Raw genomic sequence first — 57,671 nt, 5'->3', positions numbered from 1 at the left:
GGCCTGCTCCAGCGGCATCTGTTCCAGCGCACCGGCCGCGGCGTTGTGCCGACTGCGGAAGGCGAGCTCTTTCTGGGATACGCGACCCGCATCCTCGCTCTCGGCGATGAAGCGGTGGCGCGTCTGCAGCAGGCTAGCATTGGCGGCGGCGTGCGTATTGGTCTTGCCGAAGAGGTCACCACGGCCGCGCTTTCGGCCGCGCTTGGGCGGCTGCATCGCACCTATCCCGACATCAGCCTCGACGCGATGGTCGAGCACAGCGTCGCGCTGGGACGGCTGTGGAGCGAGGATGCGCTGGATGTCATGATTGCCCCGACATCCGTCGTCGCGGCCGATGCCGTGACGACATGGAACGTCGAACTGCAGTGGGTCTGCGCCCAGGACTATGTGCTGGACCATGACCGGCCACTCGATCTCGCCGCCTTCGGCGCAACCTGCCCTTGGCGCAGGCGGATGATCGAGGCGCTGGTCGCCGCCGGTCGGGAGCACCGGATCGTCCTGTCGTGCCAGAGCGTCACCGGCCTTCAGGCCGTGATCGAGAACGGACTGGGCGTTGGACTGCTTCCGCCCGAATCCGTGCGTACCGCTTCGATGCGGGTGCTGAAGACGTCAGCCGGCCTGCCCGAGCCGCTCACGGTCCAATACGGCCTTTACGCGCACGACCGCAGGACAGCTGTAATCGATGCCGCGATCGAAATCCTGCTTAAGGATTTGCCGGCGGCGCCACGAGCACGGGCCGCCTGACGGCGGGACGCTCTACCGGCCGTAATAGAGGGTGACGGTGTGCTTGGCCTCGGCGAAGAACAGCCAGCGCTCGACCAGCATGCCGGCGAACTGGACGATTGCCGCAAGCACCGACAGCACCGCTGCGAATGGCCAGGGCAAAGCGAATAAGACAGAAAGCAGCAGCAGGGAAGGCAAGGCGAAAGCCAGCAACTGCGTGATCAGCCGCAGCTTTGCGCCATGTTTGCGCGCGATCCGAAAACCCATTTCCTTGAGCAGGTAGTTCTCCTCGGTGTGCGGCCATTCCAGCGAGCGCACTGTGCCGCCAGTGAGCCCTGTCGCCGCGTTGGCGGTGGTCGCGATCTCCAGCGCGTCATTGTATCGCCACGTCGCCAGCTTCCAGCCCCAGCCGAGCAAGGTCAGCAGCAGGGCGGCTACCGCAACGGCGGTCGGGCTGATGGCGAAAGCCTGCAGCAGCGCGTTCAACAGCACGCTGCCGGTCATCGCCGAAAAGATGAGATAGCCCGGCAGCGTATACGGGCTATGCCACTGCGCGATCGGCTTCAGCGAGGCATAGATCATGCCGGTGGTGCAGACGGTGACGATTGCGCCGATAGTTGCGAGAAACCCGGCGATGGCCATCCAGCCTCCGGTGTGGCCGAAGAACACCCAGCCGATGCCGAACAACCCGGCCGGAATGAAGGTTGCCACCGAAGCCACGCCTTCGCGCGACAGCCACGAACTGCGCCATTGCGAGAAGGCGCGCCATGCGCGTTCGGGGCGGCCGAGATGGACGGTCGAAGACAAAAGGCCGGCAGCAATCAGCCCAAGCGCCAGCCCCATTCCGATAAGGCCAAGCCAGAAATCGGCCGGGATGAAGCCCAGCCCGCCCAGCACGCCAAGCAGCGCCAGCAGTCCGTAGCCCGCTCCTGTAGCAGTGGTGAAGAAAACGACCGAGGCGGCAGGATGCATGGATATCAGTTCGAAAGCATGCGGTCGACCCAGCCGAGGAAACCGCCTTCGGCCCTGACCGGGTCGAGCCTTGCCGCCGGCACCGATGCGGCACGCCGGGCGCGCGGCGGCAGGTACTTGTTGGTCGGCTTGTAGCCCATCTCCGGCATCAGGTCGACGCCGCCACGCTCCGCCACCAATTGCGAGACAGCCGAGGTGGGATCGCCGAGATCGCCGAAATGCCGGGCGCTGGTCGGGCAGGCGGCTACGCAGGCCGGCACGCGGTCTTCCTCGGCCAGATTGTCATTGTAGATGCGGTCGACGCACAGCGTGCATTTCTTCATCACGCCAACATCGGGGTCGAATTCGCGCGCGCCATAGGGACAGGCCCAGCTGCACAGTTTGCAGCCGATGCATTTGCTTTCGTCGATCAGCACGATGCCGTCCGACGCCCGCTTGTAGGAGGCGCCGGTGGGGCAGACGGTGACGCAGGCAGGCGTTTCACAGTGCAGGCAGGAGCGGGGGAAGTTGACCGTGCGACCGCCCGCTTCGGTCGTGTGCTCGTAGCTGTGCACGCGGTTGAACCAGACGCCGTCGACATCGCCGCCATAGGGGTTGATGTCGGTCAGCGGCGCCATGTGGCCGCCGGTGTTCCACTCCTTGCAGGCGGTGACGCAGGCCTGGCAGCCGACGCAGGTGTCGAGGTCGATGACTAGGCCAAGCTTCTTGTCTGTATGGGCGGGAAGGCAGGTCATTCCACGGCTTCCCTATGGACGCGGAACTCGGCGCCGAAGCGAAGGATGTCGGGCGAAGGCTCGACATTTGGCGGCTGGCTGAAACGCTCGAATTGCGGTTCGGTGAAGCCGGCTTCCTCATCAGAGCATTTGACAATGCGTACCCTGAGGTCGAACCACGCCGCCTGGCCGGTCACCGGATCGGAATTCGAATAGCGTTTGCCTTTCGCGTCAGCCGATGTCTGGTCGCCGACAATGTGGTTGAGCAGGAAACCGCGATTGCTCTCGGCAGCGTTGTCCTTCAGACCCCAGGCGCCGCGCCTTTTGCCGATGGCGTTCCAGGTCCAGACCGTATCCGCATTGACGCCGTCGACCAGCTTGATCTGCCCCTTAACCCGACCGTTGATGCTTTCGATCCACACCCAGTCGTCGTCGACGAGACTGAGATCTGCCGCGGTCTGGTGGTGCACAAACAGGCGGTTCTGACTGGTGATTTGCCGCAGCCACGCATTCTGCGAGCCCCAGGAATGATACATGTGCATCGGCCGCTGCGTCAGCGCATGCAGCGGATATTTCTGCGGATCGACCGCGGCCTCTTCGAACGGCGTAAACCAGAACGGCAGCGGATCCATATAGGTCTCGATGCGCTGGCGTTCGCTCTCGGGCGGCTGGACGCGACCATGACCGCGCGCGGCGAGGCGAAAGCGCTGCATCGGTTCGCAATAGAGCTGGAACACGATCGGCTCGGCCTTGGGGATGAACCCCATCTGCTCTGCGAAGTCGAGATAGGGGCGGTTGGCCATCTTGTAATAGCGCTGGTCCTCAGCAAAATCCTGGTGCCAGAAGCCGCCATTGTCGATGTAGCGCTGCAGCTGGTCGGGATTGACTTCGCCCTTGCCGACAGACGTGCCGTCCTTGCCGCGCCAGCCGGCGAGCGGGCCAATGCCGGGCGTGCGCTCGTGATTGACGATGTAGTCGGCATAGTCGCGATATTTCGCGGATCCGTCATCGTTGATGAAGCAGGGCAGGTCCAGCCGCGCCCCGAGTTCGATCAGCACCGATTGGAACGGCCTGACATCTCGGTCGGGTTCGACCACCGGATGGCGGATCGCGTCGCCCGGCCCGTCGGCATGGCTGATCGGCCGGTCGAGCAGGCTGATGCAGTCGTGACGTTCGAGATAGGTGGTGTCGGGCAGCACCAGATCGGCGAACGGCACCGTCTCGGAATAATAGGCGTCGGAATAGATGATGAAGGGGATCTTGTAGTTACCCGCTTCGTCATGGTCGGTGAGCATGGCAATGGTCTCGACGGTGTTCATCGAGGAATTCCAAGCCATGTTCGACATGTACATCATCAGCGTGTCGATCGGGTACGGGTCGCCGGCCCACGCATTTCGGATGACCGTATGCATCAGCCCATGCGCGGCGAGCGGCGCATCCCAGGAATAAGCCTTGTCGATGCGCAAAGGCGTGCCGGCCTCGTCGACCAGGAGATCGTCCGGCCCGCAGACGAAGCCGAGCGGCATGCCGTCGAGCGGCGTCATCGGCCTGACCACCTTGCCGGCCGGCTTCGGTCCCGGCGGCGCCGAGCGCGGGTAGGGGGGCTTGAAACGGAAGCCACCGGGCACGTCCACCGTGCCGAGCAGCACCTGCAGCAGGTGGATGGCACGGCAGGAGTGAAAGCCGTTGGAGTGGGCCGAGATGCCGCGCATGGCATGCATCGACACCGGCCGTCCCTTGATCGTCTCGTGCCGCCGTCCGGCCCAGTCGGTCCACGCAACCGGCAGTTCGATCGTCTGTTCGAAGGCGACGTGGGCGAGTTCGGCAGCGATCCGGCGGATGGTGTCGGCCGGAATGCCGCATCGTGCCGCGACCGCATCGGGTGCGTAGCTGTCGTCCATGTAGCGGTCGGCGATAAGCCGGAACACCGGCACGCAACGGCGGCCGGCGAACGTGAAGCTGCCGGTCAGCGCCGGTTTCGCATCCGCATCGGCTGCGTTGACGGTTGTCTTCGCCACTCTGTCCCAGGCGAGAAGATTGTTGTCGCTGTCGCGCAGGAACAGCCCGTCGTCCGCCGCACCCGGCTCCTGGACGACCAGCACATGGGCGTTGGTGTAGCGCAGCAAATAATCGAGATCGACGCGGCCTGCCTTCAGCAGTTCATGGATTAGGGCGAAGACGAAGAGGCCGTCGGTGCCGGGCCGGATCCCGATCCAGTCGTCGGCAATGGCGTTGTAGCCGGTGCGACAGGGGTTGATCGACACCACCTTGGCGCCGCGCGCCTTGAGTTTACCCAAGCCGATCTTGATCGGGTTGGAATCATGGTCCTCGGCGACGCCGAACAGCATGAAGTATTTCGTATTGTCCCAGTCCGGCTCGCCGAACTCCCAGAACGAGCCGCCGATCGTGTAGAGCCCGCCGGCCGCCATGTTGACCGAGCAGAAGCCGCCATGGGCGGCGAAGTTCGGCGTGCCGAACTGGCTCGCCCACCAGCCGGTCAGCGACTGCGACTGGTCGCGCCCGGTGAAAAAGGCGAGCTTTTTCGGATCGGTCCGGCGGATATTCGATAGCCGCCCGGCCGCAATCGAAAACGCTTCCTCCCACTCGATCTCGCGGAATTCGCCCGAGCCGCGCAGGCCGCTGCGCAACAGCGGCTTCTTCAGCCGCGCCGGGCTGTAGTGCTGCATGATGCCGGAGCTGCCCTTGCCGCAGATTACGCCGCGGTTGACCGGATGGTCCTTGTTGCCGTTGATGTAGCGCACCTTGCCGTCCTTGATGTGGACGTCGATGCCGCAGCGGCAGGCGCACATATAACAGGTGGTCTTGGCGATGCTGTCGGAGACATCAGGCGAGGTGTCGACACCGTCGCCTTCGTCCGGCGCGCGCGTGTCGGCAAGCGGCCGTTGCGACGGTGCGGAATTGGCCCCGCGCGGCGCAGCTGGGTTCATGATGCCGGCGTGCTTTTGCTACCTGCGAATTTGGCCCGCGTCTTCGGTCCGGGGCCACGCATATAGTGTTCTTCAGGATGATATCGATCGCCGGCCAGCCGCCGCCTGAGGCCACGGGTCCAATGCGCAAAAAGGGATCTGAACCGCCCGATCATTTTGTTGGCCGCGATTTGTTGGCGAATTTTTTCTAACTTCGACTGAAAAAGTAGAATAAAGCTATCGATCCGTCTAATCAGTTGTTCTTGTAAATTCGATCGGAATTGGTTCTTAATGCACACATGACGCTGGACCAGTTGCGCATTTTCGTTGCCGTTGCCGAACGCGGCCATATGACCAAGGCGGCGGAGCTTTTGGGCATCTCCCAGTCGGCGGCGTCGGCGGCCATCCGCGCTTTGGAAGAGCAGCATGGCGTTCATCTGTTCAACCGTGTCGGCCGCAACATCGAGCTGGCTCAGACCGGCCACCGTTTCCTGCCCGAGGCCAAGGCGGTGCTGGAACGCGCCGCCGCCGCCCGAAATGTGCTGGAGCATGTCTCGCAGACGGTCGCCGGCAGCCTGTCGATCGCCGCCAGCCTGACCATCGCCAGCTACTGGCTGCCGCGCAGGCTGGCCTCTTTCCATGAAGCCTACCCGGCGGTGCGCTTAAGCGTCAGCATCGGCAACACCAGGCAGGTCGAGGCCAATGTGCTCGACGGCACCGCCGATCTCGGTCTGGTCGAGGGGCGCACCGAGTCAGACATCCTCCGCCGCACCAAGGTCGACGTCGACAGCTTGATGCTGGTCGTCGCCGCCTCGCATCCCGAAATCGCCGAGATCGCGCCGGGCCGCCCGGATATCAGAGGGCTGCGCTGGATCATCCGTGAGGGTGGTTCGGGCACGCGCGAGGTGCTGGAGGACCTGGCCCGCCGCGAGGGGATATCGCTTGGCGACCTGCAGATATTTCTGGTGCTGCCGAGCAACGAGGCGGTTCGCCAGGCGGTCGAGGCCGGCGCCGGCGCCACCATCATCTCGGACCTCGTCGTCGGACGCGCCGTCGCCGAGGGCAGTCTCCGGTCGGTGCCGCTCGAACTGCCGAAGCGTGACTTCGCCATGATCACCCATCGTGACCGCCAGGCAAGCCTGGCCCAGATGGCGCTCAAGGCGCATCTCGGCGCTGAAGCCGTCAGCAATCCGGCGTAAGCGATCAGGCGAACTTCCGCTGCGCATCCAGCGCCAGGCCAAGGCCGACCGAGCCGAACATGTCGCCCTCGATAACGGCGGCTTGCGGCACCAGCGACAGGATTTCACGCCGTGCCAACGGGATCGCGGTCGAACCGCCGGTGAGGAATACGGCGGTGATCGCAGAGGCCGTTATGCCGGCATCGGCAATCGTCTGCCGCACCGTAGCGGACACCCGCTCGATGTCGGCGGCGATGGTCTCTTCCAGGCCGGTCCGCGAGATCTCGGCGGCGAAATGCGCGCCAGGCAGCGCCACCGTTACATCGGCCGAAGCCTGATCCGTCAGCGCGATCTTGGCTCGTTCGACGAGGCCGGCCAGCGCATGGCCGTAACGGTGCTCGACAATATGGATGAAGTGGTCGACAAGGTCGGCGCGGACGGCCTCGAAGCGGATTTGCCTCAGATGCGTCATCGCCTTGGCAGTATAGACGAGGTTGATGCGCTGCCACGTCGCGAGATCAATGAAATAGCTCGCCGGCAGGTTGCGCTTGCCGTCTTTTGTGGGCGAGAGATAGCCGAGCTTGGGCATGACATGGGCGATGCTGAGCAGCCGGTCGAAATCGGTGCCGCCAATATGAATGCCTCGGTTGGCGAGGATGTCGTCCTTGCGGTCGCGTGAGCGGGCGCGTTGCGGCGAAACGCGCACGATCGAGAAGTCGGACGTGCCGCCGCCCATGTCGACGATCAACGCCAGTTCCTCGCGCTTCACGTCCTGCTCATAGTCGAGTGCTGCCGCAATCGGTTCGAACTGGAAGGCGATGTGCTTGAAGCCTTGCGCGCGCGCCGCTTTTTCAAGCTCGCTTTGCGCCTTGGCATCGGCTTCCACATCGTCGTCGACAAATTGCACCGGCCGGCCGAGCACAACGTTCTCCACCGGAGCGCCGGCATCTTCCTCAAGCCGCTTCTTCAAATGGCCGACGAACATGCCGACAATGTCGATGAAACCGATCTGGCGTGCCTTGATGCGCGTCTTCTCATGCGCCAGCGAACTGCCGAGCACGCTCTTCAGTGACCGCATCAGCCTGCCCTCGATGGCGTCGGTATAGTCGGCAATGGCGCGGCGGCCGAAATAGGTGTGACCGTCCTCGAAGTTGAAGAACACCGCACTTGGCAATGTCGGCTGTCCGCCTTCCAGCGCCACCAGCCGTGCCTGGCCGTTGCGGATCACGCCCACCGTAGAATTGGACGTGCCGAAATCGATGCCGCCAAATGCCTGGTGCATTGCAGCCTCCTGTCATTGGGTCGTCGCTGTGGCAGGCGTCCGCAAGGCGCGCGCCGTCCAGAGGCCTGACCGTTCTGCCGAATGATTGTGCGTGTAACCGAGGGTTGGGAGGCGGCGGTCTATCGCAAGACTGAGAAAAGGGGAACCCCCTTTCCCCGGAAATGGGTCGTGCGCGTCAATCCCTGCGGAAGATCAGCCTGCCCAGCCAGCCGGTGATCATGGCCAGCGACACGGAGAAGACGCCGTAGAGGAAGGAGTAATCATGCGCGACGCGGAAGATCGACTGTTCGAAACCCGATTTGCGGATTTCGAGCTGGGCCGAGCTTTCCTTGAGGAACAGGCCGCTCTTGAACAGGAACGCGCGGGCTTTATGCGTTCCAACCGGGACGTTGGGCGCCAGCCGCACCGTGGCGCGAAACAGGTTCTGCGACAGGAACTGCACGCCGCCGACATTCTCGCTGTAGAGGCCGGTCGCCGCCTTGCGCTCGCGCAGCGCCACGGTGAATTCCTCGATCGTCGCCGGACTGTCGGTTACGTCGGCCGGTTGCATGTAAAGGTTGGAGGCGCCGAGCGACAGCTGCTTGTAGCTGTTGGGTTCGGTGATGTCCTGCAGCGGCCGTGTCGTGGCGACGGAGTAGGAGACCGGCACGTTCTCGAAGGTCTCCGATTCCAGGTTGACCCAGACGCCGAGCACCCGGTCCTTGCGGCGCACCACAACCGGCCGCGGCGGCCCTTCGAGCACGACGATGACGTCATAGCGCCCCTGCCGCGCGACCAGCGGGTCGGGGTTTTCCAGCGAACCGAAAATGGTCAGGTCGGCGCCGGAAAAGCCGGCGGTGATCGACACGGCGTCGGTGGAGAGACCGATCTGGATGCCTTCCGGCAAGGGGTTCGGCGATTGCGCTGCCGCCGGCAGAGCGAGGGCGAAAAGCAAAACGGCGGCCGAAAAAATCCCCCACCGCAGCATCAGTTCAGGCCCGCGGCGGTCAGCGAATAGAGGTTTGGCGGCGTGACGAAGAGATCGATGGCAAGCCGGATCGCGACCGCCAGCACCAGCAGCGCCAGCAGTGCCCTGAGCTGTTCGCCGCGCAGCTTCTGTCCTGCCTTGGCGCCATATTGCGCGCCGGCAACGCCGCCCGCCATCAGCAGGAAGGCAAGCATGACGTCGACCGTCTGGTTGGTGGTGGCGTGGACAAGCGTGGTGTAGGCCGAGGTGAAAATGATCTGGAACAGCGAGGTGCCGATGACGACGTTGGTCGGCACTTTCAAGAGATAGATCAGCGCCGGCACCATGATGAAGCCGCCGCCGACACCCATGATCGACGACAGGAAGCCGATGCCGGCGCCGAGCCCCAGCACCGGAATGACGCTGACGAACAGCTTCGAGGCCCTGAAGCGCATCTTCAGCGGCAGCCGGTGGATCCAGTTGTGCTGGCCGGATTTCTTCAAGACCGGCGCCGCACCGCTGCGCGTCGCGCGCAGCGCATTGACGCTCTCGACCAGCATCAGCCCGCCGACGGTGCCGAGCAGCACGACGTAAAGCAGTGAGATAAACAAATCGAGCTGGCCGAGCCGACGCAGGAAGGCAAAGACAAAGATACCGCCGGTCGAGCCGACGATGCCGCCGGCCAGCAGCACCCCGCCGAGCTTGAAGTCGAGCGTGCGGCGCTTCATGTGCGACAGCGCGCCGGAGAAAGAGGAGGCGATAACCTGGTTGGCGCCGGTAGCAACGGCGATTGCCGGCGGGATGTTGTAGAAGATCAAGAGCGGCGTGATCAGAAAGCCGCCACCGACCCCGAACATGCCCGACAGGAAACCCACCGCCGCGCCCATTGCCAGCAGCACGAAGACGTTGACGGAAATTTCCGCGATCGGGAGATAGATGCCCACCCGTCAGTCTCGATCAGTTTGCCTGTCGGCGATTGCAGCCATTCCAGGGCATTGTCGCACCGAAAAGCCAATTCTTTCTTGCACCGCCGGGGCAGTGGGATCAAACCCCGCCGCCCTACCGAAACAAAAAACATCTCAAGCAGTTAACAGGCAAATGTATGGCAAGGGCGTCGCGTTAGCGACGCATCTGCCGTTATTTGTGCGCCAGCAGCGCCTTCACCAGCTTTTCGTCGATTTCGCCGGTCGCCTGCATCTTGTTGTCGGTCTGGAAAGCCATGATTGCGGTCTTGGTCTTGCCGCCCATCACGCCATCGGCGCCGCCGGCATCGTAGCCGTTCTTGTTGAGGATGAGCTGGATGTTCTTGACCGCCTTCTTCATGTCGACGCTGGCGGTGGTCTGCGGCGTGCCTTCCTGCCAGGATTCAGGAATGTCGGCCGAGTTGGACGCCGGGTCGAGCGGCTTCGGCTTCCACAGTTCCGTGGCGGCGCGCGCCCGCTCCAGCTGTTCGGGGCGCAGCGCAGTGGCGACCTCGTCGCGCTTTGCAGCCGCATCCTTGTCGCCGGTCTTGGCGACGAGCGCGAACCATTTGTAGGATTCCTCCAGGCTCTGCTTCATGCCGACGCCCTTTGCCGCCAGGATGCCGAGATTGAACTGGCTGTCCTTGACGCCGACATCGGCCGCCGCCTGAAACCAGTGCGCGGCCGATTCATTGTCGGTCACGCCGTCGGCGGCCATGGCAAACAGAACGGCCAGATTGTGCATGGCGCTGGCATTACCCTGCGCGGCGGCGAGCTGGTAGAAGGTCTTTGCCTTCTTGACGTCGCGCGTGACGCCGATGCCCTTCTCGTAGAAATTGCCGATGCGGTATTCCGCCGGTGCGAAGCCGAGCTCGGCCGACTTTTCGTACCATTTGGCCGCTGCCGCCATGTCTTCCTTGACGCCGCGCGATTCAGCATAGCGCGAACCGAGCTCGAACAGCGCCTTGGCGTCACCGCCGGCAGCCGCGTCGCGCAAGGCTTGCGGGCCGGCATCGGCCGGAACGTCTATCTTGGCCACGACAGGTGCTACCGCGGCATCAGCCGGCGGAACGGCGCCGGTAGTATCCGAGGCCGTCGTATCCGAGGCCGAGGGCGCCACGACGGCGGCCGCAGGCTGCGCGTCGGCAGCCGCCGGTTCCGCAGTGGCGGTGGTCGGCAGCATTGCATTTGGCGCGGGGGCCGGATCGGCCAAAGCCATCGGCGCTGGCGCGGGCTCCACCGCCGGCATTTCGGGCCCAGCGACCGAGGCCGCATTCATTGGCGCATCGTTGCCAGCTGCCGGTTCCGTGGGCTCCGCCTGCCTGACGATCCGGGCCGGCACGTCCTGAACGGCCACCTGCTGTTCTGCCTTGGGTTGGCTGGCAGCGTTGACCGAGGCAGTCTCGACCGGCTGCGAGGCGACGATCGGCGCTGTATCGTTGCTTGCGACCTCGACCGGGTCGGCGAAGAAGGCCTTGCCCAACTGGAGGCCGGCAAGCGCCAGCATGATCGCGACCGCTCCCATCAGGATCGGCTTGCGCCGCGCCTTGAGCAGGTCGCCGATGCGAAGCGCCTTGACCGGGCCCTTCATGGTAGACTGGCGTTTCAACGCGTCGGCCTCGGCGGCCGCGGCCTGCGCCGCGCGCCTGGCCGCGGCAATGAAGTCGGATTTCGACGCATCGCCGGAGTTTTGGCGCACCGGCGGGCCGCGCTCGTCGCGCACGCGCTTCATGATGGCGTTGAGGTCGGGCGCGCCGGAGCCCGGCTCCAACGGTCGGTTGGCGAGCTTCGGATCGAGCGGCTCGTCGAGATCGACGCTCGGCATGTCGACATTAGGCCCCGAGCCGGCAAGCGGCGGCATGTCAGCCGGCTTCTTGCCCCTGAAGGCGCGCGCAAATCCACCGAACAGCGACTTCTTGGCCGTGGCTTCGCCTTTCTCGGCAATCCTGTCGGAACCGAGCGCTGCCTGGGCAGCGGCCGCGGCAGCCTCGGCTGGCGAGCGCCGCACGGGTTCGCTGCCCATGACCGGGTCGCTACGCGTACCCGGGTCGGCGCGCATATCCGGCTCGCTGCGCATGATGGCGGCGGCGCGGCCGTCGAGATCGGCCATGTCTCCGGTCAGCGGCAGCGGCTGGTCGATATCCATCGACGGCGCGTCCTGCACCGAAATCTTGGAGGCGCGTGCAGCGCGGGCCCGGCGCGCCGGCTCGGCCTGGGCATCCAGAAGCTCGCTCACCGCCTCGGCCGGTTCGCTGGTCTCCAGCGAGCCCAGACGATCGACGATCTTGAGCAACGTGTCGTGGATAGCCTCGAATGTCCGTGAATTGCGCTCGTCCGAACGGCGCGTCAGCGCTTCCAGCGTCTTCAGATCCTGAGCAAGGCCGGTAACGGCCGCGGTGTTGGCGTTGGAATCTGCCAGCGAGCGCACGGCGCTCTCGGCCGCTTCGCGTGCCGCGCCCATGATGGATTCGCGGGTTCCGGCCATCGACTTCTCGATTTCGTTGAGGCGCGGGCTGATGTCCTCGAATTCCGGCAGCGGCGTGCCGGGCTTCGACAGATGCGCCGATAGGCTGGAGACCTGCGCCTCGAGGCTGCGGATCAGTGCCGGATCGATGCCGGCGACCTGCGCGGCCGACGATTCCAGCCGGCTTGAAATGTCTTCGAGCCGGCTTTCCAGGCCGCGGATCGCCGCCTCGTTGGCAGGATCGGGAATGCGCGTCTCCATGCGTTGGGCGAGCGCGGTGAAGCGTGCGTCGATGGCGTCCATGATGCCGGCGCTGTCAGCCTGCGGCTGGCGCTGGTCCAGCCGGTCGGCAACCTCGTCCAGCCGCCGCTCGAGATCGCGAAACAGCATGTTGCCCTGTTCGATGGCGTCGCCCTGCCGGCGTTCCATCATGCCCGACAGCACGTCGAAGCGCTGTTCCAGACCCTGGAAGATATAGTCGGCGTCGGGCATGGCCGGGGCGCGGTCGATCTTGTCGGCGATCATCGCGATCTGCTTGCCGAGGCGCTCCATCGCCTGTTCCGGCAGATTGGCGCGGCCGGCAAGCTCGTCGACCCTGTTCGACAGCGTGCTGAGACGGTCGAGAACCTCGCCGCTCGGACGAACCTGCACGACTTCCTCGATCTGCTGCGCCAGCGAGGCGATCCGCTTCTCGATGCGCTCGAACGGTTCGGGGTCGAAGGAATTGGCCTGTGCGGCGACGGTCGAGGCGACGATGGCGCGCGAAATCTCATCGAGCCGTTCGTCGATCAGGCCAAGCGTGTCGCCGCCGCGGTTGCTCTGCTGGCTGACGAAATGATCGACGGCGCCGGCAAGCGTGCGGACCTTTTCTTCCATCGAGCGCAGCGACAGCGATTCCGGCAGATTGTGGACCGCATTGCTGATCTGTTCGAGCCGGTCGGTCAGGGCCGAAAATCCGGGGCCGTCGGCGCGGTTGCGCTGGTCGGCGTCGACACGGTCCTCGAACGCGCTCCAGCGGCGGTCGAAATCGTCCCAGCGGCGGTCGACCTTCAGCACGCTTTCCTCGCGCGCCAATGTGTCGAGCGCCGTCTTTACCTGCTCGAGCTCGAGCCGCAGCATGTTGACGCTTCGGTCGTCGCTCTTCTCGGCCAGCGTCTGGATGGCGCCGGACAGCCGCTCGAATTCGACGCCGAGTTCGGCGCTGCCCTTGCCGGGCAAGCCGCCTGCCTGACCACCCGATTGGTTGCTCGCCTGGAAGGCCCGTTCGATGTCCTTGCGCAACGCGGCGAATTCGCGCTGCAGGCCGGCCGTCATCTGATGGCGCAGTTCCTCGCGCAGGCCACGCAATTCGCCGGCGATCTTGCCGACCACGGCGACGCTGTCTTCCTGGCCGCGCACGCGGTCGATGTCGCGCGCGATCGCCTGATAGTTCTGGTCGAAGCCGGCCGTCACAGGGCTTTTCGGCCGCGGCGCGGGCTGCGGGTCCTCGTACCAGCGCGGCGGCGGGGCGTAGGGCTGGGCACTTGCGTAGCGCGGCTCCGGAGCGGGCCGGCGCGGATCGAAGCGCTCGGCGGCGTCCTCGCGCTTGCGCTCCAGCCGCTGCTCCAGCGTTTCCAGCGAGCGGTTCAATTCATCAAGTGTGGTGTTCGGCCTGCGCGGCCTGCCGGCGTTGAGTGTATCGAGATAGGACCGCTTGCTGTTCATCGGTGCGTCCGTTTTTCAGAATGGCCGGCTTGCTGCCAGTTTCCCAAGTCCTTGTCGGGAACGAAGGCGGCCGCGCGGCACTGCTGCGGCGGAAGACGAGCTTCCCGGGCCAGGCCCGCTCTCCGAAAAACCGTGAAAAATTCGCTACAGGATAAACACGGGTGACCGACATCCGCACATTTCACCCATCGTGGTAAACAAGGTGTTAACCAAGCTTAAGAAGTTACGGCATTGCTGAAATACAGGCGGTGCCCGTTCGGACCCGGCGCCGGGGAGTGCGGCATAAGGTTTCGCAATCCCAGAACGCCCTTGCGTCATGCGGCGGCTATCGATATAGAATTGACGTAAACGTAAGAGGGGCGCCGTTCGTGCCTTTTGCGATGAATTAGTTGAAACCACGACTGGAAGCATGCCCCCGCTTCCACTCAGGCGTTGCAAGGTCCGAGACCGCGATGCCACGACAGGGGAAAGCCAGTGACTATGAAACTTGTTTCGCCCGGCGAAGCCGCGGCCAACACCAACAATATGTCTGCCGAAGCCAGTGAGGAGCTCGTGCGCATCGGCGAGATGGCCAAGAAATACGGCGTGACGCTGCGCACGCTGCGTTTCTATGAAGACAAGGGCCTGCTCAATCCAAAGCGGGATGGGGCGACGCGGCTATACACGCGTCGCGACAAGGCGCGGCTGAAGCTGATCCTGCTCGGCCGCAAGGTCGGGTTCTCGCTACGCGACGTCAAGCAGATGATGGATCTCTACGATCCGACGGGATCCAACACCAAGCAGCTGCGGCTGGCTCTCGACAAGTCGGAGAAGCAGCTTGCCCGCCTGCAGAAGCAGCGCGCGCTGATCGACGACGCCATCAACGAGTTGAGCGGCTCGATGTCGGCCGTGCGCCAGATGCTGTCCGAGCGTTCGGCCCCGGCCAGCGCCGCCAGCTGATTTTGCTCCGCAGCTCCCGGCGAAAGCTTTGAACTTAAGAGCCGCGCGGCCGCCCGCGCGGCTCTTTTTGTTTGACCCCCTCGCTTTGCACAAAGCCATGCACCGCTCGTGCCGATAGGCTGGCATAGGTAATTTTGTCCCGGCGACAAAATTGACGTTTACGCAAACGTCAATTTTTGCTATCCCGCTTTCAACATTGGCCCGCATGCCGCCCCCAACCTCATGTTTCGGGGCCCAATCTCGCGGCCAAGACCCGCATGGTGGAGGAAACACATGCCGATCTACAGGGCGCCGGTCCAGGACACGCTGTTCGTGCTCAACGAGGTGCTAGGTTATCAGCGCTACTCCAACCTTCCCGGATTTGCCGACGCGACGCCCGACGTTGTCGAGGCGATCCTCGCCGAAGGCGCCAAGCTTGCCGAAAACGTTATGCATCCTCTGAACCGCGTCGGTGACATGGAAGGCTGCGTGCGCCATGAGGACGGCTCGGTGACGACGCCGAAGGGCTTCAAGGAAGCCTACGACCAGTATCGCGAAGGCGGCTGGATGGGACTGGCGGCGCCCGTCGAGTTCGGCGGCCAGGGGCTGCCCTATGCCGTGCACACCGCGGTTGCCGAATACATGGTTTCGGCCAACATGGCGCTGATGATGTATCCCGGCCTGACGCAAGGCGCGATCGCTGCGATCATCACACACGGCACCGACGAGCAGAAGGCGACATGGCTTCCGAAGCTGGTCGAGGGGTCCTGGACCGGTACCATGAACCTGACCGAGCCGCATTGCGGCACCGATCTCGGTCTGCTGCGCACCAAGGCGGTGCCGAACGGCAACGGCACCTACAAGATATCCGGCCAGAAGATCTTCATCTCGGCCGGCGAGCACGACATGTCGGAAAACATCGTCCATCTCGTGTTGGCCCGCATCGAAGGCGCGCCGGCAGGCGTGAAGGGCATCTCGCTGTTCATCGTGCCAAAGCTGAAGCTCGATGCCTCCGGCAATCCGGGCGAGAAGAACACGCTCTCCTGCGGGTCGATCGAGGAGAAGATGGGCATCCACGGCAATTCGACTTGCGTCATGAATTATGACGAGGCCGAAGGCACGCTGCTCGGTGAGGCCAATGGCGGCCTGAAGGCGATGTTCACGATGATGAACGAAGCCCGCCTCGGCGTCGGCCTGCAGGGCCTGTCGCTGTCCGAGATCGCCTACCAGAACGCGGTCTCCTACGCCAAGGACCGGCTGCAGGGCCGCTCGCTGTCTGGCGCCAAGGCGCCGGACAGACAAGCCGATCCGATCATCGTCCATCCCGACATCCGCCGCTCGCTGATGACCATGAAGGCCTTCAACGAGGCCGGCCGCGCGCTGGCGCTGTGGACGGCGGTCAAGTCCGACATCGCCCACCGCTCCGCCGACGACAAGGATCGCCAGGCGGCCGACGACTATACCGGCCTGCTGACGCCGGTGATCAAGGGCGTGCTCACCGACAAGGGTTTTGACCATGCAGTCATGGCGCAGCAGGTGTTCGGGGGCCACGGCTACATCGAAGAGCACGGCATGAGCCAGTTCGTGCGCGATGCCCGCATCGCCATGATCTATGAAGGCGCCAACGGCATCCAGGCGCTCGACCTCGTCGGCCGCAAGCTTGGTCTGAATGGCGGCCGCGCCGTGCAGGCCTTCTTCAAGGACGTCGGCGAGTTCTGCGAGGAGAACCGCGCCGACGAGAAGCTGGCGCCTTTCACCAAGGCGCTGAAGAAGGGCCTCAACGATCTGCAGGCGGCGACCATGTGGCTGGTGCAGAACGGCATGGCCAAGCCCGACAATGCCGGCGCCGCGTCGACCGATTACATGCATCTCTTCGGCCTGGTCGCGCTGGGCTATATGTGGGCGCAGATGGCCAAGGCCGCGCTCCGCAAGACCGGCGCCAATGGTTCGCAGTCGTTCTACGACAACAAGGTGGTGACGGCGCGCTTCTTCATGGAGCGGATCATGCCCGAGACGTCGGCACATCTGGCCCGCATTTCCAGTGGTGCGGACACGCTAATGGCGCTGCCTGCGGAAGCGTTCTAGAAATGGCTGGCGTCCCCCTCCCCCTTGAGGGGAGGGTGGCCCGAAGGGCCGGGAGGGGTCCTTGCGTGCAGTGCGCCGGCTGGTTGGCGCTTTGGTAGGAGATGAGCGCAATGCCCCAAACCCGCGTCAATTCCGAAGATAAGGTCGAGCACGTCATCGGCGACCCCACCCGACCGCTTCGCGGCCACCCTCCCCTCGAGGGGGAGGGGGACGTTGGCGCGGGAGAAACGGCATGACAAATCCAGCCGAAGTGCTCTCTTTGCCGAAGCCCGCCTGGGCGGCGGACGAGGTCGGCATGCTCTACGACATGGCGCACCGCTTCATGTCGGAAGAGATCGCGCCGCGTTACGACGAGTTCGAGAAGAACGAGATGGTCGACCGCGAGAGCTGGCGCAAGGCGGGTTCCGCCGGCCTGCTCTGCGCCTCTATGCCGGAGGAGTATGGCGGCTCCGGCGGCACCTTCGCGCATGAGAGCGCCATCATCGAGGCGATCGGCCATGTCGGCGTCGACGGTTTCGGCATCGGCCTGCACAATGCGATCGTTGCCCCTTACATCCTTCATTACGGCTCGGAAGAGCAGAAGAAGAAATGGCTGCCGAAACTGGCGACCGGCGAACTGATCGGCGCCATCGCCATGACCGAGCCGGGCGCCGGCTCCGACCTGCAAGGCGTCAAGACGCGGGCCGAGAAGGACGGCAACCAGTACAAGATCAACGGTTCCAAGACCTTCATAACCAACGGCCAGCTGGCCAATTTCATCATCGTCGTCACCAAGACCGATCCGGCCAAAGGCGCCAAGGGCACCTCGCTGATCGTCGTCGAGACCGACGAGGCCGAAGGCTTCGAACGCGGCCGCAACCTCGACAAGATCGGCCTGAAGGCCAACGACACGTCGGAGCTGTTCTTCAATGATCTGCGCGTGCCGACCTCGAACCTGCTTGGCCACGAAGAGGGACAGGGCTTCATCCAGCTGATGCAGCAATTGCCGCAGGAGCGCCTGCAGATCGGCACCGGCGCGATCGCCATGATCGAACGCGCCCTGGCGCTGACCATCGACTACGTCAAGGATCGCAAGGCCTTCGGCAAAGCGATCATCGAGTTCCAGAACACCCAGTTCAAGCTCGCCGAACTGAAGACCGAGGCCACCATCGGCCGCGTCTTCTACAATGATTGCGTCACCCGCCACATCAATGGCGGCCTCGATCCGGTGACGGCGTCGATGGCGAAATACTGGCTCTCGGACCTGCAGGGAAAAGTCGTCGACGAATGCCTTCAATTGCATGGCGGCTATGGCTACATGAATGAATATCCGATCGCCCGCATGTTCCGCGACGCCCGCGTCCAGCGCATCTACGGCGGCACCAACGAGATCATGAAATTGCTGATCGGCCGCTCTCTCTGAGAGCGACGTCGGCAAAGCAAGGAGCAAGCAAATGGCTGAAGCTTATGTCTATGACGCCGTGCGCACACCGCGCGGCAAGGGCAAGAAGGATGGCTCGCTGCACGAGGTGCCGGCGGTGCGGCTTGCGGCCAGGACGCTTGAAGCGTTGCGCGACCGCAACGGCCTCGACACTGCAAACGTCGACGACATCATCTTCGGCTGCGTCGATCCGGTCGGCGAAGCCGGCTCCGTCATTCCGCGTGCCGCCGCCTTCGAGGCCGGCTACGACAACAAGGCGCCGGGCATGCAGATCTCGCGCTTCTGCGCCTCAGGCCTCGACGCCATCAATTTCGGCGCCGCCAAGATCGCTCAAGGCGCCGACGAGATCGTCATTGCAGGCGGCGTGGAATCGATGTCGCGCGTCGGCATGGGCGCCTCGGGCGGCGCCTGGTTCATGGACCCGTCCGTCGGCCTGCCCGGCTGGTTCGTGCCGCAAGGCATATCGGCCGATTTGATCGCCACCAAATATGGTTTTTCGCGCGACGACGTCGATGCCTATGCGGTCGAGAGCCAGAAGCGCGCCGGCAAGGCCTGGGCCGATGGCCGTTTCAAGAACTCCGTCATACCGATCAAGGACCAGAACGGCCTCACCATCCTCGATCATGACGAGCATATGCGGCCGTCGACCGACATGCAGTCGCTGGCCTCGCTCAACCCGTCCTTCGTCATGCCTGGCGAAATGGGCGGCTTCGACGCGGTCGCCGTACAGAAGCATCCGGAAGTCGAAGAGGTCAACCACGTCCACCATGCCGGCAACTCGTCCGGCATCGTCGATGGTGCGGCCGCCGTACTGCTCGGCTCGAAGAAGGCCGGCAAGACGATGGGCCTGAAGCCACGCGCCCGCATCCGCGCCTTTGCCAACATCGGCTCCGAGCCGGTGCTGATGCTTACCGGTCCGGTCGACGTCACCGAAAAGCTTCTGAAGCGCGCCAAGATGAAGCTGTCGGATATCGACCTGTTCGAGCTTAACGAGGCCTTCGCCTCGGTGGTGCTGCGCTACATGCAGGCATTCGAAATCCCGCACGACAAGATCAACGTCAATGGCGGCGCCATCGCCATGGGCCATCCGCTCGGTGCCACCGGCGCGATGATCCTGGGCACGGTGCTGGACGAGCTCGAGCGCCGCGATTTGAACACCGCTCTGGTGACGCTCTGCATCGGCGCCGGCATGGGCACCGCAACGATTATCGAACGCGTCTGATTTTCGGCCGGAAGGAGAGAGACATGACTTATACAAACTTCACGGTCGACACCGACGCAGACGGCATCGCGCTGGTCACCTGGAACATGCCGGACCGCTCGATGAACGTCTTCACCGAAGAGGTGATGAACGAGCTCGACAAGATCATCGACCAGGTGGTGGCCGACGCCGCCATCAAGGGCGCGGTGATCACCTCGGGAAAGGACAGCTTCTCCGGCGGCGCCGACCTGACCATGCTGCAGAAGATGCTGGCCGTATTCGCCAAGGAGAAGACCAAGGACCCGGAGAAGGCGGCACAGCTTCTGTTCGACAATGCCGGCCGCATGGGGGGCCTGTGGCGCAAGCTCGAAACGTCGGGCAAGCCCTGGGTCTCGGCGATCAACGGTACCTGCATGGGCGGCGCGTTCGAGCTGTCGCTGGCCTGTCATGGCCGCGTTGCCGCTGACTCCGAAAAGGTCAAGATGGCCTTGCCGGAAGTCAAGGTCGGCATCTTCCCCGGCGCCGGTGGCACCCAACGCGTGCCGCGCCTGACCGACCAGCAGCAGGCGTTGCAGATGCTGACCACCGGCCAGACGCTGTCGCCGCAGAAAGCCAAGGCGATGGGGCTGATCCACGAGATCGCCGAACCCGGCAAGCTGATCGAGACCGCCAAGGCGATGATCAGGAACGGCCTGAAAGCCGTCCAACCCTGGGACGAGAAGGGCTTCAAGCTGCCCGGCGGCCTGATCTATTCGCCCGCCGGCTTCAATCTGTGGCCGCCGGCCATCGCCATCCTGCGTCGCGAGACCTACGGCAACTATCCGGCCGCCGCGGCCATCCTGAAATGCGTCTATGAGGGCCTGCTGGTGCCGTTCGACACCGGTCTGCGCATCGAACAGCGCTATTTCACCGAAATCATGCAGTCCAAGGAAGCAGCAGCGATGATCCGCTCGCTGTTCGTCTCGCTGCAGGAGCTCAACAAGGGCGCCCGCCGTCCGGCCGGCGTGCCGGAGACCAAGTTCAAGAAGATCGGTATTCTCGGCGCCGGCTTCATGGGTGCCGGCATCGCCTTTGTCACCGCCAAGGCCGGCATCCCGGTCGTCCTGCTCGACCGCGACATGGCGTCGGCCGAAAAGGGCAAGGCGCATTCCGACAGCCTGATCTCCGATCAGGTCAAGAAGGGCCGCGCCAAGCCCGAGGAGAAGGACAGACTTCTGTCGCTGATCACGCCGACGGCCGACTATGCCGATCTCGCCGGCTGCGATCTGGTGGTCGAGGCGGTGTTCGAGGATTCGGCCGTCAAGAAGACTGCCACCGAGCAGGCCGAAGCCGTGCTGAAATCGTCAGCGGTCTTCGCCTCCAACACCTCGACCATCCCGATCACTGCACTGGCCAAGAATTCGGCGCGGCCGAAGAATTTCGTCGGCATCCACTTCTTCTCGCCGGTCGACAAGATGATGCTGGTCGAGATCATCCTGGGCAAGAAGACCGGCGACAAGGCGCTGGCCACCGCGATCGATTTCGTGCGCGCCATCAAGAAGACGCCGATCGTCGTCAACGACACGCGCGGCTTCTACGTCAACCGCTGCGTGCTGCGTTACATGTCGGAAGCCTACAAGATGCTGATCGAAGGCGTTCCGGCGCCGATGATCGAGAACGCCGCCAAGGCCGCCGGCATGCCGGTCGGCCCGCTGGCGCTGACCGACGAGACGGCGATCGACCTTGCCCAGAAGATCATGAAGCAGACCATCAGGGACCTCGGAGACAAGTCTGTCGACCCCAGGCAGATGGCGCTGATCAACACGCTGGTCGACACCCATGGCCGCTTCGGCCGCAAGAACGGCAAGGGTTTTTACGACTATCCGGCCAAGCCTGCCAAGAAGAAGCTGTGGCCGGGCCTGAAGGATCTCTATCCGCAGCTGGAGGCCGAGAAGGTCGACTATGAGGAACTGCAGCAGCGCCTGCTGGTAACCATTGCGCTGGAAGCGGCCCGGGTGATGGAAGAGGGCATCGTCACCGATCCGCGCGAGGCCGATGTCGGCTCGATCCTCGCCTTCGGTTTCGCGCCATTCACCGGCGGCGCGCTGTCCTATATCGACGGCATCGGCATCGGGGAGTTCGTCAGAATAGCCAAGGGCCTGCAGAAGAAATACGGCGCCGAGTTCAAGGCGCCCAAGCTGCTACTCGACCTGGCGGAGAAGGGCGAGACCTTCTACCAGCGCTTCGATCCCTATGCGAAAGGCGAGGTGCAGAAGGCCGCTTGAGCTAGCGCCCCATGTACGTCTGAGGGCGCCTTGCGCGCATGATGGCCACGGCAAGGCGCGCCGTGACCCTTTACGCGGTCGGCAGCGAAAGTCGGCTGGCTTTTCGCTGCCTGCCGACATCGACTTCAACCTCCATCTCAACAACGCCCGCTACATGATGCTCGCCGACCTCGCGCATGACCCCGAAAATCGGAATCGATTTTCGGAAAGGATCATGCGCCAAATCAAATGCTACTGCGTCCTTGGCGCGTCCAATAGGACGCTTGACCGCTCCGTTCAACCGCGGCCGCCGACCGAGGCCGAGCGGGTTTGCATGACCTCCCACCAAGGATTGCGCAGCCTTGCCAAGGCAGTTTGAGGCATCCATGACGACTTCGCCGCACACAGCTTTTTAGGGGATCGGGCCGCGCGCCGGTGGACAATCGGATGACCACGCGTTAGAAGGAAAAGGTATTTTTTCCTGTTTTGAGGAGAGCGAATTGCTCTCGCATGACCGAGTTTGGGCAGCCATCGACGCTCTCGCCGAGCGCTATTCGTTGTCGGCCTCCGGCCTGGCCCGGCGAGCCGGTCTGGACTCCACCGCTTTCAACAAGTCGAAGCGGCTGTCCTCGGATGGGCGACCGCGCTGGCCCTCGACCGAATCGCTGGCCAAGATCATCGAGGCGACAGGCGCTTCGCTCGACGAATTCACCGGACTGGTCGAAGGCCGTGCCAAGACAGCTTCGGGCTCGTTAGCCCCGCAGCGTTCGGCGGTGCCGCTGCTCGGCTTCGCCCAGGCCGGCGCCGGCGGCTTCTTCGATGATGCCGGCTATCCCTCAGGCCAGGGCTGGGACCTTGTCGAGCTTCCGGCACGGGCGACCGAAACCTCCTATGCGTTGAAGGTGCAGGGCGATTCCATGCTGCCGCTCTACCGCAATGGCGATGTGCTGATCGTCGAGCCGGGCGCCGCTACCCGCAAGGGCGACCGCGTCGTCGTCAAGACCAATGCCGGCGAAGTCATGGCCAAGGTGCTCGACCGCCAGACGACGAAATCGATCGTGCTGATTTCGCTCAACCCCGACCATCCGGACCGCGACATCGCGATGGGCGAGGTCGAATGGGTGGCGCGGATCGTCTGGGCAAGCCAGTAGGTCTCGCGGTGCGTCTGCTTCAAATCCTCATAGCCCTCCTGGCGATCCCGGTGATGGTCGCCATTGTCGTCGCCGGCGGTCGCGCGCTGCATCACGAAAGCACCGCCATCACCGTCGACCAGATCGACCCGGACACCGAGGCCGTGCCCGAGGAGCCGGCGACGTCGGCGGTCCCCGAGGTCCAGCCCGTCAAGCCTCCGATGCACTCGCCTCAGGTGCATTCGAGGGCGATCGATCCCGAGGCCATCGCACCGCCGCCGCTGCCGGTAGAAGAACTTGAACGGGTTGAGCCACGCGCGCCGCTGAGCGACCTGGCGCTGGCCGGACCGCCCAAGCCGCGTGGGCGCAGAGCGGTCGACGACTGGGGAGGAACAAAGCTGTTCCAGCCGGTCGCGGCCGCCGCCGGCCTGATCGAAGCCAATGGTTATTCCGTGACGGTCTCCGGCATCGACATCGTCAGGCAAGACGAGACCTGCACCGAGGGCGGCAAGTCCTGGGCTTGCGGTATCAGGGCGCGCACCGCGTTCCGGTCTTTCCTGCGCGGCCGGGCCGTTGCCTGCAAGGTGCCGCCGGAGGCCGACCGTGCGTTGATCGCCGCCGAATGCCGCATCGGCAAGCTGGATGTCGGCCAGTGGCTGGTCGAAAACGGCTGGGCGCGCGCCACGGCAGGCGGCCCCTATGTCGAAGCGGGCGACAAGGCGCGCGCCGCCAAGAAGGGCGTCTTCGGCGCCGCGCCCGATCTTGGCGGCCTGCCACCGGCGCCAACGCCTGTTGCGGCACCGACGGCGTCGCAACCGATCCTTGATGCCCCGGCGATAGACACGCCGCCGGCCGGGACGGAAATTACGCCGCCAACTGACCAGCCAGCGCCCGCTCAATGAGGGCGCGGGTTTCGGCGATGCCGTAGAGGGCTGCGAACGAACCGAAGCGCGGTCCGCGTTCCTGGCCGATCAGCACCTGGTAGATCATCTGGAAGAAAGCGCCCGAGACACCAGGGCCGCCGTCCGGGCTCTTCTTCGAATGGTCCTGATAGCGTTCGATCTTGCGCGCCACGTTGAGCGAAGCGTTCTGGATCGCTTCGCCGTCGGCGCCGGCCGGCAGGCCAGCAAGCGCGTTGCCAAGCGCTTCCAGCGCCACGCGTTCGACATCGTCGGCCGGCCGGAAGGTCTTCGTCGGCTTCACGAAATCGTCGAAGTAGCGGATGGCGAAACCGACCAGCTGGTCGAGTTCGGGATGCGTCGCCGGCGTCACGCCAGATGCATGGCGCGAGATGAAGCCCCACAGCACATCCTTGTTTTGCGCGTTGGAGGCGCTGACCAGGTTGAGCAGCAGCGAGAACGGCACCGGCATGTCGATGGAAGGCGGCTTGCCGTCATGCATGTGCCAGACCGGATTGCCCAGCCGCTCCTTCCAGTCCTGGCGCGGATAGGCGTTGAGGAAGGTGTAGTACTCGTCGACGGCGCGTGGGATGACGTCGAAATAGAGCTTTTTCGCCTGCCTTGGCCGCTGATACATATAGAGGCCGAGGCTTTCGGTCGGCGCGTAGCGCAGCCATTCGTCGATGGTCAGCCCGTTGCCCTTCGACTTCGAGATCTTCTGGCCGTTCTCGTCCAGGAACAGTTCGTAGACGAAATGCTCGGGCGCGCGCCCGCCGAGAATGTTGCAGATGCGGTCGTAGATCACCGCGTTCGTCTGGTGGTCCTTGCCGAACATTTCGAAATCGACGCCGAGCGCTGCCCAGCGCATGCCGAAATCCGGCTTCCACTGCAGCTTGACCTTCCCGCCGGTCACCGAAAGCGTGGTCTCGGTGCCCTCATCGTCGAAGGTGATGTTGCCGGCCTTGGCGTCGACATGCTTCATCGGCACGTAGAGCACGCGCCCGCTCTTCGGCGAGATCGGCAGGAACGGGCTGTAGGTTGCCTGCCGCTCCGGCCCCAGCGTCGGCAGCATCACCGCCATGATCTGCTCATAGCGCTCGGCGGCGCGCACCAGCATCGCATCGAAGCGGCCGGCCTTGTAGTACTGCGTGGCGCTGGCGAATTCGTAGTCGAAGCCGAACGTGTCGAGGAAGCGGCACAGCATCGCGTTGTTGTGGTCGCCAAAGCTCGGATAGTCGCCGCCGAACGGATTGGGCACCGCCGACAGCGGCATATGCAGATAGGGCTCGAGCGCTGCGCGATCCGGCACATTGTCGGGGATTTTGCGCATGCCGTCCATATCGTCGGAGAAGCAGAGCAGCTTGGTCTTGACCTTGTTCCCGGTCAGCACGTGAAAGGCATGGCGCACCATCGAGGTGCGCGCGACCTCGCCGAACGTGCCGATATGCGGCAGGCCCGACGGGCCGTAGCCGGTCTCGAACAGGACGATCTCCGGGAAGTCGCCGCCCTTGTAGCGCTCGATGATCTTTTTGGCTTCCTCGAACGGCCAGGCCTTGCTTTCGGCGGCTGCCGCAAGCATTTCGGGGTTGAGATCGGCGATGTTTGATCCCGTCATGTCAAAGTTCCAGTCATGGCCGGCTTTCGCGGCTGGTAAGATTTTTCAACCGGGTCTCTAGGCGCGACAGGGCGGAGCGTCAACGATATCAGGCGTTTTCGTTGCGACGGCGCCGTGGCGTCCCTACCTTCGACCCTCACTATCAAGGAGTTTTGAATGCCGTTGCCGTCCACCCATGAAGCCCTGATCTACCTGATGGTCATCACCTCGGCTTCCGATCGCGACATGACCGATATCGAACTGGCGCGCATCGGCGACGTCGTCCGCAGCTGGCCGGTGTTCGAGGATTTCAAGCAGGACAGGCTGATCGCCATTGCGCAGGACTGCCAGAAGATGCTGCATGAAAAGGATGGGTTGGAAGGCGTGCTCGAGCGTGTCGCCGAGATTTTGCCCGAACGGCTGCACGACACCGCCTATGCCGCGGCCTTCGAGGTTGCCGCCGTCGATCTCGAAATGCGCATGGAGGAATTGCGGGTGCTGCAGTTGATCCGGCGTGAGCTCGATCTCGACACGCTGACCGCCGCAGCCATCGCGCGCGGGGCGAAGGCCCGCCTGCGCACGCTGACCTGATCCAGCCCGTAGAGGAAGCTGACCGGGGCCGGATCAGAAAAAGCTGGACCGAGAACCGGATCAGAAGAAACTGACCGGGAAATAGCGCAGGTAGAATTCGGCGAAGGTGCCTTTCACCGATATCTCCTGCAGCGCGTAGTCCATGGCTGCGGCCAGCGCTGGGTCGCTGGCCCGGGTGGCAATGGTCATGCCGGACCCCAGATATTCCGGCGCCAGGTAGGGTCCACCGGCGAAGCGGCAGCAACCGGCGGCGTCCGTGCCGCCCAGCCAGAAGGAAAAGCGCATGCCGTCGCCGAAGGCGGCATCGATCTTGGCGCTCGTCAAGTCGCTGTAGAGGTCTTCCGGCCGTTGAAAGCGGATGATCTGCACGGTGCCGAAATAATCGCGCAGCATCTTTTCATGCGCCGAGCCGGCCAGCACGCCGACCCGCTTCGAGCGCAATTTGTCGAGGATCGGCTCGGCGAAGGCCTTGGTCTTCGGCATGATGAAGCGCGCCGGAAACTGTAGATAGGAGCGCGAAAAGCTGTACTTCGCCCGCGTCTCCGGCGTTGCGGCGATGCCGGCGATGATCGCCTCGCCTTCGCCCTTCTGCAACGCGTCGTCGAGTTCGGCCCAGGGCAGCGCCTGGATCTGGCATTTGTCGGCGATGTCGAGTTCGGCGCAAATCGCCCGCGCCAGGTCGATGTGGAAGCCGGACAATCGGCCCGTGCCGTCGAGAAAATTGAAGGGCGGGAAATCGGTTGTGGTGAGGAACCTGAGCCTCGGCAGCGCCGAAAGGTCCGGTTTCGGCAGCCGCTCCTTGGCATCCCAAAGCACCGGTACCTGCGGTTCCGCTGCCCGCGCAGCGCCGGCAAACGGCTGCACTCCCATCAGCATCGACAGCAAGGCGATGGTTATCCAGCGTGATGTCACAAAAAACTCCGCCCGTCTTGGCCGTTGGCTTGTGATACGAAAACGGCGCAGGCACAATTGTTTTTGATTTCAACGGGCAAATTTCGGGTTATGCTTTGGCGAGGTTGCAAATAGCCGCACAGAGTCGGCCCGGGGTTGGCGGTCGCTGGCGTTAGAGAAGCTAAGGATGTGGCTTTGCAATCCGGGGTTGATGGCTAAGTGCGGGGCAGGCACGTAGCATCGGTCTCAAGAGCGGTAGGCAACATGGGGTAGATGTTGCGATGGGTTATTTTGACCGGACACTTGAATATATTGACCGGGTGCAGCGTGCCGACACGTCGGCTGCGGTGTGCGAGCAGCTACTTAGTGTCACCTCGAATTTCGGATTGACGGCCCTGATAGCCGCAACGGTGCCGCAGCCCGGTACACCAAGCAGCCAGACGAAGGACCATGTGCTGCTCTGCGATTGGCCTAGCGAATGGCTGGAGCGTTACTTATCGCGCAACTACGTCGACCACGATCCGATCGTCAGCCATTTGAAGCAGTTTCGGGCGCCATTCCAATGGCGCGATGCCGTTCAAAGCATGCCCGCCGACAAGAGCAGCGCCGAGGTGATGCGCGACGCCCGCCAGTTCAAGCTGCGTGACGGCCTCGCCTTCCCGCTGATCACGCTCGAAGGCCAGATCGCGCTGGTCTCGCTGGGCGGTGAGGCGGTCGAACTGTCCGAAGCCGAATTCGCAATGGTCTCGCTGGCCTCCACCTATGCCATCGGCCGCGCCATGCAGCTTCAAACGACGGCCGGCAAATCTATCGATCACATTGAATTGACGCCGCGCGAGCGCGAATGCCTGCAATGGGCGGCGGTCGGAAAATCCGAGTGGGAGATTTCGCAGATCCTCGGCATCTCGGAGCATACCTCTGAGAAACACCTTCTCAACGCCAAGAGCAAACTAGGCGCCGCCAACCGTGTGCAGGCAGTCGCCGAAGCAGTCAGGCACGGCTATATCAGCTAGGCCGGTTCTGGCGGCCCGAAATTTATGGCCGCAGTGTTGGCGTCATATCTTCAGAAAAGACCGGCCCCTGTCGTCCTCTTGAGACGGCTAATGCTTTCTTAACGCCAAAAGCAGACTCGGCGTCGCCAACAGGGTGCACGCCATCGCGGAGGCGTTTAGACGCAGCTATATTAGCCATGTCGGCTGTGGCAGCCTGGAAATCCTTGCCAACACCTTCGCGCAATTTTTTCGGGAAAGCCCGGCCGTATCTTCCTCTTAAGCCCAGGAGACGGCTAATGCTATTTTCCCTTACCACTCAACAACTGATGGAACGTCCCGACCTATGGGAGGCCGTCCATCGCCTGCGTTACAAGGTCTTCGTCGATGAGATGCGGTGGACCGATCTCGATCGCCCGGACGGCCTCGAAATCGATCAATTCGACCATGATGAGGCCGAACACCACCTTGTCATACGCAATGGCGAGCTTGCAGGCTATCATCGGATGCTGCCGACCACACGGCCGCATCTCCTTAGCGATGTGATGCCGGAACTCTGCGAGGGAAAGCGCCCTTCGGGACCGAATGTCTGGGAGCTAACCCGTTACGCGGTGGCGCCAGGCTTTCGCGATGGCAAGCGCGGCGTGTCTACGGTCGGCACCGAACTGATCGCCGGCTTCGTCGAATGGGGCCTTGCTCGCAATGTCGATCAGGTCATTATCGAGGTCGAGCCGGTGTGGGTGCTGCGGACGCTGCAGTTGCACTTCCTGGCGACGCCGCTCGGTTACCAGCGCACCTATGGCAACCAGCAGGTCGTCGCCACACTGCTGACCTTCAACGAGCATACGCTGGATGTCGTGCGTTCGCGCCGCAACCATCACGCCCCGGTGTTGGCCAGGGGCACCCCCCACATGCTCGGCATGCGGCAGGCGTCGTGAGACTGTCTTCACCCGACGCGCTTTAATGCATGTCGCTCAAAGTGGCCCCGGTTTTGAGAGAACGACATGCATGAAACAAAGACCTAAAGCGCGTCGCGTGAATCCGTTCAAATGCGATGCGCTTTAGACAATGGCCACAGAGCCCACCTCCGTGTGGGGGTGGGCTCTGTAATTTCAGCCTCTGCCTATCGAGGCCAGTCTCTACTTCTCAAGAAACGACGGCCCTTCGCCGACGATCTTTTTGTCTTCCTTGCCGATGGCGTCGAGATCGCGCCCATCATAGGGCAGTGACAACAGGATGCGCCGCATGACGGCCAGCCGCGAGCGTCGCTTGTCATTGGCCCGCACGATGATCCAGGGCGCGAACTGTTTGTGCGTGCGCTCGACCATCTGGTCGCGCGCCTTGGTGTAGTCGTCCCATTTGGTGATGCCGGCAATATCGATCGGCGAGAACTTCCAGTTCTTCAGCGGCGACCAGCGGCGGTCGTGAAACCGTTCGAGCTGGGTCTCGCGGCCGATGTTGAGCCAGAATTTGAAGAAATAGATGCCCTCATTGGAGATCATCCGCTCGAAATGCGGCGTCTCGTCGAGGAATTTTGCATGCTGTTCCGGTGTGCAGAAGCCCATCACCGGCTCGACGCCGCCGCGGTTGTACCAGGAGCGATCGAAGGTGACGAATTCGCTTGATGTCGGGAAATGGGCGACGTAGCGCTGGTAGTACCACTGCCCGACCTCGGTCGGGGTCGGCTTGGTCAGCGCCACGTTGCGCGCGGTTCGAGGATTGAGATACTGGCGCAGCACCGAGATGGTGCCGCCCTTGCCGGCGGCATCGCGCCCCTCGAACAGCGACATCACTCTGCTGCCGGTCGCCTGCAGCCAGGCCTGCGCCTTGACCAGTTCGATCTGCAGCCGCTCCAGCGTCTCGTCATACTCCTCGCTCTTCATTTTCTTGTCGTAGGGGTAGTCGCCTGCGGTCAGTTTGTGGTCCTCGATCCAGCTGGGAAGTTCGGGGTTTTCGATGTCGAACTCCCGCTCCTTGCCGTCCACCTTGATCTTCAGCGGCCCCTTTGCCGGCTCTGCGGCGGGACTTTCCTTGGCTTTTTTCATCGAGACGAACCTTTCCAGCTTGCGGACTCATGCTATGGGGGGCCTCAAACCCGGTCCAGCGGAAGTTTCGGCGGGACCGGCGCAGAAGCACGGAAAGCACGAATGGCTGACACCGGGGCAGAGCGGACAACCAGGGGGCAGGCCGTCGCCGGCCGGCTGTGGAACAGCCGATGGCTGCTTGCCGCCGGTGCGATCGCTATCCTGGCCGTTTATGGTTTTGCCGGTATCTCCGCCTATGTCGTCCTGGCTGCGTTGACGGTGCTGCTGGCTGCCGCGCTTCTGCCAACCGGTGGCGCCAGCCGGTCTGCTGAGAAGACCATTGCCACGGTCGAGGCGAGCGGGCTGCAGCGGCTTTCCGGCGAATATCTTGCGGCTGCCGTTGCCGATCCGCTGATCATCTTCGACCGCACCGCCACCATCGTCCACGCCAATGCCGCCGCCTTTGCCGCCTTTGTCGGTATCGCGCCCGGCCTGTCGCTGTCGCTAAAATTCCGCGCGCCGGAAATGCAGGCCTTGCTCGACGGCGTGCTGTCGGGAGCCGTCGCCTCGGATGCCGTCGACTACACCGAGAAGCTGCCGGTGGAACGCGCCTACCGGGTCAGCGCATCCTCGGTCGGCCACGCCACAGATCTCTATGTGCTGGTGTTCAAGGACCAGAGCGAGACGCGCCGCATCGATCGCATGCGCGCTGACTTCATAGCCAATGCCAGCCACGAGCTGCGCACCCCGCTTGCTTCGATCTCGGGCTTCATCGAGACGTTGCGCGGCCCGGCCCGCAACGATCCGGCGGCGCGCGAGCAGTTCCTGCAGATCATGCAGAACCAGACCGGCCGCATGGCGCGCCTCATCGACGATCTCCTGTCGCTGTCGAGGCTTGAAATGAAGCCTTACCTGAGGCCGGGAACCGAGGTCGATCTGCGCCAGACCATCGACAGCGTCATCGATTCACTAGGCCCGCTCGCCAGCGAGAACGGCGTCGTCATCGACCGCGACTACGCCGAGGGGCCGCTCGACGTGCCCGGAGACCGCGACGAGCTGTTCCAGGTGTTCGAGAATCTCTTGGAAAACGCCTGCAAATACGGCCAGCCTGGCGGACGCGTCACAGTGTCGATCGCGCGGGGCGAGGCCGGCCCGGAACCGGGCATCGATGTCACCATCAGGGACTATGGCCCGGGCATCCCGGAAGAGCACATACCGCGCATTACCGAGCGCTTCTATCGCGTCGACGTGGAGAGCAGCCGCACGCAGAAAGGCACCGGTCTTGGCCTGTCCATCGTCAAGCATATTCTGACGCGCCACAACGCCCGGCTTTCGATCAAGTCGGAGGTTGGCAAGGGCGCGGCGTTCACGGTCCATTTGCCGGCAGGCTGAGGCGGTACTATCTGCTAACTGCCTGTTTCTTCTTTCTGTCATCCGGCTAGCGTATCAGCACAGGGGTCGAGGAAACGACTCAAAAGGCCAAAGATTTAAGGAAGGCATTTCGCCCATGCAGTCCGTACACATTGTCAGCGCCTATGACGAAGAGCTGAAATACCTGGCGAAGCGCATCGCTGCGATGGGCGGCCATGCCGAGCGCATGGTCGAGCAGGCGATCCAGGCGCTGGTCAATGCCGATCCCGGCCTCGCCCAGAAGGTCATCCGCGACGACATCGTGCTTGACGAGGGCCAGCGCGAAATCGACGACAAAGCCATCGTCATCATCGCCAAGCGCCAGCCCATGGCGACCGATCTGCGCGAGATCGTCGGCGCCATCCGCATTTCGGCCGACCTCGAACGGGTCGGTGACCTCGCCAAGAACGTCGCCAAGCGTGTGGTCAGCGTCATTGATGGCCGCCAGCCGACCAGCCTGTTTCGCGGCCTCGAGGCGCTGGCCGAACTCGCTTTGACCCAGCTCAAGGAAGTGCTCGACGTCTATGCCTCGCGCTCGGTCGAGAAAATAGGCTTCGTTCGCGACCGCGACGACCAGATCGATGCCATGTACACCTCGCTGTTTCGCGAGCTTTTGACCTACATGATGGAAGATCCGCGCAACATCACGCCGTGCACGCATCTGCTGTTTTGCGCCAAGAACATCGAGCGCATCGGCGACCACGCCACCAACATTGCCGAGACGATCTACTACATCGTCACCGGCGAGCAGTTGCCGGCCGAGCGTCCAAAGGGCGACAAGACCGACAAGATTGCCCTTCCGGCGCTGCCGGTGAAGTGATCGCGCGCCCCTCGAACGCTTAATCATATTGCGCTAAACTACCCGGATGTTAGCGTCTCGGTTCCTGGCCAAGGCCAGGCGCTCAGGAGGCTGCGATGGAATATGTCCGAGAGTTCAAGCCGGCGCCGGCATCGTCCGGCATCATCGCGTCGAGCGTCTACACCGCCGGCAAGCGCATCGCCGACATTCCGATCGAGGAAGCCGGTGAATGGGCCAAGAAGTCGGGCCATGTCGTCTGGATCGGGCTGCTCGAACCCGACCGCGAGCTTCTGCTGCGCGTCAAGGCGCAATTCCATTTGCATGAGCTGGCGATTGAAGACGCCGAACATCCGCACCAGCGGCCGAAGATCGAGCAATATGGCGATGCGCTGTTCATCGTTGCCCGCACTGCACAGCTGATCGACGGACGCGTCACCTTCGGCGAGACGCATCTGTTCGTCGGCTCAGGCTATATCGTCAGCGTCAGGCATGGTCCCTCGACCTCATACGCCGCCGTGCGCCAGCACTGGGAAAGCTGTCCGCACTCACTGGCCAAGGGCGAGGATTTCGTCCTCTACGCCATTCTCGACTTCATCGTCGACAACTACATGCCGGTGCTCGAGCAGATCGAGGACGAGGTCGAGGCGATCGAGGACAGGGTGCTGCTGAAGCCGATGACCGGTCCCGACATCGAGCGGCTCTATATGCTGCGCCGCGATCTGTTGCGCCTGCGCAATGCGGCGCTGCCGCTGGTCGAGGTCTGCCGCCGGCTGACCAGCGCCGACCTGCCGCAGATCCATACCGCCATGCATCCGCTGTTTCGCGATGTCACCGATCATATCCGCACCGTGCAGGAAAAGATCGACAGCCTGCGCGAGGTTCTGGCCTTCGCTTTCGAAGCCAGCCTGCTGGTCGGCCAGAGCCAGGAAACCGCGAACACCAAGAAGCTGGCCTCATGGGCCGCGATCCTGGCGGTGCCGACGGCGCTCGCCGGCATTTACGGCATGAATTTCGACGACATGCCGGAGCTGAAGATGCAATACGGCTATCCCGTCGTATTGGTCTCGATCGCGCTGATCTGCTCGTTTTTGTATTGGCGATTTCGGAAGAGTGGGTGGCTGTGATGGTAGGCAGTAGGCAGTAGGCAGTAGGCAGAATAAGGTAGCGCCTCACGAGCGCTACCCCATTCCCTACTGCCCAGTCCCCAATCCCTATTCCTAACTACCGGCTTCTGCGCCGCTCTGAAGCCGGCTGGAACGCCACCCTTGCGTGGTACTTGCAGTAAGGTCCGGTTTCGGCCGCCTCGTTGCCGCAGAAGTTGAAGTCTTCCGACAGCGGGTCGCCATTCGGCCATTTGCAGGTGCGCTCGGTGAGATCGGTGAGCTGCAGATGCCGCGAGATCGGCACGACGACGTTTTCGACCGGGCGGATGTAGTGGCGCGCCACTGGCTCGGCGTCGAACTGCGCCTGCAGCGCGTTCGCCCCGATCGACGTCGTGACATGGCGCTGCGTGGTTGCGGCGCGCGGCACCGATTTCTGGATCGAAGATCCCTGCGTTGTCTTCTTCTGACGTGCCGGCGTCGCGGTCGAGCGTCCGCGGCCCGACAGCTTCAGCCGGTGCACCTTGCCGATGACCGCGTTGCGGCTGACCCCGCCGAGTTGTGCGGCGATCTGGCTTGCGCTCAAGCCCTCCGACCACAGTTTCCTGAGAAGTTCGACCCGCTCGTCAGTCCAGTTCATGAGACCGCGCTCCTGCTAAGTGTGCGGCAGCCGGAATCCGTTCCCGACCCGGCAATCTTTGCCGGGGCAGACACCACATATATTAGGTGATTAGGTCCGCCGCACGAAATCTAGTTATTTCCCGACTACAATTACCTCATGTGTTGACTCGGTGACAAGAGTCCCAGGTGCAACACGAATCGGTTTTTTAGGTTTTCCCCAACTTGCCCGGTCGCTTATGAGCCGGCGTCTCGTCGGGAGCTGGCCACGCGCCTCTGCACGACGTTTTCGTTGACTTCATGGCCGAAAAACACGATAAGCCGCAAAGGCCGCCGCTTTGGCGGCTTTTTTGATTTTTCCGGTACCGGAGACGCATATAATGAGCGGTTCGGCGCTTTACGAGACCTTTGCCCGCGCCCCTTTGGCCTTCGATCATGGCGAAGGCACCTGGCTGGTTACCGACAAGGGCGAGCGATATCTCGATTTCGCTGGCGGCATCGCGGTCAATTCGTTGGGCCACAGCCATCCGCATCTGGTCTCGGCGCTGACCGAACAGGCGGCCAAGCTCTGGCACGTCTCCAATCTCTACGAGATCCCGGGGCAGACCCGGCTCGGCGAGCGGCTGGCTGACGCCACCTTCGCCGACAAGGTGTTCTTCACCAATTCCGGCGCCGAGGCGCTCGAATGCGCGATCAAGACGGCGCGGCGCTACCAGTTCGTCAAGGGCCATCCCGAGCGCTTCCGGGTCGTCACCTTCGAAGGCGCCTTCCACGGCCGCACGCTGGCGACCATCGCCGCCGGCGGCCAGTACAAATATCTCGAAGGTTTTGGGCCCAAGGTCGAAGGCTTCGACCAGGTCGGCTTCGACGACATCGACGCCGCCGAGAAGGCGATCACACCAGAGACCGCCGCGATCCTGATCGAACCGGTGCAAGGCGAGGGCGGCATCCGCCCGGTGCCGACGCAATCCTTGAAACGGCTGCGGCAGCTCTGCGACCAGCACGGCCTGCTGCTGATCTTCGATGAGGTCCAGTGCGGTATCGGTCGCACCGGAAAGCTGTTCGCGCATGAATGGACCGGCGTGACGCCCGACATCATGGCGATTGCCAAGGGCATTGGCGGCGGCTTCCCGATGGGCGCGTGCCTCGCCACCGACGACGCTGTCGTCGGCATGACGGCAGGCGTGCATGGCACCACTTTCGGCGGCAATCCGCTGGCCATGGCGGTCGGCAACGCTGTGCTCGACGTCGTGCTGGAAGACGGCTTCCTCGAAGACGTCCAGCGCAAGGCATTGCTGATGAAGCAGGGCCTGGCGGCGGTCGCCGACGAATTTCCCGATGTCATCGAAGGCATCAGGGGCAGCGGCCTGATGCTTGGCCTGAAATGCGCCATGCCCAACACCAAGGTCAACATGGCGCTGCGCGACCAGCATCTGCTGGCGGTGCCGGCCGGCGACAACGTCATTCGTCTGCTGCCGCCGCTGACCGTCACCGACGCCGAGATCGGCGAAGCGCTCGATCGCATCCGCGCCGGCGCCAAGGGCCTGACCGACGCCATCGCCGCGGCCGCCGCGAAGTAATCCCGAGAACCATTCCCGATGAGCCTTCGCCATTTCACCGATCTTTCCGCCGTTTCCGAAGGCGATCTGCGCCTGATGCTGGACGATGCGGTGGTGCGCAAGGCGCGCCTCAAGGCCGGCGAACGGACCAAACCGCTCGAAGGCAAGGTGCTGGCCATGATCTTCGACAAGCCGTCGACGCGCACGCGCGTGTCCTTCGACGTCGGCATGCGACAGCTCGGCGGCGAGACCATCATGCTGACCGGCACCGAAATGCAGCTCGGCCGTTCCGAGACCATTGCCGACACCGCCAAGGTGCTGTCGCGCTATGTCGACGCCATCATGATCCGCACCACGTCGCATGAGCGGCTGCTCGAGCTGACCGAGAATGCCACGATTCCGGTCATCAACGGGCTGACCGACGACACCCATCCCTGTCAGCTGATGGCCGACATCATGACCTTCGAGGAGCATCGCGGTCCGGTTGCCGGCAAGACCATCGCCTGGACCGGCGACGGCAACAACGTGCTGCATTCGCTGCTCGAAGCTTCGGCGCGGTTCCGCTTCAACCTGAACGTCGCAGTGCCGGAAGGCAGCGAGCCGGCGCAAAAGCATATCGACTGGTCGAAGAGCAATGGCGGCAAGCTGCACTTCACCCGCTCGCCCGAGGAAGCCGTCGACCAAGCCGACTGCATCGTCACCGACTGCTGGGTGTCGATGGGCCAGGAACACCGCGCCCGCGGCCACAATGTCTTCTCGCCCTATCAGGTCAATGCGGCGCTGATGGCCAGGGCCAAGCCCGACGCCCTGTTCATGCACTGCCTGCCGGCGCATCGCGGCGAGGAAGTCACCGACGAGGTCATCGACGGTCCGCATTCGGTTGTCTTCGACGAAGCCGAGAACCGGCTCCACGCCCAGAAGGCGGTTTTGGCCTGGTGTCTGGGCGCTTGATCTCCAGGCGCTTGATCTCCAAGCGCTTGATCCGGGGCGGCGCGATGCCTATTTGCGCCCCATCACGCAAATCAAGCGCGTTTGGACGCATGCACCCCTCCGGGCCGCATGGCCGCGCCCTGGAGCTTTGTCATGTTGGAAACGCATCAAGTGACTGAACATCACCCCAAACTCGGCGAGTTCGGCTATGCCGGCGACGATCATGTCGTACCCTTCGAGGTCGGCCCGCTCGACGTGCGCGGCCGCACCGTGCAACTCGGGCCGATGCTCGACGCCATCCTCAACCGTCACGACTATCCCGAGCCGGTCGCCCGCCTGCTCGCGGAAGCCTGTGTGCTGACGGTGCTGCTCGGCACCTCGCTCAAATTCGAAGGCAAGTTCATCCTGCAGACCCGCACCGACGGCCCGGTCGACATGCTGGTCGCGGATTTCTCCACGCCTTCGGCATTGCGCGCCTATGCGCGTTTCGACGCCGACCGGCTGGAGGCCCTGGTGGCCGCAGGCCAGACCTCGCAGCAGACGCTGCTGGGCAGCGGCGTTTTGGCGCTGACCATCGACCAGGGCGCGCACACGCAGCGCTATCAGGGCATCGTCCAGCTCGACGGCGAGACGCTGGAGGACGCCGCGCGCACCTATTTCCGCCAGTCGGAGCAGATCCCGACCGACCTCAGGCTGTCGGTGGCCAAGCTTCTGACGCCAGGTCCCGGCGGCGCTCGTGAGCAGTGGCGCGCCGGCGGCATCCTGGCGCAGTTCCTGCCGCAGTCACCCGAGCGCATGCGCGTGCCCGACATTTCGGGCGGCGACGGCGATCCGCGTGACGTGACGCAGGAGCCGGCCGACAATTCGTGGCGCGAGCTGGTGGCGCTGCTCGGCACCATCGAGCCGACCGAGCTGATCGACCCGACCATCGGCGCCGAGCGGCTGCTCTACAGGCTGTTCCACGAACATGGCGTGCGCGTCTTCGGCGGCGTGCCGGTCGCCGACCAATGTTCCTGCTCAAGGGACAAGATACGCGGCATCCTCGAGGGGTTTTCCGCGCAGGAGATCAAGGACAGCACCGAAGATGGCGGCATCCACGTCGCCTGCGAGTTCTGCTCGAAGCAGTACGACTTCGACCCGGCGGAGTTTGCAACTCAGTAGCATCTCTTCCTTCTCCCCGTTCACGGGGAGAAGGTGCCCGAAGGGCGGATGAGGGCAGCGCGAACTTTGGTGAATGGCCGCGCATAGCCTAGGTCATGTGCGTGGAAGATAACCTCATGACTCTGGCGCTGCCCCTCATTGCCCTGCCGGGCATTTCTCCCCGTATAGTGACGGGGAGAAAACCCCTAATTCACCGTCCGTCGGGTCCCCGGCAGATCCAGCGAAAACGCGGGAATAGCGACGTCGAACGTCTCGCCCTTTTTGTTGCGCATGGTGTAGTGGCCGACCATGAAGCCGGAGGGCGTCGAGAGCGGGCAGCCTGACGTGTATTGATAGCTGTCGCCGGGATTGAGCTCAGGCTGGTCGCCGACCACGCCGGCGCCGCGCACTTCCTCGACCCGGCCGCTGCCGTCGGTGATGTGCCAGTAACGCGCCATAAGCTGCACGAAATCGTCCGACTGGTTGTCGATCGTCACCTGGTAGCCCCAGACATAACGGTTCTCCGCCGGGTCCGAGCGGTCCTCCAGGTAGAACGGTCTGACCTGCACTTCGATGTTGCGCGTGACGGCGCGGTACATGGGCTGCTCCGGTTGCGCAGCAGGGAACATTTGTCGCGCCATGCGGTTTGATACGCGCAGAGCGGCATGTCCTGCCAGCCTCAAAGCGCAGTGCCGACAAACAATGTCATTTAAGTGACACATGACAATGTTGGTGTGCGCAAACCTTGCCGGCGACTCAAGGCCCATCTGTCGACTGACAAAGCAGCCGCGAGCGGCCTTTCCGGAGTGACCAGATCTCGATGGAACCAGCTCTCACAGCCGCCTTCGCTTCCTCCGCTTTGCTTCTTTCCAATCTCGCCAGCATCCTGCTTGCTTCGTCGAAACTGCAAGCGCGTCGCCTTATCCCTCCGCCGTCTGGCGAGCAGCCACCGGTCTCGATCGTCGTGCCGTCGCGCGGCGTGGAGCCGTTCACACAAGAGACGCTGCAGCGAGCCTTCTCGCTCGACTGGCCGCGCTACGAACTGATCTTCTGCGTCGCTCACGCCGACGATCCCGTCGTCAAACTGATAAACAGGGCGATCGTCCTGTTTCCCAACGTGCCGGCCCGGCTGCTGATCGGCGACGACCGCGTCAGCAGCAACCCGAAGCTCAACAACTGCGTCAAGGGCTGGGAAGCGGCGCGCTATCATTGGGTTATTCTGGCGGATTCCAACGTGCTGATGCCAAGGGATTACGTCCAGCACCTGATGGCGGCCTGGCGGACCAATACCGGGCTTATCTGCTCGACGCCGATCGGCTCTCGGCCGGATGGCTTTTGGGCCGAGGTCGAATGCGCGTTCCTCAACACGCTGCAGGCGCGCTGGCAATACGCCGGCGAGGCGCTCGGTCTCGGCTTTGCCCAGGGCAAGAGCATGCTGTGGAACAAGCCGATGCTCGATACCAATGGCGGTATCCGCGCGCTGGCCGCCGAGATCGCCGAGGATGCTGCTGCAACCAAGCTGGTCAACGGACTGGGCCTGCACGTCAATCTCGTTGCCTCGCCTTTCGAGCAACCACTGGGGCAGCGCCGACTTGCCGACATCTGGTCGCGCCAGGCGCGCTGGGCGCGGTTGCGCCGCGTCACCTTCCCGCTGTTTTTCGCACCCGAGATCCTGACCGGCGTCGCCGTGCCGTTGGCGTTGGCGCTGGTGGCGGCCGCAAGTGCCGGCATCAGCCTGCCGGCCACGGTGATGGCCGTGCTGACGGCGGCCTACATTCCCGAATGCGCGCTGGCCGCGGCCAAGGGCTGGCATCTGTCGCTGCGCCTGGTCCCGGCGATGATGGTCCGCGACATGATGCTTCCCGCCATCTGGGCGCGCGGCTGGCTGAGCGGCGCCGTCGACTGGCGCGGCAACACCATGACCATCGGCACCAAGACGGCCGAACTGGAAGAGGTTTCGTCGGGAGCGTGACGCCTCGCGGCCTATCCGGCTGCCTTCAGCGCCTGCGCAACGTCCTCCAGCAGATCGTCCGTATCCTCAAGACCGACCGACAGCCTGAGCGTTCCCGGCCCGATGCCAAGCTCGGCGCGAGCTTCGTCGCTGAGGTTCTTGTGCGTGGTGGTCGCCGGATGGGTGATCAGGCTCTTGGCGTCGCCGAGATTGTTGGAGATCAGCACGATGTCGAGCGCGTTCTGCAAGGCGAAGGCCGCCTGCTTGCCGCCCTTGACGTCGAGGCAGATCAGCGTCGATCCGCCCGTCATCTGCTTCTTGACGATGTCGGCCTGCGGGTGGTCGGCGCGGCCGGGATAGATGACGCGGGCGATTTCCGGCCGTCCTGCCAGGAAATCCGCGATCTTGGCCGCGCTTTCCGTCTGCTGGCGCACCCGAACCGGCAGCGTCTCCAGGCCCTTGAGCAGCGTCCAGGCGTTGAACGGCGACAGGCTCGGGCCGGTGTGGCGGAAATAGTCGTGCAAATTCTCGTCGATCCATTTCTTGTCCGACAGGATGATGCCGCCGAGACAGCGTCCCTGGCCGTCAATGTGCTTGGTCGCGGAGTAGACGACGATATGGGCGCCGAGCTGCAAGGGCTTCTGCTGCAAGGGCGTGGCAAAGACATTGTCGACGATCAGCCTGGCGCCGATCGAGGTGGCGAGCGCCGCCACCGCTGCGATGTCGACCACTTCCAGCGTCGGATTGGTCGGGCTTTCCAGGAAGAACAGTTTCGTGTTCGGCCGCACCGCCTTTTCCCAGTTGGCGATGTCGGTGCCGTCGACCAGCGTTGCCTCGATGCCGTATTTCGGCGCCAGCGTCTCCACCACCCAGCGGCAGGAGCCGAACAGCGCGCGCGCCGCAACGATATGGTCGCCGGCCTTGGCGCTGCACAGGAGCGCTGCCGTCACCGCCGCCATGCCGGACGCCGTGGCGCGCGCATCTTCGGCACCCTCCAGCGCGCACATGCGCTTTTCGAACATGTCGACGGTAGGGTTGGCGTAGCGCGAATAGATGAAGCCCGGCTCCTCGCCCTTGAAACGGGCTTCCGCGGCCTGCGCCGTTTCATAGACATAGCCCTGGGTGAGATACATCGCTTCCGACGTCTCGCCGAACTGTGAACGCAGTGTTCCCCCGTGCACGAGTGCGGTCTGAGGCTTCCAGTTACGCTTCTTGGTGCTCATCGCTTTTGTTCCAGACACAAAAAAACCGGCCGCGAAAGTCGCAACCGGTCCATATGGCCTTGCGGCCCGACGGTCCTTTAGCGACTTGTTTAACGTGGCTGCAAGCCGACCGGCCAAATCACCACGGGATAACGACCCTTTAGACCTCACCTGCGCTTGCGTCAATTGCCGGCTTCATTAAGAGGTTTGTACCAGGCAGGTTCCGCAATAATATCCAGCGGTTTTGCGGCAAGAACCTGCCACAAAGAGACCGACCTTGGAGCGGAGCCAGCCTTTTGCGGCAGACAGGCATTCTTCCCGATCAGGACATTTCCGCGCTGTTTCAGTCCGGCGCGCTGGAGTCGCCGCGCGCGCTCGATGTCGACCAGGTGCAGCCGGCGAGCCTCGATCTGAGGCTCGGCAACAAGGCTTTTCGCGTGCGCGCCTCCTTCCTGCCGGGTCCCGATCATCTGGTGGCCGACAAGCTTCACCGGCTGAAATTGCATGAGTTCAGTCTCGCCGAGGGCGCGGTGCTGGAAACCGGCTGCGTCTACATCGTGCCGCTGCTCGAAAGCCTGGCGCTGCCCGCAAACGTGTCGGCCTCGGCCAACCCGAAGAGCTCGACCGGCCGGCTCGACATCTTCACCCGGGTGATGACCGATCGCGGCCATGAGTTCGACAAGATCGCCCCCGGCTATCACGGGCCGCTTTATCTCGAAGTCAGTCCGCGCACCTTCCCGATCGTCGTACGCGCCGGATCGAGGCTGTCGCAGATCCGCTTTCGCACCGGCAACGCGCTGTTGTCGGAGGCAGAACTGAACGAATTGCACCGCGCCGAGATGCTGGTGGCGACCGAGCCGCCCAACATTTCCGGCGGCGGCATTGCGCTGTCGATCGATCTTGACGGCGACCAGAACGGCCTGGTCGGCTATCGCGGCAAGCATCACACCGGCTTGGTCGATGTCGACAAGCGCGCCGCCCAGGATGCCGTCGATTTCTGGGAGCCGCTCTATAAGAGCGGCGCCGGCGAACTGGTGCTCGACCCGGACGAGTTCTACATCCTGGTCAGCCGCGAAGCCGTGCACGTGCCGCCGCTCTACGCCGCCGAGATGACGCCCTTCGATCCGCTGGTTGGCGAATTCCGTGTTCACTATGCCGGCTTCTTCGATCCGGGCTTCGGCCATTCGGCCTCAGGCGGCACCGGCAGCCGGGCGGTGCTCGAAGTGCGCAGCCACGAAGTGCCGTTCATCCTCGACCACGGCCAGATCGTCGGCCGGCTGGTCTACGAACACATGCTGAAGCGGCCGCAGGCGCTTTACGGCACCGATCTCGGCTCGAATTACCAGGCGCAAGGCCTCAAGCTCTCCAAGCATTTCCGCCCCGCCGGCTGAACCTTCGATCACCGTCAGGCAAAATACTTGCCTGCGCTGCCTCACCATGCTTGGCTGCCTTTCGGTGGCCGGCAAGAGAACGGCGCGCAAGGGGAACCAAAATGCAGATTTCAAGATGGATCATATCGGCAGCGGGCGCTGCCATGCTGGTGATATCGGCCGGCTCGCTGGCTGAGGCGCAGGAGAAATTGAAGATCGGCACCGAGGGCGCTTATCCGCCCTTCAACACCATCACCGCGGACGGCAAGATCGAGGGCTTCGACATCGACATTGCCAATGCGCTGTGTGCGCAGATGAAGGTCGAGTGCGAGATCGTCACCCAGGACTGGGACGGCATCATCCCGGCGCTGCAGGCGAAAAAGTTCGACGCCATCATCGCCTCGATGAGCATCACCGAGGAGCGCAAGAAACAGGTCGCCTTCACCAACAAATACTACACGACGCCGCTGGCGCTGGTGGCGCCCAAGGACAGCGACCTCACTTCCACCGAACCGGCAGCCCTTGCCGGCAAGACGGTGGGCGCGCAGGCCTCGACCACCCAGGCCGACTATGCGCAGGACGCCTATGGCAAGGCCGGCGCCGAGGCGAAACTCTACCCCACCCAGGAAGAGGCGATCACCGACCTGCAGAACGGCCGTCTCGACGCCGTCATCTCCGACAAGTTCGTGCTGATGGACTGGCTGAAGAAGGCGAGCGAAGGCTGCTGCAAGCTTGTCGGCGACGTCAAGGGCACCGAGACGCAAGCCGGCATCGCTGTCCGCCTGGAAGACACGGCGCTGCGCGACAAGCTGAATGCGGCGATAGACGCCATCGTCGCCGACGGCACTTACAAGAAGATCCAGGCCAAGTATTTCGACTTCGATATTTATTGACGGTGGGCGCTGCCAATCTCCCCCCTCAAGGGGAGATTACGTCTCAAAGCGCCTTCACCGCCACCTTCACCGGCTGCTCGATCTCCAGCGGGTTGCGCAGCGGCAGGCCGAAATCCCCGGCCTCGATCTCGAACACGTCGCCGGCCTGAGTCTTGATGCCGTCGGCAAAGGACAGCGTCGCCGTGCCGAACATGTGCACATGCACGTCGCCCGGCTGGCGGAAGGCCGAATATTTGAAGTGATGATGTTCGAGATTGGCGATTGTGTGCGACATGTTCGCTTCGCCCGACAGGAACGGCTTTTCCCACAGCAAATTGCTGTCGCGATAGATTCGCGATGAGCCCCTGACGTCGGCCGGCAGGTCGCCGATCAGGATTTCCGGCCCGAACGAGGCGTTGCGCAGTTTGGAATGTGCCAGGAACAGATAGTTCACCCGCTCGGTAACATGATCGGAAAACTCGTTCGACAGCGTGAAGCCGACGCGGAACGGCGCGCCGTCGTCGCCGATGACATAGATGCCGGCGATTTCCGGCTCCTCGCCGGCGTCCTGCGCGAAGGCCGGCGACATCAGTGCGGCGCCCGGCGCCACCGCCATGGTGCCGTTGCCCTTGTAGAACCATTCCGGCTGCACGCCGGTCTGGCCCTTGGCCGGCTTGCCGCCTTCGAGCCCCATGCGGAACATCTTCATGGAATCGGTAAGCTGCTCCTCGCCGCCATCGCTGAGCTTCTTGTGCATGGAATCGCGCGTCGCCGCCGAGCCGAGATGGGTCAGGCCGGTGCCGGTCAGATGCAGATGCGCAGGATCGGGATGGTTGATCGGCGACACCAGCCGGCCCTTCTTGTAGACGGCGTCGAGGTCTATCGCTTCACCGAACCCCTTGCGCTCGATCAGCGCGGCGAGGCCCGTTCCGGTGCGCGCGGCTTCCATGGCCAGCGAATAGACGCTGCGGGCGCCGTTGATGATCCTGGTCTTGCCGCCGCCATTGCGGGCGACGACGCGGATGGTCTCGGCGTCGTCGAGGATCTGGGAGATTAGCATGATGAAATCCTCTCTCATGTGCCTTGGCCGGGTTGCCCCTTGGCAAACCTTGACCTGCGCGGCTCGGACCTCGCCGCGCCACGGGTTGAACTCTTCGTCCGGATTGCGCTCGCGAGCTCCATCCCTCGGGGGACTTCTTATGCCGACAACTTGCCGGCTGCGCCGCGACCGTATGCCTCCTGCTTGCCTCGCTGAAGCTTGTCAGGCCTTGTTCTTGTTGTAGACGTCGAAGATCACGGCGCCGAGCAGCACCAGGCCTTTGACCACCTGCTGCCAGTCGACATTGACGCCCATGATCGACATGCCGTTGTTCATCACGCCCATGATGAAGCCGCCGACGACCGCCCCGATAACCTGGCCGACGCCGCCCATCGCCGAGGCGCCGCCGATGAACACTGCGGCGATGACATCGAGCTCCGAGCCGAGACCCGCCGCCGGCACCGCCTGGCCGAGACGAGCCGCGATGATCAGGCCGCCAAGCGCCGACAGCACGCCCATATTGATGAACACCATCAGCGTCAGCCGCTCGGTGTTGATGCCCGACAGCTGCGCCGCCTTGGGATTGCCGCCCATGGCGTAGATGCGCCTCCCGATGGTCATGCGCTTGGTGACGAAGACGAACAGCGTGATCAGCACGCCCATGACCAGCAGCACCACGGGCAGGCCGCGGTAGCTGGCAAACTCATAGACCAGGAACAGCGCCAGCGCGCTGGCGACCAGCGTCTTGACGACGAACAGGGTGAAGGGCTCGGCCTCATAACCATGGCGTTCTCGTTTGCGCCGGGTGCGGACCCCGAAATAGGCATAGGCGAGCACGGCGATCAGCCCCAGCACGACCGTCGTCATGTGCAGGGTCACGCCGCTGCCCATGATGGTCTTGCCGGCTGCGTTCACGACCGGCGGGACGAGCGTCAGTGGGCCGATCACATCCGGGATGAAGCCGGAGCTGAGCATCTTGAAGTCGTCGGGAAGCGGACCCACCGACGAGCCGCCGCCAAGCAACGCCTGGCAAATGCCGCGGAAGATCAGCATGCCGGCCAGCGTGACAATGAAGCTCGGTATCCGGTGATAGGCGATCCAATACCCTTGCGCGGCGCCGATCAGGCCACCCGCGACCAGGCAGACGATCGAAACCACCAGCGGATTGCTCAGCGGTCCGAGCTGCCAGATGACCATCATGTTTGCCGCCAGCGCGCCGATGAAACCGGCGACCGATCCGACGCTGAGGTCGATATAGCCCGATACGATCACCAGCAGCATGCCGAGCGCCATCACGATGATGAAGGAGTTCTGCTGCACCAGATTGCTGAGATTGACCGGCTTGAACAACGTCCCCGACGTGGTGAACTGGAAGAACAGCATGATGACGATCAGGGCTATGATCAGTCCGTATTCGCGTAAATTCGTCGCCAGCGCCGAGACGGCGATGCGCGGGCGCTGTTCGTCGGCGACGTTGCCCTGCGGGGCGGGGGCGCTTTCGGTGCTCATGCTGCTTTTCCTTCTCCCCGGACGATGGCGCGCATTATCTTTTCCTGGCTTGCTTCCGCCGCCGGCATTTCGCCCACCATGCGCCCTTCGTTCATGACGTAGATGCGGTCGGTAATCCCCAGCAATTCCGGCATTTCCGACGAGATGACCACGATCGCCTTACCCTCCGAGGCAAGGCGCGCGATGATCGTGTAGATTTCATATTTGGCGCCGACATCGATGCCGCGTGTCGGCTCGTCGAGGATCAGCACGTCAGGGTCGGCAAACAACCATTTCGACAGCACCACCTTCTGCTGGTTGCCGCCGGAAAGATTGCCGGTCATCTGATAGACGCTTGACGCACGGATATTGGTCTTCTTGCGATAGTCGTTGGCGACCGCAAGCTCGCGCATGTCGTCGATCACGCTGTGGCGCGACACGCCGTCGAGATTGGCCAGCGTAATGTTATGCTTGATATGGTCGATAAGGTTGAGGCCGTAGGTTTTGCGGTCCTCGGTGACATAGGCGATGCCGTGTTGGACCGCCTTGCTTACCGAGGAGACATCGACCGGCTTGCCCTTGAGCAGCACTTCGCCGGTGATGCGGCGGCCATAGGAGCGGCCGAACAGGCTCATGGCGAATTCGGTGCGGCCGGCGCCCATCAGCCCGGCGATGCCGACCACCTCGCCCTTGCGCACATTGATGTCGATGCCCTTGATCACCTGTCGCTCGGCATGGAGCGGGTGATAGACCGACCAGTTCTTCACCTCGAACACGACTTCGCCGATCTTGGGCTCGCGCGGCGGATAGCGGTCGTCTAGCGAACGGCCGACCATCGAGGTGATGATGCGGTCTTCGGAGATATCCTTCTTGGCCAGCGTCTCGATGGTGCGCCCGTCACGGATGACGGTTACCTTGTCGGCGACCCGGTTGATCTCGTTGAGCTTGTGCGAGATCAGGATCGAGGTCATGCCTTGGCGCTTGAATTCGAGCAGAAGATCGAGCAGCGCCTGGCTGTCTTTCTCGCTGAGCGACGCGGTCGGCTCGTCGAGGATCAAAAGCTTGACGTCCTTGCTCAGCGCCTTGGCGATCTCGACCAGCTGCTGCTTGCCGACGCCGATATTGGTGATCAGTGTCTTGGGGTCCTCCTTGAGGCCCACCTTCTTCAACAGGGCAGCGGTGCGCGCCTCGTTGGCATCCCAGTCGATGACGCCGTATCGGGCGTTTTCGTTGCCGAGGAAGATATTTTCGGTGATCGACAGCATCGGCACCAGCGCTAGCTCCTGGTGGATGATGACGATGCCCTTGTGTTCGCTGTCATGGATACCTTTGAACTGGCATTCCTGACCCTGAAAAATGATCTGGCCGTCATAGGTGCCGGCGGGATAGACGCCCGACAGGACCTTCATCAGCGTCGACTTGCCGGCGCCGTTCTCGCCAACCACGGCGTGGATCTCGCCTTCTTCGACGCTGAGGTTGACGTTCGACAGCGCCTTCACGCCGGGGAACGTCTTGGTGATGTCGCGCATCTCCAAAATCGTCGTCATCAGGGCAAGCTCCTCCTGTTGCATGTCGCTCCAAAGTGCTTGCGGTTTGAGACAACGACATGCACGCAAACTAAGTCCGGTAGAAACAATACCGGGGTCGCTTGTGAACGGACAGGGGTCCTGCGTCGCGCAGGACCCCTGTCTTTATAAACGGATTACTTCAGTTCGTCGGCCTTGATGTAGCCGGAGTCGACGACCAGTGCCTGGTAGTTCGACTTGTCGACCTCATGCGGCGTCAAAAGGATCGAGGGGACGACCTTGACGTCGTTGTTGTAGGTCTTTTCATCGAGGCCGTCCGGCTTGCCGCCCGAGAGCACCTTGTCGACGAGTTCGACGGTGGCCTTGGCCAGTTCGCGGGTGTCCTTGAACACGGTCGAGTATTGCTCGCCCGTGATGATCAGCTTGACCGAAGCAGTCTCGGCGTCCTGGCCGGTCACGATCGGCCACGGCTGGGCGTCGGTGCCGTAACCCACGGCGCGCAGCGAAGCGGTGATGCCGCGCGACAGGCCGTCATAGGGCGAAAGAACGCCATCGACGCGGCTGCCGTCCGAGTAGTTGGCCGACAGCAGGTTGTCCATGCGCGCCTGGGCGGTGGCGGCGAGCCAGCGCAGCGTGCCGACCTTGTCCATGCCGGTCTGGCCGGACTTGATCTTGATCGAGCCGTCATCGATCAGCGGCTGCAGCACCGAGATTGCGCCGTTGTAGAAGAAGAAGGCGTTGTTGTCGTCCGGCGAGCCGCCGAACAGTTCGACGTTCCACGGCTTGGTGTTCGGGAAGCGCTCCTTGAGGCCCTTGACCAGCGAGTTCGCCTGGATCACGCCGACGCCGAAATTGTCGAAGGTGGTGTAGTAATCGACATTGGCGGTCTTCTTGATCAGGCGGTCATAGGCGACGACGACGACGCCGGCGTCAGCGGCCTTCTGCAGCGCGTCCGACAGGGTCGTGCCGTCGATCGAAGCGATGATCAGCGCCTTCGGGCCCTTGGTGATTTCGTTTTCCAGCTGGCTGAGCTGGTTGGGGATGTCGTCCTGAGCGTACTGCAGGTCGACCGTGTAGCCGAGAGCTTCGAGCTGGGACTTGACGGCATCGCCGTCATTGATCCAGCGCTGCGAGGTCTTGGTCGGCATCAGCACGCCGACAAGACCCTTGTCGGCTGCATGCGCCGAGTAGGTCATGGCAGCGATGCCAAGGGCCGCGACGGCGGCCAGTGTCTTGATGATTTTCACGTAAAACTCTCCCTGGTTGATGGACGCGACACCTCGGGGCTTCGCGGGCCGCGCAGTCGGGCGGATGCGCCAAAGCGCCGCCGCCGTCATAATCGATCTCCGGTATCCTCCCAATCGGCCCTCAGATTTAAATCGATACGATTTTGCTCGTCATCGACCGTCAAGTCTTGAGGACGCGCGAAAGTGTGACCCTTTGCCATAACTGTCAAATGCGATCTTCGGTGGTTGCTATACCAAAACCGGTATATGACTAAACCGGGCTGGAACAGTGGCGGAAGCGGGAAAAGGCATGGCGGCTTTACGAGGTCCTCAGGGAATTTCAAGCGGTTACGATGAATTGCCGGGCGATGGCGAGACACTTCTGCGTAGCGGCTTGAGCCTGCGTCACATGCGCATGATCGCAGCACTCGACGATCACGGTCGGGTGAGTGCTGCCGCCCAGGTGATGAACATCTCGCAGCCGGCGGCCTCGCGCATGATTTCCGAGATGGAAGCGGTGCTCGAGGTGAAGCTCTGCGAAAGGCTGCCGCGCGGCATCACGCTCACCCCTTACGGCAAGGCGCTGGCCCGGCGCGCGCGCTCGATCCTGCTCGAAATGCGCGAGGCCGACCGCGAAATATCGGAGCTCAAGGCCGGCAAGGGCGGCTCGGTGTTCCTTGGCGCGGTGACGGCGCCGGCGATCGAACTGGCGGTCCCGGCGATCCGCGAGATACGCCGCCTCTATCCGCGCATCGAGATTACCATGCAGGTCGAGACGTCGAATGTGCTGGCGCGCGAACTGATCGCCACGCGCCATGATTTCATCATCGCCCGTGTCCCCGAAGACCTCAATCCGCGCCTGTTCGAATCGCGCGTCATCGGCGTCGAGAAGGCCTGCCTGATCGTGCGCCGAGGCCACCCGCTGAGCAACGGCCATCCTCTAAACAATGGGAAGGCGGTGAGGCTGGAGGACACCGCCGCCTTCGACTGGGTGTTCCAGTCGGGCGGGTCGCCGCTGCGCCAGGCGATGGAGAGCAATTTCCTGAACCGCAACATCGCCCTGCCGGACCGCATCCTCAACACCTCGTCGCTGCTGCTCACACTGGTCATGGTGGCGCAGTCCGACGCCATCGCCCCGGTGTCGATCCAGGTGGCAAAATTCATCCAGAACCCCGACGGTCTCGCCGGCGCCATCGATGTCGTCCAGACCGAGTTCGACATCGAGGTCCGCCCCTACAGCCTGATCACGGTGAAGAACCGCGTGCTGTCGCCGGCAGCCAAGATGCTGCACGATTTTATCTTGCGGGAAGTGGGATAGGAACTGGAGCGGGTAGAGGGAATCGAACCCTCGCGTTCAGCTTGGGAAGCTGACAAGCTACCATTACATCATACCCGCGTCGGCCTCTCGATATCATGATGGGCGTGCTTCGGGCAATCGCCCTTGGACAGCTGTTCGGAAACGGCTGTTGGAAACCCGACCGATTGCGCCGTCCGCCCGCCTTGATGCGGGCGCAGCAAGTGCGTATTCGTGGGTTTGTACCCCGAATCCGGGCAAACCAATCTGGAGGCAGGCCCCTTGTCCACAGTGACGCGCTTTCTCGGTGACTCGCCCGTCAGGGTGATCGTCAAGCTGCTGGTCGTGTCGTTCCTGGTCGGCCTGGTCATGAATGCGTTCGGCTGGACGCCGATGGACGTCTTCTACCGCATCCAGGGTTTCTTCATCGATCTTTGGAACCTCGGCTTCAACGCGGTCTATCGCTTCTTGGGCTATATCCTGCTCGGCGCCGCGATCGTCGTGCCGGTGTTCATCCTGCTCAGGCTCGCGAACTACCGGAAGTGAAGCGGACCACGATCCCGAAAAGTGGAAACCGGTTTTCGGAAAAGATTGTGCTCAAACCAAAGGCCACTCAGGCAAAGTCCGACGCCACCTCGAACAGGATGGCGTGGCGCGCCGCGAGCGCTGCGACATCGGTCGAATAGCCGCCGCCGATGACACCGCAGACCGGGATGCCCAGCGCGCGGAAATGACCGATCACCATGGCGTCGCGGGCACGCACGCCGTCATCGCTGAGCGATAGCCGGCCGAGCCGGTCCTCGGCATGCACGTCGACACCGGCATTGTAGAAGACGATGTCCCAGTGCGCCTTGGCCGAGAGCTCCGGCAGGAGGACACCCAGCCGTTCGAGATAGGCGCCATCGCCGGTGCCGTCCGGCAGGGCAACGTCGAGATCGGAGGCAATCTTGCGCACCGGATAATTGCGTCCGCCATGCATGGAGAAGGTGAAGGCGCGTGGTTCGTCTCTCAGTATATCCGCCGTGCCGTCGCCCTGATGCACATCGAGATCGACGATCAGGATGTTTTTCACCGCGTCTTCGGCTAGCAGCACCAGCGAAGCGACGGCAACATCGTTGAAGGTGCAGAAGCCCGCGCCTTGCGCGCGCCGCGCATGGTGGCTGCCGCCGGCGCTGTTGCAGGCAATGCCATTGATAAGCGCCAGTCGCGCCGCCAGCACCGTGCCGCCGGCGGCGAGTTGCGCCCTGAGCGAAACGCGCAGTCCCACGGGAAAGCCGATCTCGCGCTCGATCTTTTCAGGCACTGAACACGTGATGACCTGGTCGACATAATCAGCCGCATGGGCGAGCTTCAGCCAGGAGGCCGGCGCCGGCTCGGGCATCCACAGCGCCCCGGCATGGATCAGGCCCCTGATATGCAAGGCCTGCATCAGCAGCGGATATTTGCTCATCGGAAAGCGATGATTGACGGCGAAGCCGGCATCGTAGTCGGGATGATGGACGATCTGCAGGGGCATGGCTAAAGCAATTCCAGGAAAAGTGTGCAGCGGTTTTCCCGGGAGAAGCGCGTAGCGCTTCCCTTTGGGAATTGCTTAAAACCAGTACTGGGATCCGGCGGGCTCGCGCCAGAAGAACATTTCGGTTGGCCGTCACGGCAAGAGTGATTGCGCGGTGGCGGGAAAATGGGGCACATCGGCTGTTCGATCAAGCCGCAACCAGCAAGGCAGCAGTCCCCTGGACACGGGTGCAACCCCAGCCGACGCGAGACCCTTCGCCGTCACCAACCGTTCGGTGCTCGCCATCGCCGTGCCGATGACGCTCGCCTATCTGACGACGCCGCTGCTCGGCATCGTCGACACGGCGGTGGTCGGGCAGTTCGGCGATGCCGCCCTGCTCGGCGGCCTGGCGGCCGGGGCCCTGGTCTTCGACGTCGTCTTCAGCACCTTCAATTTCCTGCGCTCCGGCACCACCGGCCTCGTCGCCCAGGCGTTTGGGCGCGGCGACGAACTGGAGGAGCAGGCGGTGTTCTGGCGCGCCGTGCTGATCGCGGTCGCCGCCGGCATCGTGCTTGTCGTCCTTGCGCCGCTGATTGCCATCGCCGGCCAGAAATTCATCGGCGGCGAAGCGCGCGTCGGCGAGGCGATGGGCGTCTATATCCACATCAGAATGCTCGCCGCCCCCTTCACGCTGATCAACCACGCCATCCTCGGCTATGTCCTTGGACGCGGCGAGGGCGGGCTTGGGCTGATGCTGCAGGCGGTGCTCAACGGCATCAACATCGTGCTTTGCATCCTGCTCGGCCTGAAGCTTGGCTGGGGCGTCGCCGGCGTGGCCTGGGCGACCGTCACCGGCGAATGTCTGGCCATGCTGCTGGGTCTCGCCATCGTTGTCTGGCGCTTCCGGGCCGCACCCCGCCTGCCGCGGCATCGCCTGCTCGACATGCCCGCTTTCCTGCGCATGCTGTCGCTCAACCGCGATATCATGATCCGCTCGTTCTCGCTGCTCGCCGCTTTCGCGCTGTTCACCCGCCAGGGCGCGCAGTTCGGCACGCTGACGCTGGCCGCCAATGCCGTGCTGATGAACTTCTTCCTCGTCGCCGGCTATTTTCTCGACGGTTTCGCCACCGCGGCCGAACAGTTGGCGGGACGCGCGATCGGCGCACGTGCCGAGACGGCGTTCCGCCGGGCGGTACGTCTGACCTTATTCTGGGGGTTCGGCCTCGCCGGAACCGCCACGCTGATCTTCTGGCTCGGCGGCGCCGGCCTGATTTCGTTGATCACCACGTCGCCGGATGTTCGTGCTGTTGCCGACATCTATCTGCCGTGGGCGGCACTGACACCGCTGAGCGGCGTGCTGGCCTTCCAGATGGACGGCGTCTTCATCGGCGCTACCTGGTCGCGCGAGATGCGCAACATGATGCTGGTGTCGTTCCTGGCCTTCAGCGCCGCATTGTTCAGCTTGGCGCCGTCTCTCGGCAATCACGGCCTGTGGGCGGCGCTGCACGTCTTCCTGCTGGTGCGCGGCTTCAGCCTGCTGGCCATCCTGCGGCTCCGGTTGCGCACGGCGTTTTAGAGCGGCCTGGCAGCCCACTGATCGAGCCGGCTGTCGCGCAGTTCGCGCAATGATTTCAGCCGCTCCTTGTCGGCAAATCGCACCATCCCGGCAAGGATGCGCCCCGGCAGCGCCGGCCCGGCATAGACCATGCCGGTATAGAGCTGCACGAGGTCGGCGCCGGCGCGGATTTTCTCCAGCGCGGCATCAGTGGAATCGACGCCGCCGACGCCGATGACGGCGCGCTCCGGCCCGAGCAGCCGACGCATCTTGGCCAGCACGATGGTCGAACGCTCGAACAGCGGTTTTCCCGAGAGACCGCCGGTCTCGCCGCTTGTGCTACGCAATCCGGTTCGCGCCAGCGTCGTGTTGGAGACGATGACGCCGTCAATCTGCTTCTCGCTGACTTCGGCGGCGATGTCTTCAAGCTCGGCCTCGACCAGATCGGGCGCGATCTTGAGGAAGAGGGGCGGCTGCGCCGAAGCTGCTGCACGCACCGACATGACCCGAGACAACAGTTCGCCGAGCTGTTCGCGCGCCTGCATGGTGCGCAGGCCGGGCGTGTTGGGCGACGAGATGTTGACGGTGAGATAGCTGGCGTATTTCGCAAAACGGGAAACGCCCAACTCATAGTCACGGACACGATCGGCGCTGTCCTTGTTGGCGCCGATGTTGACGCCGACAATGCCGCCGCGTCCCTGGCGCGCGGCAAGGCGTTTTTCCGCCGCCTCGTGGCCCTCATTGTTGAAGCCCAGGCGGTTGATCACCGCATCATCCTCCGTCAGCCGGAAAATGCGCGGCTTCGGATTGCCCGCCTGCGGCAGCGGCGTCACGGTGCCGACTTCGGCAAAGCCGAAGCCGAGGCCAAGCAGCGCGTCGGGCACCTCGGCGTTCTTGTCGTAGCCTGCGGCCATGCCGAGCGGATTGGGGAAGGCGATGCCACAGAGGCTGAGCTTCAACCTGTCGTCGCGCACCGTCCGCGCGCCGACCGGCAGACCGCATCGCAGCGCCGCGATCGACATGCCATGCGCCGTTTCCGGATCGAAGGTGAACAGCAGTTTCTGGCCGATGCGATCGAACACGATCATTCGGCCTCCAGCGCCGGGAATTGATGGGCGCCGTCGGCCCCGAGCGGCAGTGGCCGCACCCACAGCACGGCGCTCATATCGAGCACGCCATAGAGATGCGGGAACAGCGCGCCGCCCCGCGAGACCTCGTATTTCAGCGCGTCACCGAGCAGCGCCCCGTCGATGGCGATCACCAGCAAATCCATCTGGCCGGCGAAATGCTTCGCCGCCGTCTCCCTGACCTGATCAGCAGTGGAGAAATGGATGAAGCCGTCGGCGATATCGATCGGAGCGCCGGTGAAACGGCCGTTTTTCTCGGCCTCGCGCCAAAGCGCTTCGGGCGCGATCTTGTAGATAATCTGAGACATGGTTGCGCTATAATCCGAACCGATCATGCGGGGAAGGGCAACTCGTCCGCATTTACGGCGCAAAGCTGTGATAGGTTGCGCATACTGGCTCGTGGAGGATGGAACATGCGTCTGCAGCACATACTGATCCCCGCCGCACTGGTCTCGCTGGTCGCGGCGTCGGCCTGGTCCGAAGAGACCGACCGCTACCGGCTGGAGAAAACGGCCAACGGCTATGTCCGCATGGATACCCGGACCGGCGCCATGTCGATCTGCGAGGAGCGCTCCGGCCAGCTCGTCTGCAAGATGGCCGCCGACGAACGCGCCGCCTTCCAGGACGAAGTCGACCGTTTGCAGGCCTCGATGAAGGCAATGGACGAACGCGTCGCCAGGTTGGAGAATTCGCTGTCGGCCCGTCTCGAGTCGAAATTGCCGAGCGAAGAGGATTTCGACAAGACGATGAGCTATATGGAGCGCATGCTGCGTGGCTTCATGGGCATCGTCAAGGAGATGGACAAGGACAATGGCGACGGCGCCAAGCTCAACTCGCAAAAGACCTGAGCTGCCCGGCGCAAAGTGCCGTCCGGCCATTGCCGCTTGAAAACAAAGCGCTTCGCCGCATAATCGTCCGATCCCGTAAAAGCCGTCAATCGATAACGAAGTTTGGGCAACAACGGGATTTGGGGAGGAACATTTGCCGTCGGGCTACACCTTCGTCATTGCCGACGACCATCCGCTGTTCCGCGGCGCCTTGAAAGAGGCGCTTGCCGGCGTCGGCGATGTCGCCGCCATTCACGAGGCCGGCGATTTCGAAAGCGCCAAGGCCCTGGTCGTGGCCAATGAGGATGTCGACCTGGTGCTGCTCGACCTGTCGATGCCGGGCGCCAGCGGCCTGTCCGGTCTGATCGCGTTGCGCGGCATCCACCCGGCGGTGCCGCTGGTGGTGGTGTCGGCGCACGACGACCCGGTGACCATCCGGCGCGCGCTCGATCTCGGCGCGTCCGGTTTCATCTCCAAATCGGCCAGCATGGAGGAAATCCGCAGCGCCGTGCAGACGGTGCTGGCCGGCGACATCGCAGCACCCGTCGGCATCGACCTCGGCGTCGAGCGCGACCCCGAAATATCCGACCTGATCAAGCGGCTGCAGGCGCTGACGCCGCAGCAGACGCGTGTCCTCGGCATGCTGGCCGAAGGCCTGCTCAACAAGCAGATCGCGTACGAACTCAGCGTCTCCGAAGCGACGGTCAAGGCGCATGTCTCGGCCATCCTGCAAAAGCTCGGCGTCGACAGCCGCACCCAGGCGGTGATCCAGCTGTCCAAGATCGGCAGCGATCCGTTGCAGCCAGCAGGCTAAAGCGCATCGCGCTGAACGGATTCATGCGACCCGCTTTAGCTCTTGTTCGATGCATGTCGTGGTCCCAGAACCGCGGCACACTTCTGGGCGACATGCATTGAACCCTACTCGGCCGCCGATGCCAGCGGCCTGACCCTTGCCATCATGGAACGCAGCACGGCCGGCTTCAGCGGCTTGTTGATCACCGGCACGTCCAGGGCGGCGGCAGCGGCACGGACCTCGGTGGAGCGGTCGGCGGTGACCAGCACGGCCGGCAGGTCCGAACCATGGATGTCACGCAGGCGGGCGATGATGTCGAGGCCGCTTCTGCCATCGAGATGATAGTCGGCAAGCACGATGTCGGGACGATCGGCTCTGCCAAAATCCTCCGAACCCGAAAACGTGCCGATGCTGCAGCCCCAGCCCTCGAGCAGAAGCCGCATGCCGTCGAGGATGCGGGCGTCGTTGTCGATGCACATGACGCGCAGGCCGGCCAGCGAATTCGCGGTGCGGGCAGGCGCCTTCGGCTCGACCTCGCGCCGCGGCGCCTCAACCGCCGCAACCGGCAGGATAACGGAAAAGCGCGTACCCTTGCCCGGGTTGGAAAAGATCTGGATCTCGAGCCGCAGCACCCGCGCGATGCGGTCGACGATGGACAGGCCAAGGCCGAGACCTTCGGCCTCGCGCGCGCCTTCGTCCAGCCGGGTGAACTCGTTGAAGACCGTGTTCAGCTTGTCGCCGGCAATGCCGATGCCAGTGTCGATCACCTGGATTTCGGCGAGTTCGCCGCGCCGTCGCACGCCGACCAGGATGCGGCCATGGGGGGTGTATTTGATGGCGTTGGAGACCAGGTTCTGGATCAGCCGGCGCAGCAGGTTGCGGTCCGTCAACACGCTGAGCGACGAGGCTATGATCGTCAGATCGAGTTTCTTTTCGGCGGCGAGCGGCTGAAAATCATTGCCGATCTGGCGCAGCAGCCCGTCCAGGCGGAAGGCGCTGTCATCGGGTTTCATCGCGCCGGCGTCGAGGCGGGAAATGTCGAGCACGGCGCCCAGGATCGTTTCGACCGATTCCAGCGAGGATTCGATGTTGATAGCAGCCTTCCCGGCCGGGCCCTTGCCGGCCTTTTCGATCAGCGACGAGCAGTAGAGACGGGCGGCGTTCAGCGGCTGCAGGATGTCGTGGCCGGCGGCGGCGAGGAAGCGCGTCTTGCCCAGATTGGCCTCCTCGGCCAGCATCTGCGCCTGCGCCAGCTCCTCATTGACCCGGGTCAACTCCTCGTTAACCCTAGTCAGTTCGATGGTCCGCGTCTTGACCCGCTGCTCCAGCGATTCATTGGCCCGCTTCAGCGCCAAATCCTGTTCGACGCGTCCTGATATGTCGGCATAGGTGGCGACGATTCCGCCGTCCGGCATCGGGTTGGAGCGCAGTTCGAGGATACGGCCACTGGTCTTCAACTCCATCTGCCATGGGCTGACGAAGCTGGTCAGCCGGTTGAGCATCGCCACGCGCTGGTCGGCCGGAATATCGCCGCGCTCGGCGAGGTGGCGCAGGATGCGGTCGAGCGACACGCCGACCTGGCCCATCTCGTCGGGCAGGTCGAACAGCGCGCGATATTGTCTGTTCCAGCAGATCAGACGAAAATCGCGGTCGAATACGGTGATGCCCTGCTCCATCTGGTCGAGCGCGATCTGCAGCAGGTCGCGATTGTGCTGCAGCGCTTCGGTGGCGTCGTCGAGCAGGCGAAAGGCGTCCTTGGACTCGCGGTCGTTGCGGCGAAACAGCAGCGACAGGATCAGCCGCGCCGAAGACGAGCCGACCGCGCTCGCCAGCAGCTGCTCGGAAAAGCGGATGACATCCATGCTGGCCTGCTCATTGCCGTGCAGCGAGACGCCATTGCTTTTCTCGAAGGATTGGAAGGAGCGCTCGGTGCGCTCGACGCCGAGGTAGCGCGAGATGGTGTCCTTCAGCACGTTGACGGTGATGGCGGTGCGGAAGCGGCGCAGGCTGGGCATCGGGCCGGATTCGCGCGGCACGAAGATCGACGCCTGGATCCGCTCCAGCGGCACTGACGCGCGCGACAGCGAGCCGAGCACGAAGAACAGCGTGTTGACCGACAGGCTCCAGAGCACGCCGTGGTTCAACGGTTCGGCGACGGTGCCGAACAGAGCCTGCGGCCGCAGCGCCTCGAAACCGAACAACCCCTGCACGACGATGTCCGCGTCGGCTGCCGAGAGCGACGGCAAAAGCAGCGTATAGCCCCAGACGAGGATGCCGGCGACCATGCCAAGGGCCGCGCCGCGGCCATTGGCGCCGCGCCAGATCAGCCCGCCGATCAGCGCCGGCGCGAATTGGGCGATTGCCGCGAACGACATCAGGCCGATCGACGACAGCCGCGCCGAGTTGGTGCTTTCGCGGTAGTAGAGGAAGGCGATGAACAACAGGATGAAGATGGCGCCGCGCCGCACGTTGAGGATCAGCGTCGACCAATCCT

The 57,671-nt window shown here is 63.5% G+C and carries 47 protein-coding genes, 1 tRNA gene, 1 pseudogene and 1 riboswitch (2 of these 50 only partly in view); of the genes and pseudogenes, 27 read left to right on the top strand and 22 right to left on the bottom strand.

The genetic code is table 11. From position 1 onward, the window contains the following. Positions 1-744, top strand: partial view of a LysR substrate-binding domain-containing protein gene (locus NKJ80_RS00525; RefSeq protein ID WP_023699491.1) — the 3' portion only. Its footprint begins 135 nt before the window's first position; 744 of the gene's 879 nt are visible here — the last part of the coding sequence; its start codon lies beyond the left edge, outside the window; it ends in the stop codon at positions 742-744. Between the two features lie 12 nt (positions 745-756). Here NKJ80_RS00525 and NKJ80_RS00520 read toward each other — a convergent pair whose 3' ends face one another. The 3 genes from NKJ80_RS00520 to NKJ80_RS00510 are packed head-to-tail and all read right to left on the bottom strand — an operon-like array spanning position 757 to position 5,356. Continuing rightward, positions 757-1,695 carry a dimethyl sulfoxide reductase anchor subunit family protein gene (locus NKJ80_RS00520; protein ID WP_352496865.1) on the bottom strand — a complete coding sequence of 313 codons (939 nt, stop codon included), beginning with the start codon at positions 1,693-1,695 and terminating at the stop codon, positions 757-759. A 5-nt stretch (positions 1,696-1,700) separates the two neighbouring features. Continuing rightward, positions 1,701-2,429 carry a 4Fe-4S dicluster domain-containing protein gene (locus NKJ80_RS00515; protein WP_023699493.1) on the bottom strand — a complete coding sequence of 243 codons (729 nt, stop codon included), beginning with the start codon at positions 2,427-2,429 and terminating at the stop codon, positions 1,701-1,703. Continuing rightward, positions 2,426-5,356 carry a molybdopterin oxidoreductase family protein gene (locus tag NKJ80_RS00510; protein ID WP_352496864.1) on the bottom strand — a complete coding sequence of 977 codons (2,931 nt, stop codon included), beginning with the start codon at positions 5,354-5,356 and terminating at the stop codon, positions 2,426-2,428. Before NKJ80_RS00510 ends, NKJ80_RS00515 begins: the two co-directional genes overlap by 4 nt. A gap of 278 nt (positions 5,357-5,634) precedes the next feature. Here NKJ80_RS00510 and NKJ80_RS00505 point away from each other — a divergent pair, with 278 nt between their 5' ends. Beyond that, the gene (locus tag NKJ80_RS00505; RefSeq protein ID WP_352496863.1) at positions 5,635-6,534 is read left to right on the top strand and encodes a LysR substrate-binding domain-containing protein; all 900 of its coding nucleotides are present in this window, start codon (positions 5,635-5,637) and stop codon (positions 6,532-6,534) included. 4 nt (positions 6,535-6,538) lie between these two features. Here the strand turns inward: NKJ80_RS00505 and NKJ80_RS00500 are convergent, their stop codons facing one another. From NKJ80_RS00500 to NKJ80_RS00485, 4 genes are all read right to left on the bottom strand, one after another. Further along, complete coding sequence (locus tag NKJ80_RS00500) at positions 6,539-7,795, bottom strand: Hsp70 family protein (RefSeq protein WP_352496862.1); 1,257 nt, start codon at positions 7,793-7,795, stop codon at positions 6,539-6,541. Positions 7,796-7,970: 175 nt separating this feature from the next. After that, entirely contained in the window at positions 7,971-8,762 is a 792-nt protein-coding gene (locus NKJ80_RS00495) for a TIGR02186 family protein (protein ID WP_023692548.1), read from the bottom strand. Further along, positions 8,762-9,685, bottom strand: coding sequence for a sulfite exporter TauE/SafE family protein (locus tag NKJ80_RS00490; protein ID WP_352496861.1), 924 nt, complete (start codon positions 9,683-9,685; stop codon positions 8,762-8,764). Before NKJ80_RS00490 ends, NKJ80_RS00495 begins: the two co-directional genes overlap by 1 nt. A 193-nt stretch (positions 9,686-9,878) precedes the next feature. Then, a complete protein-coding gene (locus tag NKJ80_RS00485; protein ID WP_352496860.1) occupies positions 9,879-13,871 on the bottom strand; it encodes a peptidoglycan-binding protein in 3,993 nt (1,330 codons plus the stop codon). 480 nt (positions 13,872-14,351) lie between these two features. Here NKJ80_RS00485 and NKJ80_RS00480 point away from each other — a divergent pair, with 480 nt between their 5' ends. The 8 genes and pseudogenes from NKJ80_RS00480 (at position 14,352) to NKJ80_RS00445 (ending at position 23,770) form a co-directional block, all read left to right on the top strand. Continuing rightward, complete coding sequence (locus NKJ80_RS00480; RefSeq protein WP_023669610.1) at positions 14,352-14,810, top strand: MerR family transcriptional regulator; 459 nt, start codon at positions 14,352-14,354, stop codon at positions 14,808-14,810. 273 nt (positions 14,811-15,083) lie between these two features. After that, complete coding sequence (locus tag NKJ80_RS00475) at positions 15,084-16,874, top strand: acyl-CoA dehydrogenase (protein ID WP_352496859.1); 1,791 nt, start codon at positions 15,084-15,086, stop codon at positions 16,872-16,874. 232 nt (positions 16,875-17,106) lie between these two features. Further along, positions 17,107-18,276 carry an acyl-CoA dehydrogenase family protein gene (locus NKJ80_RS00470; protein WP_023688700.1) on the top strand — a complete coding sequence of 390 codons (1,170 nt, stop codon included), beginning with the start codon at positions 17,107-17,109 and terminating at the stop codon, positions 18,274-18,276. Between the two features lie 31 nt (positions 18,277-18,307). Beyond that, positions 18,308-19,516: an acetyl-CoA C-acetyltransferase gene (locus tag NKJ80_RS00465; protein WP_023669613.1), complete on the top strand. Its 1,209-nt coding sequence runs from the start codon at positions 18,308-18,310 to the stop codon at positions 19,514-19,516. Between the two features lie 23 nt (positions 19,517-19,539). Then, positions 19,540-21,759, top strand: coding sequence for a 3-hydroxyacyl-CoA dehydrogenase NAD-binding domain-containing protein (locus NKJ80_RS00460; protein WP_352496858.1), 2,220 nt, complete (start codon positions 19,540-19,542; stop codon positions 21,757-21,759). 41 nt (positions 21,760-21,800) lie between these two features. Then, positions 21,801-21,928: pseudogene (locus NKJ80_RS31435) on the top strand (thioesterase family protein); the annotation flags it as partial. Positions 21,929-22,238: 310 nt separating this feature from the next. Beyond that, positions 22,239-22,889 carry a S24 family peptidase gene (locus NKJ80_RS00450; protein ID WP_023823727.1) on the top strand — a complete coding sequence of 217 codons (651 nt, stop codon included), beginning with the start codon at positions 22,239-22,241 and terminating at the stop codon, positions 22,887-22,889. Positions 22,890-22,897: 8 nt separating this feature from the next. Then, the gene (locus NKJ80_RS00445; RefSeq protein WP_023823726.1) at positions 22,898-23,770 is read left to right on the top strand and encodes a thermonuclease family protein; all 873 of its coding nucleotides are present in this window, start codon (positions 22,898-22,900) and stop codon (positions 23,768-23,770) included. Here NKJ80_RS00445 and NKJ80_RS00440 read toward each other — a convergent pair. After that, on the bottom strand, positions 23,733-25,382 hold the full coding sequence (locus tag NKJ80_RS00440) for a lysine--tRNA ligase (RefSeq protein WP_023732412.1): 1,650 nt from the start codon (positions 25,380-25,382) through the stop codon (positions 23,733-23,735). The two genes, NKJ80_RS00445 and NKJ80_RS00440, sit on opposite strands and share 38 nt — an antisense overlap. Positions 25,383-25,538: 156 nt before the next feature. Here NKJ80_RS00440 and NKJ80_RS00435 point away from each other — a divergent pair, with 156 nt between their 5' ends. Continuing rightward, positions 25,539-25,952 (top strand): tellurite resistance TerB family protein, encoded by a 414-nt coding sequence (locus tag NKJ80_RS00435; protein ID WP_023703444.1) that lies wholly within the window; start codon positions 25,539-25,541, stop codon positions 25,950-25,952. A gap of 60 nt (positions 25,953-26,012) precedes the next feature. On the opposite strand, the gene NKJ80_RS00430 is transcribed toward NKJ80_RS00435, so the two are convergent. Further along, the gene (locus NKJ80_RS00430) at positions 26,013-26,828 is read right to left on the bottom strand and encodes an ABC transporter substrate-binding protein (protein WP_502902177.1); all 816 of its coding nucleotides are present in this window, start codon (positions 26,826-26,828) and stop codon (positions 26,013-26,015) included. A gap of 296 nt (positions 26,829-27,124) precedes the next feature. Between NKJ80_RS00430 and NKJ80_RS00425 the strand changes: the two genes are divergently transcribed. Both NKJ80_RS00425 and NKJ80_RS00420 read left to right on the top strand, forming a co-directional pair. Next, positions 27,125-27,856 (top strand): helix-turn-helix transcriptional regulator, encoded by a 732-nt coding sequence (locus NKJ80_RS00425; protein ID WP_352496856.1) that lies wholly within the window; start codon positions 27,125-27,127, stop codon positions 27,854-27,856. 275 nt (positions 27,857-28,131) lie between these two features. Next, positions 28,132-28,770 (top strand): acyl-homoserine-lactone synthase, encoded by a 639-nt coding sequence (locus NKJ80_RS00420; RefSeq protein ID WP_023681954.1) that lies wholly within the window; start codon positions 28,132-28,134, stop codon positions 28,768-28,770. A gap of 201 nt (positions 28,771-28,971) precedes the next feature. Here the strand turns inward: NKJ80_RS00420 and ppk2 are convergent, their stop codons facing one another. Beyond that, positions 28,972-29,877 carry a polyphosphate kinase 2 gene (gene ppk2 / locus NKJ80_RS00415; RefSeq protein WP_023703442.1) on the bottom strand — a complete coding sequence of 302 codons (906 nt, stop codon included), beginning with the start codon at positions 29,875-29,877 and terminating at the stop codon, positions 28,972-28,974. A gap of 102 nt (positions 29,878-29,979) precedes the next feature. Here ppk2 and NKJ80_RS00410 point away from each other — a divergent pair, with 102 nt between their 5' ends. From NKJ80_RS00410 to NKJ80_RS00400, 3 genes are all read left to right on the top strand, one after another. Next, positions 29,980-31,248, top strand: coding sequence for an ATP-binding protein (locus NKJ80_RS00410; RefSeq protein ID WP_023715333.1), 1,269 nt, complete (start codon positions 29,980-29,982; stop codon positions 31,246-31,248). Between the two features lie 115 nt (positions 31,249-31,363). Continuing rightward, positions 31,364-32,086, top strand: a complete 723-nt coding sequence (phoU, locus tag NKJ80_RS00405; protein WP_023669625.1) for a phosphate signaling complex protein PhoU — start codon at positions 31,364-31,366, stop codon at positions 32,084-32,086. A gap of 95 nt (positions 32,087-32,181) precedes the next feature. Continuing rightward, positions 32,182-33,189, top strand: a complete 1,008-nt coding sequence (locus tag NKJ80_RS00400) for a magnesium and cobalt transport protein CorA (RefSeq protein ID WP_023669626.1) — start codon at positions 32,182-32,184, stop codon at positions 33,187-33,189. A gap of 97 nt (positions 33,190-33,286) precedes the next feature. Here NKJ80_RS00400 and NKJ80_RS00395 read toward each other — a convergent pair whose 3' ends face one another. After that, entirely contained in the window at positions 33,287-33,805 is a 519-nt protein-coding gene (locus NKJ80_RS00395; protein ID WP_023669627.1) for a GcrA family cell cycle regulator, read from the bottom strand. A gap of 358 nt (positions 33,806-34,163) precedes the next feature. On the opposite strand from NKJ80_RS00395, the gene NKJ80_RS00390 reads away from it, so the two are divergent. The 3 genes from NKJ80_RS00390 to NKJ80_RS00380 all read left to right on the top strand — a co-directional run bounded on the left by NKJ80_RS00390 (position 34,164) and on the right by NKJ80_RS00380 (position 37,433). Next, complete coding sequence (locus NKJ80_RS00390) at positions 34,164-35,363, top strand: aspartate aminotransferase family protein (RefSeq protein ID WP_023669628.1); 1,200 nt, start codon at positions 34,164-34,166, stop codon at positions 35,361-35,363. Positions 35,364-35,381: 18 nt separating this feature from the next. Next, the gene (gene argF / locus NKJ80_RS00385) at positions 35,382-36,293 is read left to right on the top strand and encodes an ornithine carbamoyltransferase (RefSeq protein ID WP_023669629.1); all 912 of its coding nucleotides are present in this window, start codon (positions 35,382-35,384) and stop codon (positions 36,291-36,293) included. 108 nt (positions 36,294-36,401) lie between these two features. Next, entirely contained in the window at positions 36,402-37,433 is a 1,032-nt protein-coding gene (locus NKJ80_RS00380; protein WP_031195623.1) for an Hsp33 family molecular chaperone, read from the top strand. A gap of 185 nt (positions 37,434-37,618) precedes the next feature. Here NKJ80_RS00380 and apaG read toward each other — a convergent pair whose 3' ends face one another. Next, positions 37,619-38,011: a Co2+/Mg2+ efflux facilitator ApaG/CorD gene (gene apaG / locus NKJ80_RS00375; protein WP_023669631.1), complete on the bottom strand. Its 393-nt coding sequence runs from the start codon at positions 38,009-38,011 to the stop codon at positions 37,619-37,621. Positions 38,012-38,232: 221 nt separating this feature from the next. Here apaG and NKJ80_RS00370 point away from each other — a divergent pair, with 221 nt between their 5' ends. Next, on the top strand, positions 38,233-39,384 hold the full coding sequence (locus NKJ80_RS00370; RefSeq protein WP_352496855.1) for a ceramide glucosyltransferase: 1,152 nt from the start codon (positions 38,233-38,235) through the stop codon (positions 39,382-39,384). A gap of 11 nt (positions 39,385-39,395) precedes the next feature. On the opposite strand, the gene NKJ80_RS00365 is transcribed toward NKJ80_RS00370, so the two are convergent. After that, positions 39,396-40,586, bottom strand: coding sequence for an O-succinylhomoserine sulfhydrylase (locus NKJ80_RS00365; RefSeq protein WP_023669633.1), 1,191 nt, complete (start codon positions 40,584-40,586; stop codon positions 39,396-39,398). A 57-nt stretch (positions 40,587-40,643) separates the two neighbouring features. Beyond that, positions 40,644-40,721, bottom strand: a riboswitch (SAM riboswitch). 140 nt (positions 40,722-40,861) lie between these two features. Between NKJ80_RS00365 and NKJ80_RS00360 the strand changes: the two genes are divergently transcribed. Further along, positions 40,862-41,956, top strand: coding sequence for a 2'-deoxycytidine 5'-triphosphate deaminase (locus NKJ80_RS00360; RefSeq protein ID WP_023681946.1), 1,095 nt, complete (start codon positions 40,862-40,864; stop codon positions 41,954-41,956). A gap of 101 nt (positions 41,957-42,057) precedes the next feature. After that, entirely contained in the window at positions 42,058-42,828 is a 771-nt protein-coding gene (locus NKJ80_RS00355) for an ABC transporter substrate-binding protein (protein ID WP_023669635.1), read from the top strand. A 43-nt stretch (positions 42,829-42,871) separates the two neighbouring features. Here NKJ80_RS00355 and araD1 read toward each other — a convergent pair whose 3' ends face one another. From araD1 to chvE, 4 genes are all read right to left on the bottom strand, one after another. Then, the gene (araD1, locus tag NKJ80_RS00350; protein ID WP_023669636.1) at positions 42,872-43,867 is read right to left on the bottom strand and encodes an AraD1 family protein; all 996 of its coding nucleotides are present in this window, start codon (positions 43,865-43,867) and stop codon (positions 42,872-42,874) included. A 201-nt stretch (positions 43,868-44,068) separates the two neighbouring features. Beyond that, on the bottom strand, positions 44,069-45,355 hold the full coding sequence (gene mmsB, locus NKJ80_RS00345) for a multiple monosaccharide ABC transporter permease (RefSeq protein WP_023669637.1): 1,287 nt from the start codon (positions 45,353-45,355) through the stop codon (positions 44,069-44,071). After that, on the bottom strand, positions 45,352-46,884 hold the full coding sequence (mmsA, locus tag NKJ80_RS00340; RefSeq protein ID WP_027049369.1) for a multiple monosaccharide ABC transporter ATP-binding protein: 1,533 nt from the start codon (positions 46,882-46,884) through the stop codon (positions 45,352-45,354). Before mmsA ends, mmsB begins: the two co-directional genes overlap by 4 nt. Before the next feature lie 152 nt (positions 46,885-47,036). After that, a complete protein-coding gene (chvE, locus tag NKJ80_RS00335; RefSeq protein ID WP_023681943.1) occupies positions 47,037-48,107 on the bottom strand; it encodes a multiple monosaccharide ABC transporter substrate-binding protein in 1,071 nt (356 codons plus the stop codon). A 289-nt stretch (positions 48,108-48,396) separates the two neighbouring features. Here chvE and NKJ80_RS00330 point away from each other — a divergent pair, with 289 nt between their 5' ends. Further along, positions 48,397-49,404: a LysR family transcriptional regulator gene (locus NKJ80_RS00330; RefSeq protein ID WP_023681942.1), complete on the top strand. Its 1,008-nt coding sequence runs from the start codon at positions 48,397-48,399 to the stop codon at positions 49,402-49,404. A gap of 4 nt (positions 49,405-49,408) precedes the next feature. On the opposite strand, the gene NKJ80_RS00325 is transcribed toward NKJ80_RS00330, so the two are convergent. Continuing rightward, positions 49,409-49,482: transfer RNA gene (locus tag NKJ80_RS00325), tRNA-Gly, on the bottom strand. A 180-nt stretch (positions 49,483-49,662) separates the two neighbouring features. Here NKJ80_RS00325 and NKJ80_RS00320 point away from each other — a divergent pair. Then, positions 49,663-49,926, top strand: a complete 264-nt coding sequence (locus tag NKJ80_RS00320; protein ID WP_023696688.1) for a DUF6460 domain-containing protein — start codon at positions 49,663-49,665, stop codon at positions 49,924-49,926. Between the two features lie 67 nt (positions 49,927-49,993). On the opposite strand, the gene NKJ80_RS00315 is transcribed toward NKJ80_RS00320, so the two are convergent. Further along, a complete protein-coding gene (locus NKJ80_RS00315) occupies positions 49,994-50,896 on the bottom strand; it encodes a histone deacetylase family protein (RefSeq protein ID WP_023816194.1) in 903 nt (300 codons plus the stop codon). A 217-nt stretch (positions 50,897-51,113) separates the two neighbouring features. Here NKJ80_RS00315 and NKJ80_RS00310 point away from each other — a divergent pair, with 217 nt between their 5' ends. Next, on the top strand, positions 51,114-52,451 hold the full coding sequence (locus NKJ80_RS00310; RefSeq protein ID WP_352497091.1) for an MATE family efflux transporter: 1,338 nt from the start codon (positions 51,114-51,116) through the stop codon (positions 52,449-52,451). On the opposite strand, the gene NKJ80_RS00305 is transcribed toward NKJ80_RS00310, so the two are convergent. Both NKJ80_RS00305 and NKJ80_RS00300 read right to left on the bottom strand, forming a co-directional pair. After that, positions 52,448-53,518, bottom strand: a complete 1,071-nt coding sequence (locus NKJ80_RS00305) for a quinone-dependent dihydroorotate dehydrogenase (RefSeq protein ID WP_023740731.1) — start codon at positions 53,516-53,518, stop codon at positions 52,448-52,450. The two genes, NKJ80_RS00310 and NKJ80_RS00305, sit on opposite strands and share 4 nt — an antisense overlap. Then, a complete protein-coding gene (locus NKJ80_RS00300) occupies positions 53,515-53,865 on the bottom strand; it encodes a DUF952 domain-containing protein (protein WP_352496854.1) in 351 nt (116 codons plus the stop codon). Before NKJ80_RS00300 ends, NKJ80_RS00305 begins: the two co-directional genes overlap by 4 nt. Positions 53,866-53,970: 105 nt before the next feature. On the opposite strand from NKJ80_RS00300, the gene NKJ80_RS00295 reads away from it, so the two are divergent. Continuing rightward, positions 53,971-54,405: a hypothetical protein gene (locus tag NKJ80_RS00295; RefSeq protein WP_023816195.1), complete on the top strand. Its 435-nt coding sequence runs from the start codon at positions 53,971-53,973 to the stop codon at positions 54,403-54,405. Between the two features lie 133 nt (positions 54,406-54,538). Beyond that, positions 54,539-55,198 carry a response regulator transcription factor gene (locus NKJ80_RS00290; RefSeq protein WP_023806886.1) on the top strand — a complete coding sequence of 220 codons (660 nt, stop codon included), beginning with the start codon at positions 54,539-54,541 and terminating at the stop codon, positions 55,196-55,198. Positions 55,199-55,302: 104 nt separating this feature from the next. On the opposite strand, the gene NKJ80_RS00285 is transcribed toward NKJ80_RS00290, so the two are convergent. Further along, on the bottom strand, positions 55,303-57,671 hold the 3' portion of the coding sequence (locus NKJ80_RS00285) for a PAS domain-containing hybrid sensor histidine kinase/response regulator (RefSeq protein ID WP_352496853.1). Its footprint extends 1,135 nt past the window's final position; 2,369 of the gene's 3,504 nt are visible here — the last part of the coding sequence; its start codon lies beyond the right edge, outside the window — the gene reads right to left on this strand; its stop codon occupies positions 55,303-55,305.

This window comes from Mesorhizobium sp. M0030, from assembly GCF_040323695.1.
Lineage (GTDB): Bacteria > Pseudomonadota > Alphaproteobacteria > Rhizobiales > Rhizobiaceae > Mesorhizobium.
Note: the sequence above shows the minus strand (reverse complement) of the source record. Positions and strands in the feature narration are given on the sequence as shown.

Coding starts and splice junctions, on each gene's coding strand:
- NKJ80_RS00430 (WP_502902177.1), bottom strand. CDS start 26,828: ATGCTGATGGGAGTGCAGCCGTTTGCCGGCGCTGCGCGGGCAGCGGAA.
- NKJ80_RS00410 (WP_023715333.1), top strand. CDS start 29,980: ATGGCTGACACCGGGGCAGAGCGGACAACCAGGGGGCAGGCCGTCGCC.
- ppk2 (WP_023703442.1), bottom strand. CDS start 29,877: ATGAAAAAAGCCAAGGAAAGTCCCGCCGCAGAGCCGGCAAAGGGGCCG.
- NKJ80_RS00315 (WP_023816194.1), bottom strand. CDS start 50,896: ATGCCCCTGCAGATCGTCCATCATCCCGACTACGATGCCGGCTTCGCC.
- NKJ80_RS00435 (WP_023703444.1), top strand. CDS start 25,539: ATGCCGTTGCCGTCCACCCATGAAGCCCTGATCTACCTGATGGTCATC.
- mmsB (WP_023669637.1), bottom strand. CDS start 45,355: ATGAGCACCGAAAGCGCCCCCGCCCCGCAGGGCAACGTCGCCGACGAA.
- NKJ80_RS00475 (WP_352496859.1), top strand. CDS start 15,084: ATGCCGATCTACAGGGCGCCGGTCCAGGACACGCTGTTCGTGCTCAAC.
- NKJ80_RS00485 (WP_352496860.1), bottom strand. CDS start 13,871: ATGAACAGCAAGCGGTCCTATCTCGATACACTCAACGCCGGCAGGCCG.
- NKJ80_RS00295 (WP_023816195.1), top strand. CDS start 53,971: ATGCGTCTGCAGCACATACTGATCCCCGCCGCACTGGTCTCGCTGGTC.
- NKJ80_RS00390 (WP_023669628.1), top strand. CDS start 34,164: ATGAGCGGTTCGGCGCTTTACGAGACCTTTGCCCGCGCCCCTTTGGCC.
- NKJ80_RS00420 (WP_023681954.1), top strand. CDS start 28,132: ATGCTATTTTCCCTTACCACTCAACAACTGATGGAACGTCCCGACCTA.
- NKJ80_RS00400 (WP_023669626.1), top strand. CDS start 32,182: ATGGAATATGTCCGAGAGTTCAAGCCGGCGCCGGCATCGTCCGGCATC.
- NKJ80_RS00470 (WP_023688700.1), top strand. CDS start 17,107: ATGACAAATCCAGCCGAAGTGCTCTCTTTGCCGAAGCCCGCCTGGGCG.
- NKJ80_RS00395 (WP_023669627.1), bottom strand. CDS start 33,805: ATGAACTGGACTGACGAGCGGGTCGAACTTCTCAGGAAACTGTGGTCG.
- NKJ80_RS00480 (WP_023669610.1), top strand. CDS start 14,352: ATGAAACTTGTTTCGCCCGGCGAAGCCGCGGCCAACACCAACAATATG.
- NKJ80_RS00330 (WP_023681942.1), top strand. CDS start 48,397: ATGGCGGCTTTACGAGGTCCTCAGGGAATTTCAAGCGGTTACGATGAA.
- NKJ80_RS00355 (WP_023669635.1), top strand. CDS start 42,058: ATGCAGATTTCAAGATGGATCATATCGGCAGCGGGCGCTGCCATGCTG.
- NKJ80_RS00495 (WP_023692548.1), bottom strand. CDS start 8,762: ATGCTGCGGTGGGGGATTTTTTCGGCCGCCGTTTTGCTTTTCGCCCTC.
- NKJ80_RS00510 (WP_352496864.1), bottom strand. CDS start 5,356: ATGAACCCAGCTGCGCCGCGCGGGGCCAATTCCGCACCGTCGCAACGG.
- NKJ80_RS00425 (WP_352496856.1), top strand. CDS start 27,125: ATGGGTTATTTTGACCGGACACTTGAATATATTGACCGGGTGCAGCGT.
- NKJ80_RS00465 (WP_023669613.1), top strand. CDS start 18,308: ATGGCTGAAGCTTATGTCTATGACGCCGTGCGCACACCGCGCGGCAAG.
- NKJ80_RS00305 (WP_023740731.1), bottom strand. CDS start 53,518: ATGATCGTGTTCGATCGCATCGGCCAGAAACTGCTGTTCACCTTCGAT.
- NKJ80_RS00505 (WP_352496863.1), top strand. CDS start 5,635: ATGACGCTGGACCAGTTGCGCATTTTCGTTGCCGTTGCCGAACGCGGC.
- NKJ80_RS00460 (WP_352496858.1), top strand. CDS start 19,540: ATGACTTATACAAACTTCACGGTCGACACCGACGCAGACGGCATCGCG.
- NKJ80_RS00520 (WP_352496865.1), bottom strand. CDS start 1,695: ATGCATCCTGCCGCCTCGGTCGTTTTCTTCACCACTGCTACAGGAGCG.
- NKJ80_RS00370 (WP_352496855.1), top strand. CDS start 38,233: ATGGAACCAGCTCTCACAGCCGCCTTCGCTTCCTCCGCTTTGCTTCTT.
- NKJ80_RS00365 (WP_023669633.1), bottom strand. CDS start 40,586: ATGAGCACCAAGAAGCGTAACTGGAAGCCTCAGACCGCACTCGTGCAC.
- NKJ80_RS00500 (WP_352496862.1), bottom strand. CDS start 7,795: ATGCACCAGGCATTTGGCGGCATCGATTTCGGCACGTCCAATTCTACG.
- phoU (WP_023669625.1), top strand. CDS start 31,364: ATGCAGTCCGTACACATTGTCAGCGCCTATGACGAAGAGCTGAAATAC.
- NKJ80_RS00440 (WP_023732412.1), bottom strand. CDS start 25,382: ATGACGGGATCAAACATCGCCGATCTCAACCCCGAAATGCTTGCGGCA.
- argF (WP_023669629.1), top strand. CDS start 35,382: ATGAGCCTTCGCCATTTCACCGATCTTTCCGCCGTTTCCGAAGGCGAT.
- NKJ80_RS00380 (WP_031195623.1), top strand. CDS start 36,402: ATGGCCGCGCCCTGGAGCTTTGTCATGTTGGAAACGCATCAAGTGACT.
- apaG (WP_023669631.1), bottom strand. CDS start 38,011: ATGTACCGCGCCGTCACGCGCAACATCGAAGTGCAGGTCAGACCGTTC.
- NKJ80_RS00515 (WP_023699493.1), bottom strand. CDS start 2,429: ATGACCTGCCTTCCCGCCCATACAGACAAGAAGCTTGGCCTAGTCATC.
- NKJ80_RS00300 (WP_352496854.1), bottom strand. CDS start 53,865: ATGTCTCAGATTATCTACAAGATCGCGCCCGAAGCGCTTTGGCGCGAG.
- araD1 (WP_023669636.1), bottom strand. CDS start 43,867: ATGCTAATCTCCCAGATCCTCGACGACGCCGAGACCATCCGCGTCGTC.